Genomic DNA, 56,387 nt, shown 5'->3' with positions numbered 1-56,387 from the left:
ACGCCGAAGCGGCGGCCACCGCTCACCCAGTTGGCCGGTTCCTTCCCTCACAACCCTCCCGTACGGCTCAGACGGCACCGCCTCTTCCCGTACCGGTTCGGGTACCGCCGTCTCTCGGCGCACGGCTTCAGCGTCGGCGGTCGTCGTCCGCGGGGTCGGAGGTCTCCGGCAGGTCGTCGCGGTCGCCCTCCGCCTGGGAAGGGGTCGGGTAGGGGGTGTCGGGCGGCTCCGCGCCGCGCCGGGTGTCGTTGTCGTCCCGTTCGCCCTCGGCCTGGGACGGGGTGTGCTCTCTCATCGTGCTGCTCCTGCGACGTACGGACACGGGCGGGCTGGTCGCTCGTCCGGCAGGCCGAGTACCCCCGGACCGGGGAACACCACAGTCACCCTCCGGCCGTCCGCTACCCGCGCCCGCTCCCGTCGTCGCCGCCGTCGCCGTCCGGTGCCGGGGCCGTCGTGCGGGCGATCGCCGTGCGCAGGGCCTCGCGCAGGGCGGGCGGCGGCGCGGGGGCGTCGGGCCGGGCGCCCTCGACCACCCAGGCGGCGACCGTGCGGAGCTTGGTGTTGGACCGCTGCGAGGCCTCCCGGAGGATGTCCCAGGCCTGCCGCGGGGTGCAGGCGTGGGCGGCCATCAGGATGCCGCGCGCCTGGTCGATCACCGGACGGGAGGCGATCGCCTGGCGCAGCTGGGCCACCTCCTGCTGCAACTGCCCCAGCCGTTCCGCCCGTTCCACGGCCACCGCCGAGGCCGCCCGGGTCGTCGGGACCGGAGGCCCGGGGACCACCGGGTTCAGCGGATCCGTGGTGTCCAGGCCGGCCAGCTCCAGGATGCGCTGCGGCTGTCCCGTCCAGCCGGTGGCCGTCACCGGGACCAGTCGGCCGCGACCGTACCCGTCGAGGACGTTCAGCAGTTCCAGCCCCGCGGTGTCCATGAAGGTCACCAGGGCCAGGTCCAGATCGACGCGGGTCGTCCCCTCGGGCAGTCCGGCCAGCGCCTTCGCCAGCGTCCGGGCGCAGCCGTGCACCAGCTCGCCGCGCGGGCGCAGCACCGCCCGGCCGTCCGGGAAGGTGCGGACGTCGAGGGTCAGGGCGCCGGCGAGTGTCGTCAGCCGTCGGGCGAGCGGTGGGAGAGGTGGTGGTGCCGCTGAGGTCATGTTCCCGCCTTGTCCGTCCCCGACAGTCCGCGCGCGTCTCGTGACATCGCGTTCCCCGCCGCCGCCAGGACGCGGCCGCCCTGTCCCGTACGGCCCGTACGGTCGACCGGTGCCGCTGGGGCGGCCGACGCGGGGCGCGGGCCGGGCGCGGTCCGCGGTTTCCCGGCGCTGCCGAACTGCGCCTGCCCGCTCACCGGCGGTGTACACCTGGACGCCGGGCCACGGGGCGTACTGCGCCCCGCGTCCGTGAGCGACAGGGGACGGTGGGGACATGCCGAACCGGAGGGGTACCTTCGCCCGCGCGTCCGCTGTCACGAGCCGTCGCCGCCCGTGCCCGGCGCGCTGTCCTTCCCCTTCACCGCGCAGGCCCGTCCCGGACCCGGCACGCGGCCACGGCGGAGGGCGCGCGGCTCGGCCTGGACCGGCGGCCGCTGGAGTACCTGGCCCTGGCCGACCGCCGAGCTGACCACCGACAGCGTGGTCCACGGCGGCGGTTCGGGGGAGCTGCGGGTGTGGGCCGAGGACGGGCGCGTGCCGTGCGAGGTGCGGGACGGGGGCGCATGGACGATCCGCGGGCCGGGCGCAGACCGGCCGCCCGCGACCAGCGCGGCGGCCGCGGCCTGCTGATGGTGGACCCTGATCGCCGACCTGGTCCGCGTGCACACCGGCCCGTACGGCACCGCGGTCCGCGCCTGGCCGCCCCGTTGACCTCCGCCGGCCGGGACCGGCCAAGCCCCTGCCGGCCGGTCCGCCTGAGCCCCTGCCGGCCGGACCGGCGGGGATCTCAGCGCTCGGTCTTGTCGGGCGTGCGCCGTCGGGTCTTGTCGGGCGTGTGCGGTCCGGTCCTGTCGAGAGCGTGCCGTCCGGTGCCGTCGGGCCCGTGCCGCTCGGTCCGGTCGGGCCCCCGTCGTCCGGTCGCGTCCGGCGTGCGCCGTCCGCTCCTGTCGGACGTGTGCCGCCCATCCCGTCGGGCCTGCACCGCCCGGTCCCGTGAAGACCCGCCGCAGCGGCCCTAGTACGCCCCCAGCGGGTCCAGCACCAGGGGTTCGATGCGGCCCTCCAGCATCTCGCCGAGGCCCTGGACCGCGCACACGTCGGGGCGTTCGGCGATGTGCACGGGCATGCCCGTGGCCTTGCGGACCATCTGGTCCAGGCCCGGCAGCAGGGCGGAGCCGCCGACCATTGTGAGGCCGCGTTCGACGAGATCGGCGACCAGGTCGGGCGGGCACTCGCGCAGCACCTTGCCGATCCCGTCCAGCACCGCGGTCAGCGGCGTCTGGATGGCCTCCCGTACGGCGGCCGTGTCCACCCGGACCGACCGGGCCAGCCCGGTGGCCACGTCACGCCCGTGGATCTCGGTGGTCGCCGGGCCCTGCGGGGTGAGTCCGGTGCCGTGCAGGGCCAGTTGGAGGGGGCGTACGGACTGGCTCGGCAGCATCAACGCGTGCTCGTGGCGCAGGTACTGGACGATCGCGTTGTCGACCGCCTCGCCGCCCACCGGGACGCGTTCGGCGGTGACGATCGAGCCGAGAGAGAGCACGGCGACCTGGGTCGCGGCGGCCCCGCACACCATGATCATGGTGGCTTCGGCGCGCTCGACGGGCAGCCCGCAGCCGACGGCGGCGGCGATGAGCGTGTCCACCAGCTCCACCCGCCGGGCGCCCAGCCCGACCAGCGTCTCTATGGTGGCCCGCTGCGCCAGCGGGTCGGCGTCGTGCGGGGTGCAGGCCGCCGCCCGCAGCCGGGCCTTGCGGCGCAGCGAGCGCCGCATCCGGTCGCCGAGCAGATGCCGCAGCATGCGCTGCGCCATCTCGATGTCGATGACCGTGCCGCCGGAGACCGGGCGGACCACGCGGATGTAGTCGGGGGTGCGGCCGGTCATCCGCTCGGCGAACTCGCCGACGGCGATCAGCGCGCCGGTGCGGGTGTTCACGGCGGCGACCGAGGGCTGGTCGACGACCAGGCCCACGCCCTTGACGTACACCCGGGTGCGGGCCGCGCCCAGATCGACGGCGAAGTGACAGCGGCGCAACTGCTCCAGGCTGGCGGTCATGGCAGTTCCTCCCGAGAGCGCGGACCGAGACGGCCGCCGCTCGGCGGCCTCCTTGAAATCGTGCGGGGGCCGGGGAGCGGGCGCCCGTTCAAGAGGGCCGGGCGGGGGGCCGCGAGATGGGTGCATTGTGCGGTCATGGGCCTGGTAAGCGCCGGATAAGCGGCTATCGCACGCCTTGGGCCTGGCGGGAACACGCCACGGCAGGCATCCGCCACCTCTCGTCAACTCCCTTGCGGCACAAGTCTCCTGACACTCTTCGCAGCGCTCGACCCAGCACCCGACGGCACAGGCAGCACTCGACGAAGAGAGGCACGGATGAGCAGAGGACCAGGCGGACGGAGAGCGACCCTCCTCCTGTCGGCCGGGCTCGTGATCGCCCTGCTGCCGGCGGGGCAGGCAGCCGCCCGGCAGACCACCGGCGCCGCCCCCACGGCGAAGCCCCCCACGACCGCCCCCGCGACCACCTCCGCGGCCGCCCCCGCCGCCACCCCCCGCACCGTCACCCTCGTCACCGGCGACAAGGTCACCGTCACCGACCTCGCCGACGGGAAGAAGACCGTCACCGTCCAGCGCCCCGCCGGGGCCACCGGAGCCGTCCGCACCCAGGTGTCAGACGGCACGATCAGCGTCGTGCCGGACGAGGCGGTGCCGTATCTGCGGGCCGGCCGCCTGGACCGGCGGCTGTTCGACGTCAGCGCGCTGCTGCGCCAGGGCCTGGACGACTCGCGCACCGGCGAACTGCCGCTGATCGTCACCTACGGCAAGAGCGCCCGCGTCGCCACTCCGCCCGGAACCGAGCGCACCCGCGCTCTGGCCAGCGTGCACGGGGCCGCCGTGGCCGCGGCCAAGGGGCGGGTTTTCTGGCGGGACTTCACCCGGCGCGGCACGGCGCGGGGCCTCGCGGCGGACGGCGTCGACAAGGTGTGGCTGGACGCGCGCGTCACCGCCGACCTCGCCGAGTCCAACGCGCAGATCGGCACGGCGAAGGCGTGGCAGGCCGGGCTCACCGGCAGGGGCGTCACCGTCGCCGTCCTCGACACCGGCGTCGACGCGACCCACCCCGACCTGGCCGGGCGGATCAAGCAGTCCAAGAGCTTCATCGAGGGCGAGGAGGTCGCCGACCGCAACGGTCACGGCACCCACACCGCCTCCACCGTGGGCGGCAGCGGAGCCGCCTCCGACGGCGCGGAGAAGGGCGTCGCACCGGACGCCGACCTCGTCGTCGGCAAGGTGCTCGACGACCGGGGCACCGGCAGCGAGTCGCAGATCATCGCGGGCATGGAGTGGGCCGTGCGGGACGCGCACGCGCGGATCGTCTCCATGAGCCTCGGCTCCGACGAGCCCAGCGACGGCGCCGACCCGATGGCCCAGGCCGTCGACACCCTCTCGGCACAGACCGGCGCGCTGTTCGTGGTGGCCGCCGGCAACACCGGCGCGCCCTCCTCCATCGGCTCGCCGGGCGCCGCCGACGCCGCCCTGACCGTCGGCGCGGTGGACTCCGCCGACCAGGCCGCCTACTTCACCAGCGCCGGGCCCCGCTCGGGCGACCACGCCCTCAAGCCGGACCTCGCGGCCCCCGGCGTGGACATCCTCGCCGCCCGCTCCCAGCTCACCGAGGGCAGCGGCTACTACACCACGATGAGCGGCACCTCCATGGCGACGCCGCACGTCGCCGGGGCCGCCGCCCTGCTCGCCCAGGAGCACCCGGACTGGAGCGGCGCCCGGCTCAAGGACGCGCTGATGTCCACCTCCAGGCAACTCGACGCCTCCGCCTACACGTTGGGCGCGGGCCGGGTGAGTGTGCCGGACGCCGTGACCGCGACGGTCACTGCCACCGGCAGCGCCGACCTCGGCTTCCACGCCTGGCCGTACTCCTCGGACCGGCCGGTCACCCGTACCCTCACCTACACCAACACCTCCGACCAGAGGGTCGAGTTGGCCCTCGCCGTCCAGGGCGCCCCGGAGGGCGTGGCCACTCTCGCCGACACCGCGCTCACCGTCCCCGCGCACGGCACCGCCACCACCACGGTCACCGGCGACGCCGCCAAGGCCCCGGTGGGCGGGACCAGCGGGCAGATCGTGGCCTCGGTGGCCGGCACAACCGTCGCGCACACCGTCTTCGCCCTGGTCAAGGAGGAGGAGCGCTACACGCTCACCGTCCACGTCAAGGACCGCTCCGGGGCCGCGACCGCCGCCGACCTCGCGGTGCAGCGCCTCGCCGAGGGCGTCGACCCGGCTCCCGCGCACGTCGGCGACACCGGCACGCTCCAGCTCCGCCTGCCGCCGGGCACGTACAGCCTGACCTCCTTCCTCGACGTGCCCGGCAGCCATGGCCGCGACTCGCTCGGCCTCGGCTTCCTCGCCGCACCCGAGGTCACCCTCGACCGCGACCGCGAGGTCACCCTCGACGGGCGCGCGCTGCGCGAGATACGCGCCGACGTCGGCCGCCGCGCCGAGACCCGGCAACTGCTGATGGAGTACGACCGCAGCGGCGGCGGCTCCGACCTGTTCGGCGCGGTGCAGGTCCCGTTGACGTACGACAGCGTCTTCGCCGCGCCCACCGGACGTGTCGCACAGGGCGGCTTCGAGTACCGGACCGTGTGGCGGCTCGGCAAGCCGCTGCTGGACGTCAAGGGCGTCGGCGAGGCGGTGGTCCAGTCCGGCGGCACGCTCACCGACGGCCGCAGCAGGCTCCCGCTGGTGGACGTCGGCGACGGCGATCTCACCGGGAGGAACGTGCGCGGCAAGGCGGTTCTCGCCCGTCTCGCCGACGGCGCCGAACCGACCGCCCTCGCCCAGGCCGCGCAAGCGGCGGGCGTGAAGGCGCTGTTCGTCACCGACGACGCACCCGGCCGGCTCGGCGCCTGGTGGGGCGCCGACGACGGCAGCGACCGCCCCTTCCCGATCGCCTCGGTCAACGCCGCCGACGCCGCCCGGCTGCGCGCGTCAGGGCGCGTCGACATGACGGCCACCCGCAACACCCCGTACGTCTACGACCTGTCCGAGGGCCACGCCGGACAGATACCCGACCGCGACCTGACGTTCCGGCCCGGCGAGCGGCAACTCGCGCGGATCGGCGTCGGGTTCCACGCCGCGCAGCCCGCGTCCGGCGGCGAGTTCCGCTACTCGGTCACCGACGTGTTCCCCGTCGGCATCGGCTTCCAGGAGCGGATCGACTACCCGGCCCGGCGCACCGACTACGTCTCCACCGGTCCCGGCCAGCGCTGGCACGAGTCGGTGTCGGTCGGCGACGGCACCCTGGAGGAGCGCAGCGGCCTGGTCCGCTACACCGGCGGATCACACCCCACGCTGAACTGGTTCAAGCCGGTCTGGCACCCGTGGCTCGGCACCGGCCTCGGCTGGGGACAGCAACGGGCGGGCGGCGCGCTCCGGTTCAACGCGCCCGGCTGGGGCGACTCCGGAGACGACCACACCGGATTCGGCGACGTGTACAGCGCGGACAGCGGGATGTCCCAGACCACGGAGGTGTTCGTGGACGGCACGTCGGCCGACCGGAACCCCGATTCGACGGCGTACGTGTGGGACGCGCCCGCCGACGCGCACACCTACAAGCTGGTCACGGACACCGCGCTCGACGCCGCCCGCTGGCCGCTCGCCACCCGCGGGCACGCCGAGTGGACGTTCCGGTCGGCGGCCACCCCCGACGACCACTGGACCGCGCTGCCCCTGATCAACCTCGCCCTCGACCTCGACACCGACCTCACGGGCGCCGTCAGGGCCGCAAGCCGGGTGCCGGTGGGGCTGCGCGCCGCGTATGTGGCGGGCGCGCCGGGTGCCGGGACGATCCGGGACGGGCGCCTGGAGGTGTCGTACGACGCCGGCGCGACCTGGCAGACGGTGCGGCTCACCGGCGGGCACGCCGACTGGCGGGGCACGCTCACCGTGCCCCGCGGCGCCGCCTCCGTCTCGCTGCGGGCGAGCGCGCGCGACGACAAGGGCGGCTCGGTGCGGCAGGAGATCGTCGGGGCCGCGGGCGTGAGGTAGCCCGGGGAGCGGGAACACGCGGACGGCGCCGCCTCCCTGGGACGGGGAGACGGCGCCGCCGTGCGTGCGGGTGGACGTCAGACCAGCCAGCCGATGAAGTGGACGAGGCCGGCGAGGACGTCGGTGATGAGGTTCATGATCGTGCTTCTCCTTGCGGTGAACATGTGGGACACGCGCTCGACTACCGTCTGCAGCCGGTCTCCTGCGCACTGTGAGTATGTGTCGGCACCAACTGTTCAGGTGGTCGTATGAACGACGATCACCTGTTCCAGCGAACACCTGCTCCCCTGTTCGATCACCGTGAGGCAGGCCCGGTCCGCTCACCCCTGCGGCAGCGCCCGCTTCATGATCTTCCCCATGTCGTTCCGGGGCAGCGCGTCGAGGAACCGGACGACGCGGGGGCGCTTGTGCGGGGCCAGCCGCCGGGCCACATGATCGGCCAACTCCCGCTCCCCGGGCGGCGACTGCGGGTCTCCCGGGACGATCCAGGCGACGATCCGCTCCCCGAGGTCGGCGTCCGGCTCCCCGGTGACGGCCGCCTCCCGCACCCCCGGATGTTCGAGCAGCGCGTTCTCGATCTCGCCGGCGCCGATCTTGTAACCGCCGCTCTTGATGAGATCGGTGGCCTTGCGGCCGACGATGCGCACATAGCCGTCGGCCTCGCGCACCGCCATGTCCCCGGTGCGGAAGAAGCCGTCGGCGGTGAAGGCGGCGGCCGTCGCGTCGGGACGGTTGAGGTACTCGGTGAACAGGTTCGGGCCGCGTACCTGGATCTCGCCGACCGCCTCCCCGTCCCACGCCGTGATCGGCGTGCCGTCCTCCTCCACCAGCCGCAGCTCCACGCCCGGCAGCGGCACCCCGACCGTCCCCGCCCGTGCCTCGCCGTCGGCGCGCACGCTGGTGTTCATGAGCGTCTCCGTCATGCCGTACCGCTCGATCACGCGGCGGCCCGTGGCGGCCGTGATCCGCTCGTGGTCGTGCACGGGCAGCGCCGCCGAGCCGGAGACCAGCAGCCGGGCCCCGGCCAGCGCCTTGGCCAGCTCCGGGTCGCCGGGCAGCGCCTCCGCGATCCGGTGGTACATGGTCGGCACGCCGAACAGCATCGTCGCGCCGCCGCTCAGTTCCGCCGTCACGCCCTCGGTGCTGAACCGGCCCAGATGCCGCACCGACCCGCCGCGCCGCAGCGGCCCGAGGACGCCCAGCACCAGCCCGTGCACGTGGAACAGCGGCAGCCCGTGCGTCAGCACGTCCTCGGCCGTCCACCGCCAGGCGTCGGCGAGCGCGTCCAGGGTGGTGGCCAGGGCGCGGCGCGGCAGGACGGCGCCCTTGGGCGGGCCGGTGGTGCCGGAGGTGTAGACGATCAGGGCCGGGTCGCCGTCCTCGGCGTCGGCGTCGGGCACCTCCTCGCGCGCCTCGACGTCCACGTCGATCCGCGTCAAGCCCGCCAGCGCCGCCGGCAGTTCGTCTCCGGGCGCGGCCAGCACCAGGGAGGGCGCGCTGTCGCCGAGGATGTGCGCCAGCTCCTTCTCCCCGGACTTGGGGTTGAGCGGCACGGCGGCGGCCCCGGCCAGCAGCACGCCCACCACCGAGACCGCCGTCTCCAGCTCCGGCGTCGCCCACACGGCGACCCGGCCTTCCCCGCGCACCCGCGCGCCCACGGCCCCGGCCGCCCCGGCGAGCTGGGCGTACGTCAACGAGCGGGGGCCGAAACGCAGCGCGGGGCGCTCGTCCGGTGCGTCCGTGAGGGCCGGAAAGAGGGAGGACACGCGGCGGCTCCTTGTGGCTCGGGGGGTTCCGGGACGACACCCCCGTTCCTACCCCACGAGCGGCGCCCGGCGCCGCCGCCGGGTGCGTCGCGCCGGTCACTTTCGCGTACGGCCGGTGACCTTCGCGTGCGGTCGGCCACTTCGGCGTGCGGCCGGTGACCTTCGCGTGCGGTCGGCCACTTCGGCGTGCGGCCGGTGACCTTCGCGTGCGGCCGGTCGTGGGGCGGCGCCTTCCCCGCCCGCTACGCGTCCGCCGTCCGCGTCCGCTGGAGCAGCCCCCAGGTGAACTCCGCGACGACCTCGTGCCGTACGCCCTCGGCGTCGGGGGCCGTGAAGGCCAGCCCCCAGCGGGTGGGCGCGGTGCCCTCCAGGGGGCGGGCCGGGGCGAAGGCGCGGGCCGCCTCGTCCACCGTGCAGGACCAGGGGGCCAGGTCGTCCAGGGTGCGCAGGGCGGGCGGTTCGGCGCCCGGGGCGCGGACCAGCCACTCGTTCCAGACCTGGCCGTTCGGCCCGACCAGCACCTCGAAGCGCAGCTCCGGCCAGAGCGGCAGGGGCCACTGCCGGGCCTCGCAGTCCAGGTCGCCGATGCGGCGCGCAGCGGTCGACTCGGGCGGCCCGAGGACCGAGCGGTAGCGGGAGGCGGCCGAGCGCGACCCGGGGGAGCGGACCATCGCCTGCCAGCGCTTGTTGGCCTCCCGCATGTCCGTGAGCGAGACGCCCAGTTCCCGGCGGGCGTCCGCCACCAGCTCCGGATTGTGGTCGGCCATCCGGCGCAGCAGCACCAGCTGGAGGTCGAGCGGGGTGAACGGGGTGAACGACGCGGGCATGAGCCCATCGTCCCGCACCCGCGTGACCCGTACGACCCATTGCCGCCCGCCCCGCCCGTGACTAGCCTGTGTTCGTCATGCCGATCGCCTGTTGAAATCTCGAACACAGGCCTGGAACAGCGGAGGGGGGCCGGTCGTGGGACGCCTCGTACCCGCCGTGACCCGGGCTCTCGACATACTGGAGCTCTTCCTCGACGGGGACGGCACGATGTCCGCCCCCGACATCGTGCGCCGGCTGCAACTGCCGCGCACCACGGTGCACGAGCTGGTCACCACGCTCGCCGCCCGCAAGTACATCGTCCAGGTGACCGGCCAGCCCGGACGCTACCGGCTCGGTGTCCGCCCCTACCAGCTCGGCAGCCGCTACGCCGAACACCTCGACCTCGCCGCCGAGGGCCAGCAGGTCGCCCGCACCGTCGCCGAGACCTGCGACGAGACCGTGCACGTGGCGATCCTGGAGGACACCGACGTCATCTACATCGCCAAGGTGGACTCCACCCACGCGGTGCGCATGGTCTCCGCGGCCGGCCGCCGGCTGCCCGCGCACTGCACCTCCGTGGGCAAGATGCTGCTGGCCTCCCTGCCCGAGCGGGAACTCGCCGCGCGCATCCCGGACGACGCCGAACTGCCCGCGATGACCCCCGACAGCATCACCGATCCCGTCGCCCTGCGCGCCGCGCTCGCCGGGATCCGGCAGCGCGGCCTGGCCGTGGAGAACCGCGAGTCCAACCCGGACGTGAGCTGCGTGGCCGCCCCGGTGCGCGACCGCACCGGACAGGTGGTCGCCGCCCTGTCCATCTCCGTGCCCATGGTCCGCTGGAGCGAGGAGCGCCGCGCCGAGCTGGAGCAGCTCGCCGTCAAGGGCGCCGCCGACCTGTCCGAACGCCTCGGCCACCGGAGTGCCGTATGACACCGCGGACACCCGCGCCCGAGTACGAGGTCGCGCTGGACGCCCGCGCCGAGCTGGGCGAGGGTCCCACCTGGGACCCGGCGGCCGGCCGGCTGATCTGGCTCGACATCCTCGCGTGCCGGGTGCACACCTACGACCCGGTCACCGGCCGCCGCACGGTGCGCACCACCGAACAGCACGTGGGCGCGGCCAAACCGCGCGTGGGCGGGGGACTGGCACTGAACCTGCGTGACGGCGTCGGCCTGCTCGACCCCGACGGAGCCTTCCGCTGGCTGCACCGCGAGCCGGTGCCCGGCCGCCGGGGCAACGACGCCGCCGTGGCCCCCGACGGCTCCCTGTGGGCCGGGACCATGCGCTACGACGAGGCCGAGGGCGGCGGCACGCTCTCCCGCCTCACCGGCGACGGCTCGGTGGAGACGGTGCTGTCCGACGTGACGGTGAGCAACGGCACGGGCTGGAGCCCGGACGGCCGCCTCATGTACTACGTCGACACCCCGACCCGCCGTATCGACGTCTTCGAGCACGACGGCGGACGGGTCGCGAACCGGCGGCAGTTGGCGCTGGTGGAGGAGGGCGCCGGGTTCCCGGACGGTCTCACCGTGGACGCCGAGGGCTGCGTCTGGGTCGCCCTGTGGGACGGCGGGGCGGTCCGCCGCTACACCCCGACGGGCGAGCTGGACCGGATCGTCCGGCTCCCCGTCCCGCGCCCCACCGCCTGCGCCTTCGGCGGCCCCGCCCTCACCGACCTCTACATCACCACGGCCCGCGTCGGCCTGACCGCCCCGCACCCGCTGGCCGGTGCGCTGCTGGTCGTCCCGGACGCGGGCAAGGGCCTGCCGCAGCCGCCGTTCGCGGGCTGAGGCGACCGACGGGGCGGGGCGGGGCGCGCCGGGCACGGCCACCGCGCCCCGCCCGGCCCGCGGCCCGCTCACCTCCCCGTCCGGTCCAGCTCCTCAAGGATCTTGCGCTCGGCCGCCGTCAGCGGGGGTCCGGACAGCGGGGGCAGCAGGGGGCCGTAGGCCACGTCCAGGAGGGTGGCCGGGCGGAAGAGGCGCTCGGGGCCGGTGAGCAGGCTGGTCACGTCCCACAGGACCGCCGCCGCGCGGTAGGAGCCGGTGGCGGCCCGGGTCAGCCGGCGGACATAGGCGGTGACCAGCCGGTCCGCCGCGCTCGGCCGCGCCCCGCGCGAATCCGGGTACCAGACGTCCTGCCCGACGGCCGCCGCCCACGCCGCGTCCACCGACCGGGCGGCCCCGCGCTGCACCCGCCGCGCGAGCCCCGGCGCGTCCACCCCGGCGCGCCCCGCCTCCTCGCCCAGCAGCCGTGCGCCCAGCGCCGCCACCGACATGCCCTGCCCGTAGGCCGGGTTGAAGGTGGCCACCGCGTCGCCGAGCGCGACGAAGCCCTCCGGCCAGCGCTCGGCCTTCTCCAGATGGCGCCGCACATTGCTGGTGCTGCGGCTGATGTGCACCTCGGTGAGGGGCTCGGCGCCGGAGACGAGCCGGCCGACGACCGGGTCCGGCAGAGCGAGCGCGTAGGCGAGGAAGCCGTCCGGGTCGGCCGGGGGCTCGCCGCCCCGGGTGCCGGCCAGGCTCACCATCCACCGGTCGCCCTCGATGGGCATCACCATCCCGCTGCGGCCGGGCGCGGACGCGTACGGGTCGGCCTGTACGACGGTGAGCGGGAACTGCTCGGCACCGGCCGGGGCGCGGTAGACGCGGGTGGCGTTCACCAGCCCCGAGTCGACGGTCCTCGTCCGTATCCCGGTGATCCCCAGCTCCGCCAGCCACACGTCGATCCGCGACCCGCGCCCGCTCGCGTCGACCACGAGGGCGGCGGCCAGCTCCGTCTCCGTGCCGTCCGGCTCCGCCACCCGCACCCCCCGCACCCGGTCCGCGTCGCCCACCAGCCCCACGGCCCGCGCCTTGCGGATCCGCACGCCGGTGTGCGCGACGACGGCCTCCCGCACCGTCCAGTCCAGCAGCGCGCGGGTGCAGCTGAGCATGCTCGGGCCGTCGTGGCGCCAGCGGCGGAACCAGCCCTCGGGCGACAGGTTCAGCATGCCCGAGCCGAGGGGTATCTCCCGCGCCCCGGCCGCCAGCAGCCGCCCGCGCAGACCCGCGCCCGGCAGCATCTCCTGCATGGCGGCCAGCCCGCCGGCCATCAGCAGATGCGCGTGCCGGCCCTGCGGCAGGCCCTTGCGGTGCTCGGGGCCGTCGGGCAGGTCGTCGCGGTCGAGCACGACCACCTCGTCCACGGCGGGCGACAGCGCCGCGGCGGCCAGCAGACCGGCCAGACCGGCGCCGACGACGACGGCCCGTCGGGCGCCGTCGGCCCGGGGCGCGCCGTCGCCGGGGGAGACGGCACGGGTGCGGGTGGCTCTAGCGGACATGGAACTCCTCGAAGTCGGCCATGGTCTCAACCATGGGAGGTCCGCACGGACTTGTCGGGCACGGCGGCGTCGGCGGGCGACCGGGCCAGCGCCTGCGCCAGCTCCACCAGGCCGCAGGTGCCGGACACCTCCGTGGCGTGCAGACGGTAGCCGCTCGCCACCCGCGGGGGTTCCTCGCGGGCGGCGGCCCGGCGCGCGGCGTCGGCGAGCATCGCCGCCTCCGCCGCGATCCGCGCCTCGTGCGCGCCGCGGCCCGCGTCCAGGGCGGCGGCCAGGGCCTGTTGGCGCACCCGGTCGTCGAAGTAGGGGGCGAGACCGAGCAGCGCGTCGTGGATGGACACCTCGCGCCAGTGCAGCCGCGCCCGCGGCAACTGCCACCAGGTGCTGGGGGGTTTGGGCGCGGTGGACACGAACCGCACCCGCGACCACAGCGGTCCGAGCCGGCGGTAGTCGCGCAGGCTGTTCAGCTGCACGACGACCGCCGGCAGCAGCCTCGGCAGCACGAAGCCCGCCGAGCACAGCAGGGCGCCCAGCGAGGCCAGCGGCGGGGCGACCTGCGTCGACAGCGCGTCCAGATCGTGGCCCGTCCAACGCGCCGCCACGGCCGTGTACTTGGTGAGCTGGAAGCCGAACACGTCCAGCAGCGACCCGGCCAGGATGAGCCGCAGCCCGGCCCGCAGCAGCCCTGTGACCTCCTGGCTCCACTTCACGCACAGCGTGCACATCGTCACGGTGGCCGCGCTGTGCCCGAGCAGGTAGAGCAGGATCATCTCGCGCAGGTACGGCGTGTTGGCGTAGTACGTGTCGAGGTCGGTCAGCCGCTCGGTGCGGGCGTCACCGAGCGCGAACAGCACGACGATCGCGGCGATCAGCGGCACATACGCGGCGATGCTGCGCAGCACCATCCGCCGCACCCGCTCGCGGGGGCCGCCGCGCCAGTGGATCAGCAGGATCAGCAGCGAGCAGCTGTACGCGCAGAGCATGCCGTACGTCAGCGGGGCGCCGAAGTTGGGAATGCCGGTGAGCCGGTTGACGGCGGACAGGGTCAGCGGCGCCGAGCAGACGAACACCAGCGAGCCGAGGAAGATCGCCACGCAGGTGGAGACGGTCAGCGGGTCGCGTACGGCGGTGCGCGGGCGGCGCAGCAGCACGACGGCCGACAGCCCGAACAGCCCGGCCGCCAGATAGACGACGAGACTCACCGCCGCCACCCCCGCCCGGCCCCGGCGCGCACCCCGCGGACCGGCACCGCCCTCACCGGGCCCCCGTCGGCGTCGTCCCGCCCCGGACCTCGACGGCCGTGACCTCGACGGCCGCCATCCCGGCCGCCGTGACCTCACCGGCCGCGACCTCGGGTGTCGGGATCTCGCCCGCCGTGAGCCCGGCGGGCGCGACCTCGGGTGTCGGGACCTGGGCCGCCGGGACCTCGGCGGCGGCCGCCGTCCCGGCCGCCGGGACCTCGCCCACCGCGACCTCGGGCGTCAGGACGACCTGAGCCCCCGGGATCTCGCCCACCGGTGCGCGGCCCACCGCGACCCCGCCCGCCGCCGCGTCACCCGCCGGAACCTCGTCAGCCGGCACCCCACCCGTCAGGATCTCGCCCGTCGGGATCGCACCCGCCGCCGTACCGCCCCGGCGGGCGGCCCCCGGGGCCGTCCCCAGGGCGTCGGCGACGCGTACCAGCACCGCGGCTCCCGGGACCGGCACCGTCAGCCGGCCGCCGGGGGCCTCGGGCAGAGCGAGGCCGTCCGGGACCCGGAGGGGCGGCCGGCCGTCCGCCGCCGCCTCGGCGACCGCCGCCCGGATCACCGCCGCCCACGCGGCGGCCTCCGCGTGCTCCTTGTCGCCGTCGGCGTCCAGCGCGGCGGTGTGCACGCGTTCGTACAGGGCGTGGTCGAAGGCCGCGTCGAGATAGCCGAGGGCGTTGTGGATGCTGGTCTGCCGCCACATCAGCCGGGTGGTGGGGGAGGCCCAGCGCGGGCGGGGCAGCCGCAGCGCGTGGCGGGTGAGGACGCCGTCCAGCTCCCGCTCCAGCGGCTCCAGCCGGGCGTACGCGCGCCGGGAGCGCCGCCACTGGGTCAGCCGGGGCCCGGCCAGCGGGACCAGGATGCCCACCGAGGTCAGCAGGGCGCCGAGCCCGGCCGCGGCCGGCGAGACCGTCGTGCCGAGCCCCGACCAGTCCCGGCCGCACCAGCGGGCCACGACGGCGACCAGCTTGATCACGCTGTACCCGGCGTTGCACAGCGACCCGGTCCCCAGCAGCACCAGCCCGGCCCGCAGCCGTCCGGACACCTCGCGGGCCCAGCACAGCGAGGAGACCGTGGTGACGGTCACGGCGGTGAGGTGCCCGAGCAGGTACAGCACGATCATCTCGGCGATGAACGGCGTCGTCGCGTAATAGGTGTCCAGATCCGTGCGCCGTTCCACCGGCGCGCTGCCCAGCGCGAACATGACCGCGATCCCCACGAGCACCACCGCGTACGCCACCACCCAGCGGCGCACCACCCGGCGCACCCGCGGCCCGCCGCGCCAGTGCACGATGAGCACCTGGGAGGCCGCGCTGTAGGCGGTGATCGACGCGTAGGTCAGCGGCGCGGCGAGGTTCGGCACACCGCTGAGCCGGTTGACCGCGCCGACCGTGGGTGCGGCCCCCAGCAGGAAACACACGCCGGCCAGGCCCAGCACCGCGCAGATCGCCCGCAGATAGGGGTCGTGCCGGTGGCGTATCAGGTCCGGTGTCTTCACCGCCAGGCCCAGCCACAGCGCGCCGCAGCTGACGTAGTTGATCAGGCCGGTCATCTTCTCCGTGTCCCGCGGTAGTTGAGCGCCGCTCCGATGCGTCCGGCCACGCCCTCGTCGGCGGCGGGAGCGGCGGCGGGCGGGGCGTCCGCCGGCGCCTCCTCCAGCCAGGTGCGCAGCCGGCCGCCCATGAGCATGCCGAACCGGTCGGCCTCCTGCTCGTCGGCCAGGCTGAAATCGGTGCGGGCGGCGACGGGGCGGGGCGCGCCGCCGGGCACGGCGGCGCCGGCCGGGCCGGCGTCCTCGTCGCGCCGGTTCATGTGCCACACCTCGTGGCAGAAGATGACGATCTGGTGCCAGACGGCGGCCCGTTGGTCCACGACGACCACGTCCTGCGTCTCCGCCTCCAGCCACAGCCCGCTGGCGGTGTGCGGCGGGAACATCTCGCGGCGCACCACGACCCGCCGCCCGCGCCAGGCGCTGACGGCGTCGACCAGCGCGGCGAACAGCGCCTCGGGGTCCGCGGGGACCGGCACCCGGATGGTGTCGATGAGAGCGTCGGCGAGCCGCCGCATCTCCCGTTTCCTACGCACCCGCACCCCTTCCGGCCGCCCGTGCCACGGCGGACCGTTCGAGCCTACGCGGCTCCGCGTGTCCGCGTCAGGCGATAACGCGACCGTTCGTTCAACGCCCAACGAAACGGCCGGAGACCGCCGCCGCCCCGGGCGCAACGCCGCCGGAACGCCCCTCGGCGGCCCCTCCCGGAGTCCCGGAGTCCCGGAGTCCCGGGCGGGGCCGCGCTCTCAGCGGCCGGGCGAGTGCACCGCCGCCACCGGCACCCCGCCGGCCGTGCTGCCCAGCAGCGTCAGCTCCACCCGGCCCGGCCCCGCATCCGTCGTTCCGTCCGACAGGACCGCCAGGGCCAGGGTGTTGGCGCCCCGGGTGCGCAGGATGCCGTTCGGCAGCACGAAGGTGTGCTGCGGACCCACGTCGTTGACGTACTGGCCGAGATTCCAGCCGTTGAGGAAGATCTGCGCGCGGTAGGCCCGGCGCGGATCGTCCTGGAGCGTCAGCCCGACCGAGGCGTCCACGCCCGTCGGCACGGTCAGCCGGAACGTCGTCCGGTACCAGGTCACGCCCTGCCGCCGTCCGGAGCGCGGGAAGGCGACGGGCTCCCAGTCCCCGTCCGCGAAGCCGGGCAGATGCCAGCCGGACCGTTCGCCGTACAGCCCGCCGTTGTTCAGCGGCCCGCGCACCGGATCGGGCGCGGCCTCGCCCTGGATGCGCCACACCGTCTTCGGCGCGGCCCCGGCGAAGGAGACCGCCGTCAGACCGCGGGCCGCCTTGTGGGTGTCCCGTGACGCGCCGTCCTGGTCGTGCGCCATCCGCCGCACGAGCACGGACAGCACGTGCCGCCCGTCCCCGCGCGGCCGCCCGGGCACCTCGAAGACGGCCGTGTCCGTCCAGGTGCCCTTGCGGATCGTGGCGTTGTCCGGGACCGGCATCCGGTGCGTGCCCAGCGGCTCGCCGTCCAGCCAGGCCATCAGCAGGCCCAGGGTGCCGGTGCTGTAGGAGAGCTTCACCGACTCCAGACCGGCCGCGTCCGCGAGCGTCCCGCGGTACCAGACGTCGCCGTAGTGGAAGCCGTAGTCGTCCGCGAAGAGCACCGGCTGCCCGGCGGGCACGGGGGTGGTGCTGTGCGAGGTCCTCTTGTCGGCGACCCGCCACGCCGAGTCGTCGAAGCCGGGGGCCGACTCCGGGTTCTCCGTCCGGGCCCGCCAGCCGCCGAGCGCCGGCAGCCTGAGCTTCGGCACGCCGGGCAGCCGGGCGGCGGCGCGCAGACTGTCCGCGCCGGTCGCGACGGTCTCCACCGCGCGGCCGTTCCACGTCACGGCGTCGGCGCCGCGCGGCCCCCACACCTCGAGACCGGCCGGCGCCGCCGTGTCCCCGGTCAGGTGCACGGTGGAGCCGCGCAGCGCGGCGGTGCGCAGCAGCCCCGGCCCGTACACCAGCACGGAGCCCGACGGGGTGTCGTACGGCCACAGCCTGAGCGAGGCCGCGTCGTCGGCGAACAGCACCAGCAGCGGCCGGTCGTTCCCGTCGCCCTCGACCCGCGCGCCGGCCAGCCCGCCCGCGCCGAGCGGCGCGGTCAGCCGCAGCAGCCCGTCGGCCCACACGTCCGCCGCCTGCTGGCTCAGCCGGGTGACCAACGGCTCCTCGGGGCACTCCAGGACCACGCGCGCCATGTCGCCGCGCCGCCCGCAGAACACCACGATGTCCTGCCGGCCCGCCGACATGAACAGCATCGGCTGCGCGGTCGCCGACCGCAGCCGCCGCGCCCCGAGCCGCAGCCCGGTGACCAGCAGCCGCGCGTCCCGCCCCGGCACGTCCACGGGCAGGCCGTCCCCGCCGGAGACCCGCAGGGTGCTGGAGACCTTCTCGGCGCCGTCGTTGCGCAGGACGTAGACGTGGGCGCCGGTGTCCGGATTGCGCAGGTGGTACGTGGTCAGCCCGGGCGCGCGCACGTCCGCCGCACGGTCCAGCTTGGCGAAGTCCGGGATGGTGCGCAGCATGTGGCCCGTCTGGTGCATCGGGGCGAGCTTCGCGGTGAGCTGCCGGCCCTCGGCGATGGCCGCCCCGTAGTCGTACGACGTGTAGACGACCGGCGCGGGCAGCCAGCCCCAGGAGGTGCCGCCGAAGGTCATGTAGACGTTGTGCGCGGTGATCCCGTTGGCGAGGTTGGTCAGGTGGAAGCGCCGCTCGTAGGCGGCGTCGCGGGTGCGGCGCGCCTCGGCGTACCCCTTGCCCTGGAAGAACGCCCCGCCCCACGGGTCGAACCAGCCGCCCCCGAACTCGGGGATGAACCCGGGCGTACGGGGGCTCGCGCTGGCCCCGCCGGTCTTGCCGCCGCTGCCGAAGGAGCCCCAGTCCGGCGGGGTCTGGGACGGCGAGGGGTAGCCGTCGAAGCCGTACAGCCAGCCGCCCTGCTCGCCGCCGGTGTCGAAACTGCCGGGCGTCCAGTGGCCGTTGCGGCCCTTGTCGTTGTGGAAGAGGGGGACGTCGATGCCGTCGGCGCGGACCTTCTCGTACAGGTGCGACATGTAGGCGCGGCCGGTGGGCTCGTCCACGTGCGCGTCGTACTCGTTCTCGATCTGGTACAGCAGCACGGTGCCGTCGCCGTGGGTGAGCAGATGCCGGGAGGCGATGGCGTTCACCTGGCCGAGCCACTCGTCCACGTGCTTCAGGTACGCCGGGTCGTCGGTCCGCGCGACGCCCTCGGCGGCGGTGAGCCAACCGGGGAAGCCGCCGCCGTCGACCTCGGCGTTGATGTAGGGGCCGGGGCGCAGGACGACGTAGAGCCCGGTCTCGGCGGCCGTGCGCAGGAACAGGTCCAGGTCGCGGACCCCGGTGAAGTCGTACCGCCCGGGCGCCGGCGAGTGGTAGTTCCAGGCCACGTAGACGCTGACGGCGTTGTAGCCGTGGGCGCGCATCTTCTGCAGGACGTCCCGCCACAGGGACGGGCTCGGCAGCCGGAACGGGTGCATCTCGCCCGACCACAGCACCAGGCGGCGGCCGTCGACCAGCAGCGAGTAGCGGTCGAAGGCGACGGTGTGCCGCCGGCCGTCGGGGCGGGGCGCGGGCGGCGGGGGACCGGTGGGCACCTCGCGCGCCGCGTACGCCGACGACGCCCCCGATCCCGCACTGCCGCCCAGTGCCAGTCCGAGCGCGGCGGTGCCCGCGAGGGCGCTGAATGAACGTCTGCTGAGCGCCAAAGCTTGTGCCTCCCGGGCGGATCTTACGGGGCGCGGGTCCCGCCATTCTCCATGGCACCGGGCGTCACAATGGCGGCATGAGGATCTCGGCACGGGCGGATTACGCGGTACGGGCGGTTCTGGAACTGGCCGTACGGCACCGCGAGGGCCCGCAGGCCCCGGTGAAGGCGGAGACGATCGCGGCCGAACAGGGCATCTCCCACAAGTTCCTGGAAGGGATCCTCGGCGACCTGCGCCGCGCGGGCGTGGTGACCAGCCGGCGCGGCGGGGGCGGCGGATACGCCCTGGCCCGGCCGGCGTCGGCGATCACGGTGGCGGACGTCATCCGCGCGGTGGACGGCCCGATCGTCTCGGTACGCGGCGAACGCCCCACGGGCCTGACGTACACGGGCTCGGCGGAACCCCTGCTCCCCCTCTGGATCGCCCTCCGGGCCAACGTCCGCCGCATCCTGGAGGGCGTGACGCTCGCGGACATCGCCGCGGGAGCGCTCCCGGAGGAGGTGCGCGCCCTGGCGGCGGAACCGGGGGCCTGGGAGAACCCCTGAGGGACGTGCCCGGGGGCCGGGAAGGGGTTGGCCGAGCTTGAACCGCGGGGGCTGTGGCGGCCCGGCGGTTCAGCCTGTCCGACCGTACGTCCCGCCCGCCGCCGGCCAGGCCGTCGGCTGCGGGGTGGCCGGTTCCGGCTGGGTGCGGCCCCGTACCTGGGCCGCTGTGAGGCCGCCTGCGGCCGGGACGCCGAGGCCGTAGGGGGAGGGGGTGGGCAGGGGTGCGCCCGGCGGGCCCGTCTGCGGGACCGGTCGCAGGGCCGGGGCGAGGACGGGGGTGGGCGCCGGTACCGGAGGTGGGGGCGGTACCGGCGCCGGCGGGTAGGGCTGTGCCGGTGGTGTCGCGGCGGCGGGCGCCGGGGCGTACGGCGTCGGCGCGGGCGCCACCGGGGCCGGCACCGGCACCGGCGCCATCGGTCCTGGTGCCACCGGCGTCGGCGCGGGGGCCACCGGCATCGGTCCCCGAGCCGGCGCCGGAGGCGTCCCCGTCGCAGGGGCGGCTGTTTCCGGTCCCGCCGGGTGCGCCAGCCGTACCCCCGCCCCGTTCGTCTGGCTCACCAGGCGGTCCACCGCCGCCGTGCCCGAGCTGTACGCGGTCGCTGCCGTCGGCGCCGGGGCCTCGCAGCCCGCCCCCGGTCCCGCGTCGTACAGCACCCCTTGCAGCGCGGGCACCAGCCGCCGTACGTCCACCTCCGGCCGTACCACGAGGCGCAGGAAGCGGCTGGAGGAGCCGATCTTGTTGCCGCACTCGCGGACCAGGATGCGGTGCTCGTTCAGCAGGCGGTCGCGGACCACCGTGCCCTCCGCGCCCACGGGGAGGCGGACGAAGAGGAAGTTGCCCTGGGACGGGTAGACCGTGAGGCCGGGCAGCGCGGCGAGGTGGGCGGCCATCGCCGTGCGGTCGCGGCGCACCAGTTCGATGCTCTGCCGGTACTCCGCGCCATGCTCCCGCAGCATGAACACCACGTGCTCGGCGAAGGAGTTGAGGTTCCACTTGGGCAGCATCGCGCGCACGCGGCCCGCCAGGGCGGGGTTGGCGACGAGGTAGCCGAAGCGGACGCCGTGCAGGCCGAAGTTCTTGCCGAGGCTGCGCAGGACGACCACGTTGGGCCGCAGCATCGCCTCCCGGACGACGCTGGGGTCGGCCTCGGCGTCGGCGAACTCCAGGAAGGACTCGTCCACCACGATCAGGTCCAGGTCGGCCATGGCGTCCAGGAACTCGACCACCTCCCGCTTGGGCAGGAAGCCGCCGTCGGGGTTGTTGGGGTTGCAGACCACCGCCGCCCTGGTGCCGCGACGGCGGATGAACTCGGCGTAGCGGGCGAGGTCGAGGGCGAAGCCGCCGGCCTCCTGGAGCGGGAACATGTCGACCCGTTTGCCGGTCTCCATGGGCTGGTCGGTCCAGCGGCCGAACGTGGGGACGGGCACGGCGAGGGACTCGCGGATGAGCAGGTGGTCGAGCCAGGTGATCAGTTCCGTGGAGCCGTTGCCCATCGCCACGCACTGCGGGGGCAGCTGGAGCAGGTCGCACAGTTCGCCGGTGACGGTGCCGGCGTCGCTCGGGTAGTACGTGATGATCTCGCGCAGCCCGGACGCCAGTTCGTCGAACATGGCGGGCGTGGGGAAGTACGGGTTGCACGGGACGCAGAAGTCCACCGGGCCGCTCGCGCCGTCGCCGCTCTCCCGCGTCAGCGCCGCCATCGACGGGCTGTGCGCCGCCGTGCCGCGGAAGAGCGAGGTGACGTCGCCGGCCAAGGGAACCTCCGTCTGTGGGTGGCCCGTGCGGGGGAGCACGGGCCGCCCACAGATACGGAGGGCGGGGCCGCGGTGTTCAACGGCTCCCGCGACCGGGCCCCTTCACGCGCCGAACGAGTGCACCGTCGTGGTCCGGTACGTCTGGCCGGGGCGCAGCACCGTGGACGGGAAGGCGGGGTGGTTCGGGGAGTCCGGGAAGTGCTGAGTCTCCAGGGCCAGTCCGTCGCCCTGCCGGTAGGTGCGCCCGGACGGGCCGACCAGTGTGCCGTCGAGGAAGTTGCCCGAGTAGAACTGCACGCCGGGCTGGTCGGTGGCGATCTTCAGGGTGCGCCCGGAGGACGGGTCGCGCAGGGTCGCCATGTGCACCGGGCGGGCGGTGACGCCCTTGTCGAGGACGAAGTTGTGGTCGAAGCCCTTGGCGGTGACGATCTGCGGGTGGGCCGCGCGGATGTCGCGGCCGATCGGCTTGGCGCGGGTGAAGTCGAAGGGGGTGCCCTTGACCGGCGCGAGTTCGCCGGTGGGGATCAGACCCTGGTCGGTGGGGGTGTACCGGTCGGCGGCGAGCCACAGTTCGTGGTCGAGGACGCTGCCGCTGCCCTCGCCCGCGAGGTTGAAGTAGGTGTGGTTGGTGAGGTTCACGACGGTGGGCCGGTCGGTGGTGGCGGTGTAGTCGATGCGCCAGTCGCCGTGCCGGGTGAGGGTGTACGTCACCTTGGTGCGCAGCGTGCCGGGGTAGCCCATCTCGCCGTCGACGCTGACGTAGTGCAGGTGGAGGCCGACGTCGGAGCCCGAGGTGAACGGCTCGACGTCCCACACCTTGGTGTTGAAGCCCTTCGCGCCGCCGTGCAGGCTGTTGACGCCGTCGTTGACGGAGAGCTGGTAGGTGCGGCCGTCCAGGGTGAAGCGGCCGTTCGCGATGCGGTTGCCGTAGCGGCCGATGGTGGCGCCGAAGAAGGTGGTGCCGGCGACGTAGGCGGCCAGGTTGTCGTAGCCGAGGGACACGTTGGCGTGGCGGCCGTGGCGGTCGGGGATCTCCAGCGACTGGACGATGCCGCCGTAGGAGAGGACCTTCAGGCGGGTGCCGCCGTTCTCCAGGCTCCAGCGGTGGACCTTGGTGCCGTCGGCGAGGGCGCCGAAGGGTTCCCTCACCGGTCCGCGGCCCGGTGAGGGGGCGGCGGCCTGTGCCGTCCCGCCGAGCGTGGTGGCGGCGATGCCCGCGGCCGCCGCGCCCGCGAGGACCGTGCGTCTGTTCAGTTCCATGTGCGGCTCCCTGAGAAGGAAGGGCCCCGCGCTCCGGCGGGGCCCGAGCTGACCTACGAACCGGACTTGCGCTTGTTCCACACGTCGAAGCCGACCGCCACCAGCAGGGCCAGGCCCTTGATGACCTGCTGCCAGTCGGTGCCGACGCTGAGGAGGTTCATGCCGTTGTTGAGCACGCCGAGGACGAGACCGCCGATGATCGCGCCGAGCACGGTGCCCACACCGCCGCTCATGGAGGCGCCGCCGATGAACGAGGAGGCGATCGCCTCCAGTTCGAAGTTGACACCGGCCTTCGGCGAGGCCGCGTTCAGCCGGGCGGCGACCACCAGGCCGGCCAGGGCGGCGAGGACGCCCATGTTCAGGAACACCTGGAAGGTGACCCGCTTGTCCTTCACACCCGACAGCTTCGCGGCCGGCAGGTTGCCGCCGATCGCGTAGATGTGCCGGCCGAAGACGGCGTTGCGCATGACGTAGCCGTAGCCGACCACCAGCGCGGCCAGGATGATCAGGATGATCGGCGCGCCCTTGTAGCTGGCCAGCAGCAGGGTCAGTACGAGGATCGCGGCGACCAGGGCGACCAGCTTCAGCGCGAACAGCCTCACCGGCACCACGTCGAGGGTGAACTCCCGCTGCCGGCGCCGGGCCCGCACCTCCTGCCACACCACGGCCGCGATCAGGACGAAGCCGAGGAGCAGCGTGAGGTTGTGGTAGTTGGTGTTCGGGCCGGCCTCGGGCAGGAAGCCGTTGCCCATCTTCTGCAGGCCGTCCGGGAACGGGCCGAGGGTCTGTCCCTTGAGCAGGATCTCCGTCAGGCCCCGGAACAGCAGCATCCCGGCGAGGGTGACGATGAAGGACGGTATCCCGAGATACGCGATCAGGAAGCCCTGCACGGACCCGGCCGCCGCGCCCACCAGCAGGCACAGCACCAGCGCGACGGGCCAGGGCAGCCCGTGCTGCACGGTGAGGACGGCCGCGAAGGCGCCGACGAACGCGGTGAGCGAGCCCACCGACAGGTCGATGTGGCCGGCGATGATCACCAGCATCATGCCGATCGCGAGGATCAGGATGTAGCTGTTCTGGAGGACCAGGTTGGACACGTTGCGCGGCAGCAGCAGGTCGCCGCCGGTCCAGATCTCGAAGAGGACGACGATCAGACCGAGCGCGATCAGCATGCCGTACTGGCGCATGTTGCGGCGCAGTCCGTCCAGCACCAGGCCCAGCAGGCCGTCGCCGCCCCCTCCGCTGCCGCCCGGCGGCGCGGGGGCCGGGGTCTTGGCGGTCACATCCGTGCTCATCGGGTTACCTCTTTGTCCTGGGTGTCCTTCGTCATCCGGCGCATCAGCTCCTCCTGCGTGGCCTCGGCCCGCGGCACCTCGCCGGTCAGCCGCCCGGCGGACATGGTGTAGATGCGGTCGCACATGCCGAGCAGCTCGGGCAGTTCGGAGGAGATGAAGACGACCGCCTTGCCCTGCGCGGCCAGTTGGTCGATGACCGTGTAGATCTCGTACTTGGCGCCCACGTCGATGCCCCGCGTGGGCTCGTCCAGGATCAGCACATCGGGACCCGCGAAGATCCACTTGCTGAGGACGACCTTCTGCTGGTTGCCGCCGGACAGCTTGCCCACCGGCTCGAACACCGTCGGCGCCTTGATGTTCATGGACCTGCGGAAGCCCTCGGAGACCTGCCGCTCCTCGTGCTCGTCCACCACGCCGCGCCGGGCGACCTTGCGCAGCGCGGTCAGCGTGATGTTCCGGTTGATGGTGTCGATGAGGTTGAGGCCGTAGTGCTTGCGGTCCTCAGTGACGTACGCGATGCCGTGCCCGACCGCCTCCGCGACGGTCCGGGTACGGATCTCGGTCCCGTCCTTGAGGACCGTGCCGGCCGCGTACCGGCCGTAGGAGCGGCCGAAGACGTTCATCGCGAGTTCGGTGCGGCCCGCGCCCATCAGGCCGGCGATGCCGACGATCTCCCCGCGCCGCACCTGGAGCGACACGCCGTCCACGACCTTGCGCTGCTGGTCGATGGGGTGGAACACGGTCCAGTCGCGGATCTCCAGCGCCGGGGCCGCGCCCTCCTCGGCCTGGTGCGGGGTGCGTTCGGGGAAGCGGTGGTCGAGGTCGCGGCCGACCATGCCCGCGATGATCCGCTCCTCGGTGGTCTCGGCGGCCTTCACATCGAGGGTCTCGATGGTGCGTCCGTCGCGCAGGATCGTCACCGAGTCGGCGACCTTGCGGATCTCGTTCAGCTTGTGCGAGATGATGATCGAGGTGATGCCCTGCTTCTTCAACTCCAGGATGAGGTCCAGGAGTTTGTCGCTGTCCTCGTCGTTCAGGGCCGCCGTCGGCTCGTCCAGGATGAGCAGCTTCACCGACTTCGACAGCGCCTTGGCGATCTCCACCAGCTGCTGCTTGCCGACGCCGATGTCCGCGACCCGGGTCTCCGGGTGCTCGTCCAGACCGACCCGGCGCAGCAGTTCGGCGGCGTGCTTGAGTGTGTCGTGCCAGTTGATGAGCCCGCGGGTGGCGTGCTCGTTGCCGAGGAAGATGTTCTCGGCGATGGACAGGAACGGCACCAGCGCCAGTTCCTGGTGGATGATGACGATGCCGTGCTGCTCGCTGGCCCGGATGTCCTTGAAGCGGCACGGCTCACCCTCGAAGAGGATCTCGCCGTCGTAACTGCCGTGCGGATGAACCCCGGAGAGCACCTTCATCAGGGTGGACTTGCCGGCGCCGTTCTCCCCGCAGACGGCGTGGACCTCGCCCTGACGGACACTCAGGTTGACGTCCGACAGTGCCTTGACACCGGGAAAGGTCTTGACGATCGAGCGCATTTCCAGGACGGGTCCCGCCATGGTCGTGCCTTCCAGTCGTGTGCGGTCGGTGGGAGGGGACTGCTACTTGAGCTGGGCGTCGGTGTAGTAGCCGCCCTTGACCAGGACCTCTTCGTAGTTCGACTTGTCGACGCTGACCGGCTGGAGCAGGTAGGCGGGCACGACCTTGGTGCCGTTGTCGTACGACTTGGTGTCGTTGACCTCGGGCTTCTTGCCCTTCAGCACGTCGTCGACCATGGTCGAGGCGACGTCCGCGAGCTTGCGCAGGTCCTTGTAGACGGTCTGCGTCTGCTGCCCGGCGATGATCGACTTCACCGAGGCCAGCTCCGCGTCCTGGCCGGTGATGACCGGCAGCGCCTTGCTGCCGGAGCCGTAACCGTCGGACTTGAGCGCGGACAGCACGCCGATGGAGATGCCGTCGTAGGGCGAGAGGACCGCGTCGACGCGCTGGTTCTTGTAGGAGGAGGTCAGGATGTCGTCCATGCGCTTCTGCGCGGTGGCGCCGTCCCAGCGCAGCGTGGTGACCTGGTTGAGCGCGGTCTGCCCGGAGCGCACGACCAGCTTCTTGCTGTCGATGTACGGCTTCAGCACGGTCATCGCGCCGTTGAAGAAGTACTTCGTGTTGTTGTCGTCGTTGGAGCCGGCGAACAGCTCGATGTTGAAGGGGCCCTTGCCGTCCTTCAGACCCAGGTGGTCCACGATGTAGCCGGCCTGGAGCTCGCCGACCTTCTCGTTGTCGAAGGAGGCGTAGTAGTCGACGTTCTTGGTGCCGAGGATCAGGCGGTCGTAGGAGATGACCGGGATGTTCGCGTCCGCGGCCTCCTGGAGCACGTTGTTCAGCGACTTGTTGTCGATGGCGGCGATGATCAGGCCCTTGACGCCCTGGGTGATCAGGTTCTCGATCTGGGAGACCTGGGTGTCCGGGTCGTCCTCGCCGTAGACGAGCTTGGTCTTGTAGCCCTTGGCCTCCAGGTCCTTGACGACGTTCTTGCCGTCGGAGATCCAGCGCTCGGAGGACTTGGTCGGCATCGCGATGCCGATCGTGCCGCCGCCCTTCGAGTCGCCCTTGTCCTCCTTGGAGCCGCCCTCACCGCTCTGCCCGCAGGCGGTGAGGGTCAGGGCGAGGGAGGCGGCGGTGGCCATCGCGGCGAGTGCGGCTCTGCGGTTGCGCATGGTGGTCATCCTTGGGGTGGTGGGTGCGGGTCGGTCCGGTGGTGACTGCGGGGTGGGTCCGGCGCCGGGGTTGCTGGACCGCGCGCTCGGGAGGTGCTGCTGCGGTGCTGCTGAGGTACGGCTCTGAGGGGGCCGCAGTGGCGGACCGAGAATGGTCGTGTGGGATTGTGCGCGCCTGTGTCGTCTTCTGTGAAGCGCAGTTTCCGGAACGTTATGCCGGTGTGTCGAAGCGGCGCAGCGCGCCCGGAAGCCGGGAGCCCAGGGGCGCCATGTCGCCGTCCACGCCGTGCCGTTGGAGCAGATCCAGGGCGAGCCGGCCGCGCCGCACCCGCTCCCGGGCCGTGGCGAGGGTCACCTCGCGCAGCTGGTGGCCGTACGGGTAGATCCCGGGTGCCTTGGAGAGCCCGAACTTCAGGTACAGCGGCGCCCCGCGCCGGATCAGCTCGGCCACCTCGTACATCCGCACATAGCCGCCCAGGTCGTCCGGGGCCTCGATGTACATGTCCATCGGCGCCGCCGACACCCGCCGTATCTCGGTGAGGTGATCGAGGGTCAGGTCGCTGGGCACGTTGAGGGAGTCCGCGCCCAGGTACTCGTAGACGGCGTAGGAAGCCGGGTTGACCGGGCCGATCAGCGCGGAGACCTTGAGCGTGGTGTCGGCCGGGAGGATGCCCGCCGTGCGCGCCCGGTGCAGCGTCCACAGCACGCCCTCGTCCGCGACGAGCAGGCACTTCACGCCCAACTCCGTCGCCCGTACGGCGTCCTCGACACAGCCGGCGACCGCGTCGTGGCCCCGGGCGCGCAGCCCCGCCCCGCGCGAGTCGGTGCGCACCGAGCCGCCGGTGTCCCAGGTGCCGCGCGGCCCGGTGAACAGGCACAGCTCGATGTCGCGTTCGCCGGCCGCCTCGACCATCTCGGTGATCTCGGAGTCGGTCAGCATCCACACCCCGCTGCCCTGGCTGATCCGGTGGATCGGCACATCGAGCCGCGAGGCCTCCTTCAGGATCACCGCCAGCGCCTCCGGCCCCTCGCACGAAGGGATCTCGGTGCGCCAGCGGCCCCCACCGGGGAAGGTGTGCGGCGAGGCGTCGGCGGGGTCGAGGGCGGGGGCCGCCAGGCCGAGCGCGGTGAGCGCCTGCTCACCGGGCCTGCGGGCTGCCGGGGCGGAAGCGTCGGTCACAAGCTGTCCTTCGGTCGACGAGCCGGAGGTGTTCGACATGTCGAACGTGGTTCGTGGCTCGGGGTGTGAAAAGGCTTGCCGGGGGGCGGAAGACCTGGGGGTACGCCGGTCACGGCGTCGTCGGGTCACGCCGTGACCGGCGTACGGACGAGGGGCGGGTGGGTCAGGGGCGGAGGAGGACCTTGCCGACCTTCGGGTCGCCGCCGCCGACCAGGTCGACGGCGTGCGCGAAGTCGGTGAGCGGGAGTTCGTGGGTGACCAGCGGCAGCGGGTCGAGCAGTCCGGCCGCGAACATCCGCACCGCGTGCGCCCACGCGGACGGCGGCGCGCCGAAGACGGTGTGCACCTCCAGTTGCCGTACCACCAGGTCGGTCGGGTCGAGGCCCGCCGCGCCGGCGGCCGGGAGCCCGGTCAGCACCAGCCGGCCGCCGCGCCGGCACAGCGCGGCCGCGGTGCGGGCCGAGTCGGCGGACCCGGCGGCCTCCACGACCACGTCGAAGCCGCCGGGCAGATTCTCGTCCTTGGTGCGGAAGGCGGTCGCGCCGAACCGGCGGGCGAGCGCCGCCCGGTCGTCGCGGGCGCCGACCACCAGCAGCTCGGCCGGGGAGACCGCCCTGAGGAACCGCACGGCGAGCATGCCGAGCGTCCCCGTGCCGACCACCGCGACCCGCTCGCCCGGCCGTGCGCCCGCCTTCAGCGCGGCGGCGGCCACACAGGCGGCCGGCTCCAGCAGCGCGGCCGCGGTGAGGTCGGCGGCGTCCGGCAGGACGTGCAGCAGCCGGGCCGGGAGGGTGAGGGTGGGGGCCATCGCGCCGGGCTGCGTGAAGCCGGTCTCCTCGTAGCCCGCGCCGCACAGAGTGGTCTCGCCCGCGTGGCAGTGGTCGCACACCTGGCAGTTGCGGAAGCCCTCGCCGACCACCTTGCGGCCCACCAGGTCGCCCCGCACCCCGGGGCCGACCGCCCGTACCGTGCCGGACCACTCGTGGCCCGGCGTGAGCGGGTAACGGACGTACCCCTCGGGCCTGTTGCCCTGGTACACCTCGCGGTCGCTGCCGCAGACGCCCACGGCGTGCACGGCGACCAGGGCCTCGCCCGGGCCGGGGTCGCGGGGGGTGTGCGGGGCGAGGCGGTGCGCGCCGGGCGCTTCCACGACGACCTGGACGGAGACGGGGCGCCCTCCGGCCGTGACGGTCGCGTCACGCCCTTCACCCGGGGCGGTCACGTCGCGCCCGTCGTCCCGGGAGGCCCCTTCGCGCCCGTCGCCCCGGGAGGTCACTTCGTGCCCTTCGGGCGGCGGGTCTCCCAGCCCTCGGCCCACAGGTCGAACCGGGCCTGCTGCTGCGGGAACTCGGCCGCCGCGTCCGTGTCCAGCTCCACGCCGAGCCCCGGCGCGTGGCTCAGGTGGAAGCAGCCGTCGGCCGGGTCGACCTGCGGCGCGCCCTTGACCACCTTCTTGATCTCCGCGTCCGCGAAGTCGTTGAAGTGCTCGAGGATCTTGAAGTTGGGCGTGCTGAAGCCGACTTGGAGGGAGGCGGCGGTCAGTACCGAACCGCCGACGTTGTGCGGGGCCACCAGCATGTAGTGCGTCTCGGCGGTGGCGGCGAGCTTCCGGGTCTCCCAGATGCCGCCGATGTGGCCGACGTCGGGCTGGATGATGTCGACGGCCTGGCTCTCGAACAGCTCACGGAACTCGATCCGGTCGTGGATGCGTTCGCCGGTGGCCACCGGGAGGTCCACCTTGGCGGCGACCTTCTCGAGCGCCTTCAGGTTCTCCGGCGGGCACGGCTCCTCCAGCCAGGCCGGCTGGAACGGGGCCATCTCCCTGGCCAGCCGGACGGCGGTGGCGGGGGAGAAGCGGCCGTGCATCTCCAGCATCAGCTCGGCGTCCGGGCCGATGGCGTCGCGCACCGCCTCGATCAGCGAGACGGCGTACAGGGTCTGCTCGTGGTCGAGTTCGAAGTGACCGGTGCCGAACGGGTCGATCTTCAGGGCCCGGTAGCCGCGCTCCATCACGCCCTGAGCCGCCTTGTGGTACGCCTCCGGGGTGCGCTCGGTGGTGTACCAGCCGTTCGCGTACGCCTTCACCTTGTCGGTGACCTTGCCGCCGAGCAGTTGCCAGACCGGGACGCCGAGCGCCTTGCCCTTGATGTCCCAGCAGGCCATCTCCACGACCGCGATGCCGGACATCACGATCTCGCCCGCGCGGCCGTAGTCGCCGTACTTCATCCGGCGGACCAGGTCCTCGGCGGCGAACGGGTCGGAGCCGAGGATGTGGTTGGTCTCGGCCTCCCGCAGATAGCCGATCAGCGCGTCGGTGTGGCCGAGCATCCGGGTCTCGCCGACGCCCGTGATCCCCTCGTCGGTGTGCACCTGGACGTAGGTCAGATTGCGCCACGGCGTCCCGACCACGTGTGTGCTGATTCCGGTGATGCGCACGGCAGTTGCCCTTCCAGCTGTTCGATATTTCGTCACACGTTCGAAATGCTGGCGTGACAGTAAGGACGGGGTCAGGGGGGTGTCAATGGGGGCGACAGATAACGGTTTCGGCAAACCTTTCGACAGCTCTTTCGATCCCCCACGGAACCTTCACAACGGCCCCTAGGAACGCGGGCGGTGCGGAATCTAGTCTTCCCGCGTCATGAACTACTGCCACCCGTGCCGACGGCACCTCAACGGCGCCCTCCTCTGCCCGGGATGCGGCACTCCGGCCGAAGCGCTGCCGGTGGTCTCGGCCGGGCACGGCCTGTCTGCTCACGATGCGGAGTGGGAGCCGGCCTCGGTGGACGGCGGCGACGAGGACAGCGCCCCCGCGCCGGGCCGGGCGGAACGCCGGCGGGCCCAGGGGCGCGGACGCGGTGCGCGGGGCCGCGGCACGGCGGAACCGGAACCCGCGGCGGCGGACCGGGACGCGCCGGACCCGGGATCCGGTGTGGGAGAACCGGAATCCCGCGCGGTGGCGAGCCGGCGTGACCGCAAGGCCGCGCACCATCGCCGGCGGCGCCGCCGGACGCTGCTGATCACCGCCGGGTTCGTCCTGGCGGCGGGCGGTCTGAGCCTGGCCGAACTGGGGGTGGACGCGCCGGGCCTGCCCGGCTTCGCCGATCCCGGCCCGGCGGCGGCCGGCGCGGACACGGCGGACGGCGGTGCGGCGGAGTCGGGTACGCCGTCGACGGCGCGCCCGCTGGACGACACCTCCGGCGGGGCCGCGAGCGCCCGCCCCGCCTCCGCCTCGTCGTCGGCCTCCGCGTCGCCGTCCGCCTCCGCGACCGGCGGGACCCCGACGCCGAGCGGGACGGGCACGCCGACGGGTTCGGAGTCGGCGTCGCCGGGCGGGGGCGGGGAGACGGGCACGGGTGGCGACGGGGGCTCGGGCCCGGCACCGGGTTCGGGAGGCGAGGCGTCCCCGACACCGCCGGCCCAGCAGCCGACGTCCCCCGCGACCTCGGCCCCGCCCCCGACGACCGCACCCCCGAAGCCAGCCCCGACCCACACCTGCGACCGCTTCCTGTGGTGGTGCACCTGACCGCCCCCTGAGGGGCGCGGGGAACGGCGCGCCCGGCTCCTCGCACGCGCCCGCACCACAAGGCGACGGGCACCCCGCCCATGCCCACCCGGCCCGGAGGCCGCCCGGCCCGGAGGCCGCCCCCGCCGGGAGGGCGACTTCAGCCCTAGCCCAGCATCCGCCGCAACAACCCCCGCAACGTCACCCGCTCCTCGTCCGTCAACCCCGCGAGCGGCTCGCGGGCGAACCGCAGCCCCTCCCGGAGTTCACGGGCGACCCGCCGCCCCTCCTCCGTGGCCGCCGCCAGCTTCACGCGCCGGTCGGCCGGGTCGGGGCGCCGTTCGACCAGCCCCCGCACCTCCAGCCGGTCCACGATGCCGGTCACGTTCGACGGCTCACACTTCAGCTTCAGCGCCAGCTTGCGCATCGGCAGCGGCTCCAGCGACAGCAGGCTCAGCAGTCGCGCCTGCGCACCGGTCAGCGCGTGCTCACCGGCCGCCTCCTCGTAGTCCTCGTAGAACCGGGCCACGACGTCACCGATCAGCTCGACGACCTCCATGGTCACGGGATCGGGGCGGCGGGCGTTCGGGGGAGTGGCCATGGCGTCCAGGGTACCCGTTTGCTTGACAGGATGAAATGTTCAGGAGCATGGTTGTTTCATATGCTGAACTAAAATCACGTTTCAGCGGTGGGTCCCCACCCCACCCGCACGACACGTCCCGCACCGACCTACGAGAGGCGCCCCCATGTCCGACACCCCCACCCTTCCCCGCGTCAGCCGTGAATGGCACCTGGTCAGCCGTCCGGTCGGGTGGCCGAAGCCCGAGGACTTCGCCCTCGTGGAGGTCGAGCTGCCGCAGCCGGGCGAGGGCCAGATCCTGGTCCGCAACGAATACCTCTCCGTCGACCCGTACATGCGCGGCAGGATGTCCGCGGCCAAGTCCTACGCCGCCCCCTACGAGCTGAACCAGCCCATGCAGGGCGGCGCCGTCGGCGAGGTCGTCGTCTCGAACGCCGAGAACATCGCCGTCGGCGACCACGTCCTGCACTACGGCGGCTGGCGCGAGTACGCCGCCGTGGACGCCGCGCAGGCCGTCAAGGTGGACCCTGAGGCCGCGCCCCTGTCGACGTACCTCGGGGTGCTCGGCATGACCGGCCTGACCGCGTACGCGGGCCTGCTGCGCACCGCCTCCTTCAAGGAGGGCGACATCGTCTTCGTGTCCGGCGCGGCCGGCGCGGTCGGCAGCCAGGTCGGACAGATCGCCAGGCTCAAGGGCGCCTCGCGCGTGATCGGCTCCGCCGGCTCCGACGAGAAGGTGAAGCTGCTGACGGACGAGTACGGCTTCGACGCGGCCTTCAACTACAAGAACGGCCCGGTTTCCGAACAGCTCCGCGCCGCCGCCCCCGACGGCATCGACGTCTACTTCGACAACGTCGGCGGCGACCACCTGGAGGCCGCGATCGGCTCCCTCAACCTGCACGGCCGGGTCGCGATCTGCGGCGCCATCTCCGTCTACAACAACACCGAGCCCGCGCCCGGCCCGAAGAACCTCGCCCGGCTGATCCAGACCCGCGGCCGGATCGAGGGCTTCCTCGTCGGCGACCACTACGACCTGCAGCCTCAGTTCGTGCGGGAGGTCGGCCCCTGGGTGCGCTCGGGCGAGCTGAAGTACCGCGAGACGGTCGTCGAGGGCGTCGAGAACACCCTGGAGGCCTTCCTCGGCGTCCTGCGCGGCGACAACACCGGGAAGATGATCGTCAAGCTCTGAGGGACCGGCCCGCGGAGGTCTCGCCGTGTGCCGGACGCACCTTCCCGCACATTCCGGCATGCGGTAACTTCATTCCGAAACCGTTGTGATCGTGGGCGCGAGTCACGGCGGCACGAGGAGGAACGCAACCGATGGCCATCCAGCAGTCCGACGTGAAGTACACCGCGGTCGCCACCGCCGAGGGCGGCCGCGACGGCCGCGTCGCCACCGACGACGGCAAGCTCGACGTCGTCGTCAACCCGCCCAAGGAGATGGGCGGCAGCGGCGCCGGCACCAACCCCGAGCAGCTGTTCGCCGCCGGGTACAGCGCCTGCTTCCAGGGCGCCCTCGGCGTCGTCGCCCGCCAGGAGGGCGCCGACGTCACCGGCTCGACCGTCACCGCGAAGGTCGGCATCGGCCAGAACGAGGACGGCTTCGGCATCATCGTCGAGATCTCGGCCGACATCCCGAACGTCGACGCCGCCACCGCCCGGAGCCTGGTCGAGAAGGCCCACCAGGTGTGCCCGTACTCGAAGGCCACCCGCGGCGACATCACCGTGACGCTGGCCTGAGCCGATCGTTTCCCGGACGGAGGCCGCATCCCTGGACGTGGGGTGCGGCCTCCGTCCTGCCCGGCCGCCCTCCCGAAGGCCCTCGCTACAGTGGCCCCATGCGTGATCTCGGGGTGGGGTTCGGATATCTGCTGAAGGGCCAGCGCTGGGTGGCCCGGCACGGACGGGCGTACGGCTTCGGTCTGCTGCCAGGGCTGATCACCCTCGTCCTGTACGCCGCCGCGCTCACCGCGCTCGCCCTGTGGGGCGAGGACGCCGTCGCCTGGGCCACGCCCTTCGCCGACGGCTGGCCGAGTCCCTGGCTCGGCCTCTTCCGCGGTTTCCTCACCGCCGTCCTGTTCGCCCTCGGCCTGCTGCTGGCCGTGGTCACCTTCACCGCGGTCACCCTGCTGATCGGCCAGCCCTTCTACGAGAGCCTCTCCGAACAGGTCGACCGGGACGTCTCCCCGGACGGCACCGCGCCCGAGTCCGGCCTGCCGCTCTGGCGCGAACTGTGGATCTCCGCCCGCGACAGCCTCCGCGTGGTCGTACGGGCAGCGCTGTGGGGCGTCCTGCTCTTCGCGCTGGGCTTCCTGCCGGTCGTCGGCCAGACCGTGATCCCGGTGATCGGCTTCTTCGTCACCGGCTTCTTCCTCACCGAGGAACTGGCCGCCGTCGCCCTCCAGCGCCGGGACGTCGACCTGCGCGCCCGCCTCGCCCTGCTGCGCTCCCGCAAGACCCTGGTCTGGGGCTTCGGCACCCCGCTGGGCCTGGCCTTCCTGGTCCCGTTCGTCGCCGTGTTCCTGATGCCGGGCGCGGTCGCCGGCGCCACCCTCCTCGCCCGCGACCTGCTCGCCGAGGAGACGGGCGGGCCGGACGCGGCGCAGCGCCCCCAGGACGCGGACGGCGACGACGCGGACAGCCCCGCCGGATTGTGAAGGGTTCGTACGAGATTGCGGCCGCACGGCTGATCCCCGGACACCGCGGCGTCCCGGCGATTACCGTCGGACCGGGGACGCGTCCTCCCGCGAACAGCCCCGGTCCGGGAACCTGACCCCCGGACCGGGGCTGTTCGCGGTGTGTGCGGGGGTCCCGGTCCACGTCAGGGCTCACGGGCGGCGCTTTCGGGCGGCCGGCTCGGAAACGGCCCGGTGCGGTGCCGGTGACGTCGCCGACGGACGCGACGAGCCGTGGCAGCGCCCCGGGCGACACAGGCCGCACACGTCACGACACCCCGATGCCGCGGCCGTCGGCCCGGAAGACGCCCCGGCCGACGGCCGGGAAGCCGAGAAGAGGAGAGGCCCATGGCGACGTTCGTGCTCGTGCCCGGCGGCTGGCACGGCTCCTGGGCGTTCGAGGCGGTGGTCCCGCTGCTGGAGCGCGCCGGCCACACCGTCCACGCCCTCACCCTGACCGGACTGCGGCCCGACGACGACCGGGCGACGGTCGCGGCCGCCAACCTGGACACCCACGCCGACGACGTGCTGGGCCTCCTCGACCGCGCCCGCCTCACCGACGTGACGCTGGTCGGCCACAGTTACGGCGGGATGGTGATCGCCGCGGCCGCCGACCGCGCCCGCGGCCGGGTCTCACGGCTGGTGCATCTCGACGCCTATGTGCCGCGCGACGGGGAGTCGTGCTGGTCCTCCACCACCGAGCCCTACCGGCAGGCGTTCGTCGACGGCGCCACGAGCACCGGGTACGCCGTGCTTCCGCCGGCCGGCGGAGACCCCCGCCGCCGGCCCCATCCTCTCGCCTCGCTCACGCAGGCGATCCGGCTCACCGGCGCCGCCGAGCAGGTGCCCCGCCGCGAGTTCGTCTACTGCTCCGGATGGGAGGACCGGACCCCCTTCACCGCACTCCGCACCCGCCTCGAGGCCGATCCGGGCTGGCACGTGCGCGAACTCCCCACCGGCCACAACGCGATGCGCGAGGCCCCGGACGCGGTCGCCGCGCTGCTGACGTGAACGCGGTGCCGTCGCCGCACCGGCGACCGCACCGCCGCGGCCGCCGCTACCGCACCGAGAACCCGTACACCGTCTCCGAGCGGTAGACCTCGCCCGGACGCAGCTCGGTGCTGGGGAAGTCCGGTCGGTTGGGGGAGTCCGGGAAGTGCTGGGTCTCCAGGGCGATTCCGGCGTTCGGGGCGAGCGGGGCCGTGAGGTGGTCGGCGGTGTAGAGCTGGATGCCCGGCTCGGTGGTGGCCACCGTCAGGACGCGGCCGGAGACCGGGTCGTGCAGTTCGGCGATCTCCTCGGCGGCGGCCGTCACGCCCTTGTCCAGGACGAAGTTGTGGTCGTAGCCGGCGCCCACCGTGCGCGAGCCGCGGAAGTCGAAGCGGGTGCCGGCGACCTCGGCCGGTTCGCCGGCCGGGATCAGGCGCTCGTCCACGGGCGTGTACCGGGCGGCGGCGAGCCGCAGTTCGTGACCGCCGGCCGGGCCGGAGTCCGCCCCGCCGAGGTTCCAGTACGCGTGGTTGGTCAGGTTGACCACCGTCGGCGCGTCCGTGACCGCCTCGTAGGAGATGCGCAGCGCGCCCGACGCGTCCAGCGTGTACGTCACCGAGACCTCCAGCCGCCCCGGGAAGCCCTCCTCGCCGTGCGGGGAGACGCGGGCCAGGCGCACCCCGTGCGCGGCCTCCGTCGCCTCCCACACCCGCTTGTCGAAGCCGCTCGCGCCGCCGTGCAGCGAGTTGGGCCCGTCGTTGGGCGCGAGCGCGTACGTCCGGCCGTCCAGCGGGAACCGGGCGCCGCCGATCCGGTTGGCGTACCGGCCGACCAGCGCGCCGAGGAACGGCTCCGGGTGGGTGACGTACCCCGCGAGGTCCGGGAAGCCCAGCACCACGTCCGCCGGACGCCCGTCCCGGTCCGGGACCTCCACCGACTGCACGATCCCGCCGTACGTCAGCACCCGTACCCGTACCCCGGCCCGCTCCAGCGTCCAGCGGTGCACCGGACTCCCGTCGGGAAGCCGGCCGAAGATGTCGCTCATGCTCATGCGCAGCACCCTAAGGTCACGGCGTTCTCGCCGTGACGGTGCGGTAGGCGATCTCCGCGAGCCGCGCCTGGCCGTTGCGGCTCGGGTGGAACCAGTCCCAGTGACTGAGCTGCTGGGAGCCGAAGCGGTAGTCGAAGACCGCGTCGTGGTCGAACCGGCAGCGGCGGTCCTTCGCACACACGTCCGCCAGCACCTTGTTGTACGCCACCACCCGCGCCTGCACCGTCTCGCGCCGCGCCGTCGCCGCCCCGTCCAGCGCGTCCGCGTCGCCCAGCATCGACGGGCAGATCCCCAGCTTCCAGATCTGCTTGCCCAGTGGATTGGTCCGCCCCTCCGACCACAGCCGCTTCAGGTTCGGCACGCTGGAGACGTACACCTGCGTCTTCGGCAGCGTCTGGCGCAGGGTGTTCATCGCGTCCTGGAACTGGGTGCGGAAGTCCGCCACCGACGTCATCTCGGCCGTCGAGGCCCGGCACGCGTCATTGGCGCCGGCCATCACCGCCACCAGCGCCGGCCGGTGCACCACCGCCTTGTCCATCTGCGCCTTCAGATCACGCATCCGGGCCCCGGTCACCGCGTGGTTCCAGCTGTGCTGAGAGGCGCCGGCCACCCCGAGCAGCCGCACGGCCAGGCTGTTGACCGCGGCGTCGCTGCCCGTCGCCCAGGACACCTCCGGACAGTCCGTCAGCACCGCGCACGCGTCGAACCCGCGCGTGATGGAGTCGCCCACCGCCGCGACCGAGTCCGGTGAGGTGTCCCACTGCGGCGTCGGCGACGCGGACGCCCGTGCCCCCGTGTCGCCCGAGGTGCCCCGACCGACGGTGTCGCAGCCCGCGGCGGCCAGCACGGCCGTCACCGCCACGACGGCGTGCGCGGCCCGCAGACGGTGGCTTCGCTTCCGCATCCCTGGTGTTCCCCTCGGTCGTCCTACGGTGCAGCCGGTCCCTCCATGAGAACGCGCGGGGGTTCCCCACCCCCTCCGATGTGACGGCGCACACCCGTACAAGCGTCCCCATGGGTGAATGACGGGGGTTTCCTGGCACCGGGACCGACGGTACGTCACACTCCTTGCCCCGTCGCACGGTAGCCTCGCCATCAACGTGGCCGTCGCGCCACTGCCGCCCGCCCGCCCCTGACCCGCTCTGCCCGGAGGTCCCGTGACGACACGTGGAGTTCTGTACGTGCACTCCGCGCCGCGCGCGCTGTGCCCGCACGTCGAGTGGGCCGTCGGCGGGGTGCTCGGCACGCGCGTCAGCCTTGACTGGATCCGGCAACCGGCCGCGCCCGGCACCTGGCGCTCGGAGTTCTCCTGGCAGGGCCAGGCCGGCGCCGCCTCCAAACTGGCCTCCGCGCTGCGCGGCTGGCACCTGCTGCGCTTCGAGGTCACCGCCGAGCCGTGCGCCACCGCCGAGGGCGAGCGCTACAGCTGCACCCCCGACCTCGGCATCTTCCACGCCGTCACCGGCATCCACGGCGACATCCTCATCCCCGAGGACCGCCTGCGCGCCGCCCTCACCCGCTCCCGGGCGGGCGAGACGGACCTGGAGGCGGAGATCGCCAAGCTCCTCGGCAAGCCCTGGGACGACGAGCTGGAACCCTTCCGCTACGCGGGCGAAGGCGCCCCGGTCCGCTGGCTCCACCAGGTGGTCTGAAGGTCCTCGTGCCCCGTCCGGGGCGCGGGGCCGTGCCCGTGTGCGGCTCCGCCGCGTGGGCGCGACCAGCCCCCGCCGGCCCGCACCCGGCCGACGACAAGCGAAGAACGGCGTCGGCCCGAACCCCACCAGGGGCCCGGGCCGACGCCGTTCAGTACCGGGAGTCAGATCGTACGGAACGCCAGTACGACGTTGTGCCCACCGAACCCGAACGAGTCGTTCAGCGCGGCGATCCGCCCCTCGGCGGGCAGCTGCCGGGCCTCCCCGCGGACCACGTCCGCGTTCGCCTCCGCCTCGGGGTCGAGGTTCTCGACGTTGATCGTCGGCGGCGCCACCCGGTTGTACAGCGCCAGCACCGTCGCCACCGACTCCACACCGCCCGCGCCGCCCAGCAGGTGACCGGTCATCGACTTGGTCGCGGAGACGGCCATGTGGTCCGCGTGGTCGCCGAAGACCTTCCGCAGCGCCTTCAGCTCGGCGATGTCGCCGGCCGGCGTCGAGGTGGCGTGCGCGTTGACGTGCACGATCTCGGCCGGGTCCAGGTCGGTGCGGTCCAGCAGGTTGTGCAGGGCGTGCGAGATGCCGCGGCCCTCGGGCTCGGGCTGCACGATGTCGTGGCTGTCGGCGGAGATGCCCTGGCCGACCGCCTCCGCGTAGACGCGGGCGTCGCGCGCGGCGGCGTGCTCGGCGGACTCCAGCACGAGGACGCCGGCGCCCTCGCCGAGGACGAAGCCGTCCCGGGCGGCGTCGTAGGGGCGCGAGGCGCCCTCGGGGTTCTCGTTGTTCTTGGACATCGCCATCATGTTGCCGAACGCGGCGATCGGCAGCGGGTGGATCGCCGCCTCCGTGCCGCCGGCGACGACCACGTCGGCGCGGCCGGTGCGGATCATCTCGATGGCGTAGCCGATGGCCTCGGCGCCCGACGCGCAGGCGGAGACCGGGGTGTGCACGCCGGCCCGGGCGTTCACGAGGAGGCCCACGTTGGCCGAGGGGCCGTTCGGCATCAGCATGGGCACGGTGTGCGGGGAGACGCGGCGTACGCCCTTCTCCTTCAGCACGTCGTACTGGTCGAGGAGCGTGGTCACGCCGCCGATGCCGGAGGCGATGACCGCGCCGAGCCGGTCGGGGTCGACGGAGCCGTCCTCGCCGGCCTTGCCGGTGAAGCCGGCGTCCCGCCACGCCTCCTGGGCGGCGACCAGCGCGAACTGCGCCGAGCGGTCCAGCCGGCGGGCCTGGGGCCGGGGGATGGTCTCGGTCGGCTCCACCGCGGCCGGGGCCGCGATGCGGACGGCCTGCTCGGCCGCCCACTCCTGGGTCAGCGGCTTGACGCCGGACCTGCCGGCGACCAGACCCTCCCAGGTGGAGGCTGCGTCGCCACCCAGCGGTGTGGTTGCGCCGATACCGGTGACGACCACGGTGCGATTGGTCGAGCTCACGGGAATTCTTTCTCCAACGGATGCGAGGATTCAAACGGCGCCACCGCCGGGTGGCGGGGCAGTCAGCCCGAGGCGGTGATCGGTGGATCAGCCCTGGTGCTTGAGGATGTAGTCGGTCGCGTCGCCGACCGTCTTGAGGTTCTTGACGTCCTCGTCGGGGATCTTCACGTCGAAGCGCTCCTCGGCGGCGACGACGACCTCGACCATGGACAGCGAGTCGACGTCCAGGTCATCGGTGAAGGACTTGTCCAGCTGGACGTCCTCGACGGGGATCCCGGCGATCTCGTTCACGATCTCGGCGAGACCGGCGACGATCTCTTCCTGAGTGGCGGCCATGTCGGCGCTCCTTCGTAGATGTTCCAGAGGGTGTGGCAGTGCTGCCCGCACCGGACGCATGATCCGGCACGGAGTGCCTAGGGGAGGGTAACGACCGTCGCGGCGTAGACGAGACCCGCCCCGAAGCCGATGACGAGGGCGGTGTCGCCGCTCTTCGCCTCGCCGGTCGCCAGGAGCCGCTCCATCGCGAGCGGGATCGAGGCGGCCGAGGTGTTGCCGGTGGTGCGGATGTCGCGGGCGACCGTGACGTGCTCCGGCAGTTTCAGCGTCTTCACCATCGAGTCGATGATCCGCACGTTGGCCTGGTGCGGGATGAAGACGTCCAGGTCGTCCGGGGTGATCCCGGCCGCGTCCAGCGCCTGCTGGGCGACCTTCGCCATCTCGAACACGGCCCAGCGGAACACCGCCTGGCCCTCCTGCGTGATCGCAGGGAACTTGATGTTGCCCTCGCTGTCGACGGGCAGCCCGGACGGGTCACCGCTCCGGTAGCGGTCCCAGGAGACGGTCTGCTTGATCGTCTGCGCCTTGTCGCCCTCCGAGCCCCACACGGTCGGGCCGATCGCCGGCTCCGTGGAGGGGCCGACGACGACCGCGCCGGCGCCGTCGCCGAACAGGAAGGCGGTCGCCCGGTCCTCCAGGTCGGTGAGGTCGCTCAGCCGTTCCACGCCGATGACCAGGACGTACTCCGCGGAACCCTCGATCACCATGCCCTTGGCCAGGGTCAGGCCGTAGCCGAAGCCGGCGCAGCCGGCCGAGATGTCGAAGGCGGCGGCCTTGTCGGTGCCGAGCCGGTCGGCGATCTCGGTGGCGATGGCCGGGGTCTGGCTGAAGTGCGAGACGGTCGACACGACCACCGCGCCGATCTGCGCGGCCTCGATCCCGGCGTCCGCGATGGCCTTGCCGGACGCCTCGACGGACATGGCCGCGACGGTCTCCTCCGGCGACGCCCAGTGCCGGGTCTCGATGCCGGAGCGCGAACGGATCCACTCGTCGGACGAGTCGATCTTCTCGAGGATCACCTCGTTGGGCACCACCCGCGTGGGCCGGTAGCCGCCGACCCCGAGGATGCGGGCGTACGGGGCGCCCTTGCTGGGCTTGATCTTCGCCATGTTGGGTCGGCTCCTTAGGGCGTCAGGCGTTCGCGTGCTCGGCGACGAGGTCGCGGGCCGCGCCGAGGTCGTCGGGGGTCTTCAGCGCCAGCGTCCGCACGCCGGGCAGGGCCCGCTTGGCCAGGCCGGTGAGCGTGCCGCCGGGGCAGACCTCGATCAGGGCGGTGACGCCGAGTTCCTTGAACGTCTCCATGCACAGGTCCCAGCGGACCGGGTTGGCGACCTGGCCGACCAGCCGCTCGACGACCTCGGCGCCGCTGGTGACGGTCCGGCCGTCCTTGTTGGAGACGTAGGCGACCTTCGGATCGGCCGGCGAGAGCGCCTTGGCGGCCTCGGCCAGCTTCTCGACGGCGGGTGCCATGTGGTGGGTGTGGAAGGCGCCGGCCACCTTCAGCGGCACCACCTTGCGCACGCCCTCGGGCTTGTCCTCGGCGAGCGCCGACAGCTGCTCCATGGTGCCGGCGGCCACGATCTGGCCCGCGCCGTTGACGTTGGCCGGGGTCAGCCCCAGCTTCTCCAGGTGCGCCACGGAGACCTCCGGGTCGCCGCCGAGCAGCGCCGACATGCCCGTCTCGGTGACGGCGGCCGCCTCGGCCATCGCCAGGCCGCGCCTGCGGACCAGGGTGAGTGCGGCGGTGTCGTTCAGCACGCCCGCGAAGGCCGCGGCGGTGATCTCGCCGACGCTGTGGCCCGCGACGGCGTCGGGCGCGATGTCACCGAGTGCCGCGGCCGACAGGATCCCGGCGGCCACCAGCAGCGGCTGGGCCACCGCGGTGTCACGGATCGCGTCCGCGTCGGCCTGCGTCCCGTAGTGGACGAGGTCGAGTCCGATGGCGTCCGACCAGGCGGCCACACGGTCGGCGGCCCCGGGCAGTTCGAGCCAGGGGGTCAGGAAGCCGGGCGTCTGGGCGCCCTGGCCGGGAGCGACGAGTACGAGCACTCTCACACTCTCTCTTGGGGACGGCCACGGCCGCCCGTGAGGACAGGGACGAAGAACACGGAGGGGTTTTGTGGACCCCCGACAAAACGTCAGGCCTGGGGATCTCCATCGGCAAGCCGCCCCAGGATCAGGGCGATCCTCAGCGTGAACGCGGATCGTACATCGGAGGGCGACCATCCGGTGACGTCAGTCACACGTCGGAGCCGGTAGCGCACGGTGTTCGGGTGAACGAAGAGCATGCGGGCCGCCCCTTCCAGGCTGCTCGCCTGCTCCAGATAGACACTCAGCGTCTCCAGGAGCGCGGACCCGGCCTCCTCCAGCGGTCTGTAGATCTCCTCTACCAACTGCTCGCGGGCGCCCGGATCGCCCGCGATGGCGCGCTCCGGCAGCAGATCGTCCGCCAGCACCGGGCGCGGGGCGTCCTGCCAGGCGGAGCACGCCTTCAGACCGGCCGCGGCGGCCTGCGCGGACCGGGTCGCGGCGAGCAGGTCCGGCACGATCGGCCCGGCCACCACCGGCCCCGCCGCGTACGGCCCGATCAGCGACTTCGCCACCGCGAGCGGATTGTCGTTGCCGCCGGCGATCACCACGAGGCGGTTGCCCAGCACCCCGGTGAGCACCTGGAGCTTGGCGTGCCGGGCGGCCCGCCGGATGGCCTCCACGGTCAGTTCCGAGTCCCCGTCGGGCGCGGTCCCGAGCACCACGCAGACGTGCTCGGGAGAGTTCCACCCGAGCGCGGCGGCCCGTGACACGGCGCCCTCGTCCGCCTCGCCCGACAGGACGGCGTTGACGACCAGCGACTCCAGCCGGGCGTCCCAGGCACCGCGTGCCTCGGCGGCCTGGGCGTAGACCTGGGCGGTGGCGAAGGCGATCTCCCGCGCGTACACGAGCAGCGCCTCGCGCAGCACGGACTCGTCGCCGGGGGCCGCCACCTCGTCGATGGCGGACTCCATGACCTCGATGGTGGTGCGCACCATCTCCACGGTCTGGCGCAGGGTGATCGCCCGGGTCAGCTCGCGCGGTGCGGTGCCGAACACGTCGGTGGAGATGGCCTGGGGCGCGTCCGGGCGGCGGAACCACTCGGTGAAGGCCGCGATGCCGGCCTGGGCGACCAGCCCGATCCAGGAACGGTTCTCCGGGGGCATGGCCCGGTACCACGGCAGCGTCTCGTCCATCCGCGCGATGGCCTGCGCGGCCAGCGACCCGGAGGACTTCTCCAGCCGTCTCAGGGTCGCGGTGTGCGGATGGGCGGGGCGCGGTGCGGCTTCGGCGTCGCGGGATTCGGGTTCGGGCACGGGGACAAGACTGCCTTATCCGGACGCACGTACGTGCCGCCGGGTCCGGACCGAACGGTCCGCACCCCGCCGGCCTGCTCCCGGCCGGCCTCCCGGGGCCCCGGGGGCCGGGGCTACGGTGGTCCCGTGACCATGGACGTGCGGCGCGCGGCACAGCGCCACGAGGGCGGTGAGGAGGCGGCCGGGATCAGCACCCGGCACGCCTTCTCCTTCGGCCCGCACTACGACCCGGACAACCTCCGCTTCGGCACGCTGATCGCCTGCAACGAGGAGCGCCTGGCCCCCGGCGCCGGGTTCGCCGAGCATCCGCACAGCCACACCGAGATCGTCACCTGGGTCGTCGAGGGCGAGCTGACCCACCGCGACTCCACGGGCCACGAGAACGTGGTCCGGCCCGGCGACGTGCAGCACCTGAGCGCGGCGGCGGGCGTGCGCCACGTGGAGCGCAACGACGCCGACGTCCCGCTCGTCTTCGTCCAGATGTGGCTGACCCCGCTGGAGTCCGGCGGCGAGCCCCGCTACGCGGCGGTACGCGCCCTGCCCGACACGACCCCGTACACCGTGCCGGAGGCGGCCGCGACCCTCCACGTACGGCGCCCGGCGGCCGGGGAGCGCACGCCGCTGCCGTCCGCCGCGCACCTGTACGTCCATGTCGTACGCGGCGAAGTCCGCCTGTCCGGCGAGGAGTTGTCCCCGGGGGACGCGGCGCGGATCACCGGCGCCGGCCCCCTGGAGGCGGAGGCCGTGACGGACGCGGAGCTGCTGGTGTGGGAGCTGGACGCGGGATGAGCACGGCCGGCCCACGGGGGCCGGCTGGCCGTCGCGGCGGGAACGAACGGGGACGTGCGCGTCCGGGCGGGTGGACCCCGTCCGGCACGCGCGCGTCCGGGTGATGCCTACGGGCTGTCCGGCCCGAGGGCCGTCAGGTCGAAGGCGTCGGTGACGGCGCGGTATCCGTCGGCGGTCAGGTTGACGTGGTCGCCGGCGTCGAAGTCGCCCGGTGCCGGGTCGCCGGCGAGCTTGAGCGGCTGCGGTTCCTCGGTGCTCGCCGGGTCCATGGGGACCGCCACGGCCGCCTCGGCGTCCACGTAACCGACCGTGGGGGTGCTGAAGTCGATCTGGTCGGTGATCCACGTGTTGGCGGTGACGCGGTCGGTGTCCGCGTCGGCGGTGCACGCGGCGTAGCCCTGGCACGGGGTCAGGGTGGTGAGGACGACCTAACAGCAAGTTGTCGCCTACGACCGTCCTACGGCCGGATCGCAGGCCCAGGGCCGACCAGGGGGCCGACCCTCACGTGCGTCACCGGGCTCACCGAGGACGGTGGCCGGCGTCGGTGGCCGGGTACCCGAGAGGCCGCCTGGCGGGCTCGTGCCGTCCCGGGCGCCCATGCTTGCAGTCTGGCGGGGGCTGTGACGATGGGGATACCTGGGCTGATGCCGGGGCAGGGTTGAGCGAGACACACGTGTCGGGTGATCGGTCGGCACGCCCGCCGCCGTGGCTGGCTTTCTGTGGCTGAGGCCAGAACCTCATGGTCACGTGACCGTTGTGGGCTGTCAGACGGTGAAGAGCCGCAGCTTGACGCCGATGGAGTCGGCGAGGTGGTTGAGGTCCTAGGGATCGCTGGTGACCACCACTGGGGTTCGGGTGGTTGTAGGCGGCAAGCGAATCGTGACCGCTTTCCCGATCAAAATGGGGGGTGACGGCCTGTGATACGCGCTGACCACGCTCTGTCGGACAACCCCGTCGTACTGCGTGAACAGGTCAGAGTGAACCTCCGGAAAGCAGGCCTGTTGACGCTGTGCTACTCGTGCTTCGGGGGGGACCTGAGGCTCACGGTGAATGAGGTCGACTTCAGCATGGTCACCGGGGGTGGTGTGCAGATTCTCGACTTCGCCGTGGAGTTCTACACGGCTGGGCGGGCGATAGCTTCGGGGAAGAACGCGAAAATTGAATTCGCGGGGATGGCGGACGAGATCTACCTGGTCCTATCGGGTGCCGCAGTGACTGTGAGTTGCAGTTACGCGGACGGCGATGCGCAGATCCCGAAGGAAGAAGTGGTCGTTGTCAGTCGTGAGTTCCTGCGCGAAGTTCTTGCGGACTTGGAGAGCAGGTACCCGGACCTCAAGAAGAACGAAAACGTCAAGAAAATGCACTACTGGGCGTGAGGACACGATGCGGCCGGCCAGGCGCCGATCCCGTTGCCGAAGGTGAACGCCGGAAACGGGATCATGGCTGCCGTCACCGACCGGTGGAGGCGTCGCGGTGACGCGCCCCGGCCTGTCGCCGGTCAGGCGGTCCCGCGCAGTTCCGCCAGCACCCCGTCCGTGAAAGCCGGCCAGGCTTCGACGGCCCAGGGGCCGAAGGGGCGGTCGGTCAGGGCTGCGCAGGATGCGCCCGCGTCGGGGTCGGTCCACAGGAACGTGCCGGACTGGCCGAAGTGGCCGAAGGTGCGCGGGGAGGACGAAGCGCCCGTCCAGTGCGGGGACTTGCCGTCGCGGATCTCGAAGCCGAGGCCCCAGTCGTTGGGGTTCTGGTGGCCGTAGCCCGGCAGGACCCCCTTGGCGCCCGGGTACTGCACCGTCATCGCCTCGGCGACCGTGCGCACGTCCAGCAGCCGCGGCGCCTGGACTTCGGCGGCGAAGCGGAGCAGGTCGTCCACGGTGGAGACGCCGTCCTTGGCGGGGGAGCCGTCCAGCGTCGTCGCGGTCATGCCCAGCGGCTCCAGCACCGCCTGGCGCAGATACTCCGGGAACGGGATGTCCGTCGCCTTCGCCACATGGTCGCCGAGCTGTTCGAAACCGGCGTTGGAGTACAGCCGCCGCTCGCCGGGCGGGGCCGTCACCCGGTGCTCGTCGAAGGCCAGGCCCGAGGTGTGGGCGAGCAGATGGCGGACGGTCGCGCCGGGCGGACCGGCCGGCTCGTCCAGCTCGATCGCGCCCTCCTCGTACGCCACCAGCACCGCGTAGGCGGCCAGCGGCTTGGTGACCGAGGCCAGCGGGAAGCGGTGGCCGGTCGGGCCGTGGGTGCCGGCGACCGTGCCGTCGGCGCGCACCACGCCCGCCGCGGCGGTGGAAACCGGCCAGTTCTCGATCGACGCGAGGCTCTTCAACGACATGACGACGAGCCTAAGCGCTCACAGCCACAGTTCCAGCAAGGGGTCGGGCTTGGGCCGGAACCCCAGGGAGGCGTACAGCGGCGCGGCCTGGGCGGAGGTGGTGAGCTGCACCCGGTCGGCGCCCTGCTCGCGGAACCACTCCAGCAGACGGTCCATGCACGCGCGCGCGTACCCCCGGCGGCGGGCGCCGGGGTCGGTGGCGACGCTGAAGACGTAGCCGACCGTGCCGAGCGGGTTGCCGTCCCGGCCGATGCGGTACTCCAGGGTGCCCGCCACCAGCGCGGCCAGCGCACCCGGCTGCTCCGGGTGGTCCACGACGAACGCGGCGAAGCCGCCGTCCGGCTCGGCCAGCCGCGCCCGCAGCACGGGCAGCGAGTCGGCGTGCCAGTCGGTGGAGCGGTCCACCCCGGCCATCGAGTCGATCATCACCTGGCGCAGACGCAGCACTTCGGGGGCGTCGGCGGGCTCGGCACGGCGTACGGGATTCATGCCCCGCACGCTATCCAGCACGGCCCGGCCGCGTCCTGCCGTTTTCCCGGCGGACGTTCTCCGGCCCGCGCTCACCTGGAGCGCACCCCGCGCTTGCTTGGAGTGCACTCGAAGGTTCTAGCGTGGGGGCATGACGGTGACGCAGAACACGGCCGTGGCCATCGAGACCGTGGACGACTCCGCCCACCCCGACGCCTGCTCCGCCGACCCCCGGCGGCCCCCGCGCCCCGACGGGCAGGACCGCTACACGATCAGCGAGGTGGTCGCCTTCACCGGGCTGACGGCGCACACGCTGCGCTGGTACGAGCGGATCGGCCTGATGCCGCACGTGGACCGCTCGCACACCGGTCAGCGCCGCTACAGCAACCGCGACCTGGAGTGGCTCGACCTCGTCGGCAAGCTGCGGCTGACCGGCATGCCGGTGGCCGACATGGTGCGGTACGCGGAGCTGGTGCGCGGCGGCGAGGAGACCTACGGCGAGCGCTTCGAGCTGCTGGTGGCGACCCGCCGGGACGTCCTGGAGCGGATGGCCCAGCTCCAGGACACCCTCGCGGTGCTGGACTTCAAGATCGGCTTCTACGCGGACGCCGGGCGCCGCCCCGACGCGGAGCGGGACACGACGCGCTGACCGGTCACAGTTCGGCGAGCAGTTCGGCCTTCTTCACGGAGAACTCGTCGTCCGTCACCAGCCCCGCCCGGTGCAGTTCCCCGAGGTGCCGGATGCGCTCGGCGATGTCGGCCGGGTCGCGGCGGGCGGCGGCGACCGCGGCCACGGGGGCGGGCGCGGCGGCCCGTACCGCGGCCAGCACCGCGGCGGCGAACGGCAGCGACTCGTGGACCGGCCCGTAGCCGAGCCCGAACACCACCGCGGCGGGGTCCTGGTCCGGCGGCGCGGCGGCGCCCGACGCCGTACCGGCCTCCCGCGGCAGCAGCCGCAGATGCCCCTCGAAGACCTCCGGCGAGCGCCACTCCACGCCGCCGAGGTCGCCGACCGGGAAGCTCTGGTCGCCGGCCTTCCACTTCTCTGAGGAAGCGCCCGTCCACGACCAGCGGAACCGCACCGCCGTGCCGTCGAAGGACGCCTTGCCGTCGTAGGCCTTGAACCGGAGCGGCGGCTCGGGAGCGGCCACCAGATGGCGGTCGGCCGGGCCGGTCCCGGTGAGGCGGTCGCGCAGCTCGTCGGCGTAGTACTCGGCGAGGGTCGCCCGCTCGGCGGGCAGCACCAGCCGGTAGGGGTCGCTGCCCTCCTTCAGCTGCCCGTCGGCCGCCTCCATCAGCGGATCGGCGCCGGGGCGCGGCTCGGCGCGCAGGACCACGGTCCCGCGCCGGCCGGGAGTCAGCGTCACGCCGGCCAGCGCGGCCAGCGGAATCCGGCGCTCGCCGAGCGCCTGGAAGAGCTTCGGTGTCCGTATCCCCCGTTCGTATCGGATGAGCACGGAATCGGACTCGAACTCCCAGGCAGCATGAAATCCGGCCAGTACGTCACCCATGCGGCTCATCGTAGGCGGCACGGGCTTCTGCGTCCCTCCTCGCGCGGACCGCACTTCCTGCTGTCTCTACGCGCGTCCGGCCGTCGTCGTGCCTGGCAAACCCGCCCGGCATCCGTCGTCGTCATGGGCGCACCGCACCGAGTCGTACGCGCCGACGCCGATCTCGGCGAAGTTGGTGAGGCTGTCGGTGCCCGGGTCGAAGTAGCCGGCGTGACCCTTGGCGCCGTCGGCGGACAGCACCCGCGCCCCGAAGGCCCGGGAGACCGGGTCGGCGCCGTGGCCGAATCCGCCCAGCTCCAGATAGGGGACGTCGCGGATCCAGTCGGTGGCGTTGCGCATGGCCCACACCCGCGCGGAGGTGCCGAGCCGGGCGACGGTCTGCGCGTGCATGCCGGGGCTGGCCGCGACCGCGATGTCGGAGACCCGGCCGGGCAGCGAGCGCGCCGCGAGGCCGCACACCACCGAGCCGTAGCTGTGGCAGAACAGGGCGACGGGGGTGGCGCCGGGCAGGGCGCGCAGCAGCCCGTTCAGCCGTACGGCGCCGTCCTCGGCGCGCATCGCGGTGGCCGCGTCGACGCCGATGCCGCTGGGTGCGGTGTAGTCGGCCCAGGCGATGACGGCGGTGCGGGTGCCGGGGCTCGCGGTCCGCTCGGCGGTGTAGAGGGACTTCGCCATGCCGTACGCCGCCGTGTAGGGGCGGTAGGTCTTGCGGAAGGTGAACAGGTCGGTGTCGACGCCGGGGACGACGACGGAGATCCGCTTCGCCCGGGTCAGGTCGCCGAAGGCCTCGGCGACGCGGCCGGAGCCCTCGGGGTCGAAGGCGAGGATCTGGCGGTCCTTGCCCATGAGCGCGGCGAAGTGTTCCTCGCGCCGCCCGGCGTCCTGCTGGCCGGCGGGGGTGAGCCGGCTGTCGCGGGTGCGCTTCAGCTCGGCCGCGCGGGCCTGGCCGAGCGCGACGCGGTTGGCCTCGTAGCGCAGCGGGACGGGCGCGCCGTTCATGTTGCCGACGGCCAGCGGATAGCGGTGGGCGAGCAGGTCGCGGTCGTGCGCGCCGAGCGAGGCGAAGAAATGGGCGATCCGGCCGGGGGCCGCGTCGGGGTCGGGCAGCCGGTGGCCGTGCAGGCTGCCGTGCTGCCAGGCGGCCAGGGAGGCCTGGAGGGCGGTGGACCCGCGGTGGCCGCGCGAGGCGGTCCAGCCGGTGGTCGTCAGCATCACGAAGACGACGGCCAGCGCGAGCAGGGCGCGCCAGACGTTGAGCGGCGGGGAGGCGTCGAAGGAAGTCACTGGGAGGACACACTAGGAGAACGGGACGGTCTCGCGTTAACCGAGTGACACGGATCACGTTTCAAGTCGCGTGACCGGAATCTCAGTTCGCACCCCCGTTCAAGATCGCTTGCTCGTACGGCAGTTCGAGGCGTCGCTCAGGCGTCCGTGCCGGGACCCGTCCCCGGCTCCGGGTCCGCGTCCGTGCCCAGGTCCGCTCCGTCGTCCGTACGCCAGCTGCCGGCCAGGGCCGGGCCGATCTGGTCCAGATGGGCGGCGGTGAGCGTGCGTATCGCGGCCAGGCTGAAGTCCTCGCCGGTGCTCCACTGACGGCCCGTCACCCGCATCACGCCGCCGAAGACCGCCACCGCCAGGCGCGGGCGCGGATCGGCGTCCACGTCCAGGCCCTCGCGGGCGGCGAGCAGCCGGGCGATCTCCTCCTCCGTCTCCACCGAACGGCGCAGATACGCGGCCAGCAGCGCGGGGGTGGACTCGATCACCCAGAACATCCGCAGATACAGCTCGACGGGCACGACGCTCTCCACGGCGTCGTTGATCGTGTCCCAGCTGTCCAGCACCGCCCGGCGCAGCGCCTCCATCGGGGTCTCGCGGGACGGGCGGGCGGCGAGCGCCTGGACGAAGTGCGCCTCCACGGTGTCCTGCACCGCGAAGGCGGCCTCCTCCTTGCCTGGGAAGTAGCGGAAGAAGGTGCGCTGCGAGACGCCGACGGCCTCGGCGATGTCGTCGACCGTCGTCTGCTCGTAGCCCTTGGTGGTGAACAGTTCGAGCGCGGCCCGCAGCAGTGCGTCGCGGGTGCGCCGCTTCTTGCGCTCGCGCAGTCCCGGCCGCGGCGCCGGCTGTGGCACCGCCTCGGCGGTCCCCGCCGTCTCCATGTACTTCTCCGTGCTTCCCGCGGCCCTCGGGCCAACTGTTTCCCCAGTTCAGCCTATAGGAGGGTGACGTGTCAGTTACCGACTTGTGAATCGGTTTGTCACTTGTCAGTGGCTGACACTAGCCTCGCTGTATGACTAGTCAGACCACCATCGACGCAACGGGTCAGGGGGGCGGTGCGTCCGGGGACCCGTCGCACCCCGCGGCGGCCGGGGGCCTGCGCGGCCACCCCTGGTTCACCCTGATCACCGTCGCCGTAGGGGTCATGATGGTGGCCCTGGACGGCACCATCGTGGCCATCGCCAACCCGGCCATCGGCAAGGACCTCCACGCCAGCTGGGCGCAGCTCCAGTGGATCACCAACGCCTACTTCCTCGCCCTCGCCGTCTCGCTGATCACCGCGGGCAAGCTCGGCGACCGCTTCGGGCACCGGCAGACCTTCCTGATCGGTGTGACCGGCTTCGCCGCCGCCTCGGGCGCCATCGGCCTGTCGGACACCATCGGCATGGTCGTCACCTTCCGCGTCTTCCAGGGCCTGTTCGGCGCGCTGCTGATGCCGGCCGCGCTGGGTCTGCTGCGGGCCACCTTCCCGGCCGAGAAGCTGAACATGGCCATCGGCATCTGGGGCATGGTCATCGGCGCCTCCACCGCCGGCGGCCCGATCCTCGGCGGCGTCCTCGTCGAGCACGTCAACTGGCAGTCGGTGTTCTTCATCAACGTGCCGGTCGGCGCCCTCGCCCTGATCCTGGGCGTGGTGATGCTGCTCGACCACCGCGCCGAGAACGCCCCGCGCTCCTTCGACATCCCCGGCATCGGGCTGCTGTCCGGCGCGATGTTCTGCCTGGTGTGGGCGCTCATCAAGGCGCCGACCTGGGGCTGGGGCGACGGCAAGACCTGGGCCTTCCTCGGCGCCGCGGTCCTCGCCTTCGCGGTCTTCGCCTTCTGGGAGACGCGGGTCAAGGAGCCGCTGATCCCGCTCGGCCTGTTCCGCTCGGTCCCGCTGTCGGCGGGCGTGGTGCTGATGGTCCTGATGGCCATCGCGTTCATGGGCGGTCTGTTCTTCGTCACCTTCTACCTGCAGAACGTGCACGGCATGAGCCCGATCGACGCGGGTCTGCACCTGCTGCCGCTCACCGGCATGATGATCGTCGCCTCGCCGCTCGCGGGCGCGATGATCACCAAGGTGGGGCCGCGCATCCCGCTGGCCGGCGGCATGGTCGCGACCGCGGTCGCCATGTACGGCATGTCCACGCTCGACACGGGCACGGGCAGCGGCGTCATGTCGGTCTGGTTCGCGCTGCTCGGCCTCGGCCTCGCCCCGGTCATGGTCGGCGCCACCGAGGTCATCGTCGGCAACGCGCCGATGGAGCTGTCCGGCGTGGCCGGCGGTCTCCAGCAGGCCGCCATGCAGATCGGCGGCAGCCTCGGCACGGCCGTGCTGGGCGCCGTGATGGCCTCCAAGGTCGACAACGACCTGGCCGGCAACTGGAAGGACGCCGGACTGCCGCCGCTCACCGCGGCCCAGGCCGACCAGGCCTCCCAGGCGGTGCAGCAGGGCATCGCGCCGGTACCGAAGGGCGTGCCGGAGGCGGTCGCCGCGAAGATCGCCACCGTCGCCCACGACACGTTCATCTCCGGCATGAGCCTCGCCTCGCTCGTCGCCGCCGGCGTCGCGGCCGTGGCCGTCCTGGTCGCCCTGCTCACCAAGCGCGGGGTGAACGCGGAGGCCGGCGCGGGCGTGGGCCACATCTGACGGTCCCGCCACGGCGCGCGCCCGCTCCGTCCGCCCCACTCCGGTTCGCCCGTCAGAGTGATGCCGCCCGGGTCCGCCCGCCCCGGACCCGGGCCGCGGGTGACAGTGGGTCACGTCCTGCGCAGGGCAAGGAGGTGCTCCGCGGCGGCGCGCTGCTGGAGGGGGGCAGCGCGCCGGGCGGCGGAAAAGGGGATTGACCCACGGAGCCGGGGTACCCGCACCTCGAACCCCAAGAACGCCAACTCGACCCGGCGTTCGAGGAGTTGATGATGGCGGGCTTCGGACACGGAACGCGCGCACACCCCCGGTCACGTAGCCGGACGTGGTCACGGACCGGGCCGGACAGCGCGACGCTCGGAATCATCGGAACCATCTGCGCGATCGCCGGATTCTTCGTGCTGGGCATCGTCCTGGGCCCGGTGGCGGTCGTCTGCGGCTGGCTGGCGATGGGCCGCAGCTGGGCGGGGGCCGACCGCTCGGTGCCGGCTCTGGTCGCCCTCGTCCTGGGCGCCATCGACACGCTCCTGGCCGTCGTCGCACTGGCCGGAGCGGCGACCTGGGGCAACGGCATGCTGTGACCCGGGCGTCCGAAGAACGGGACCGGGCCCCCGCCTCTCCACGAGGCGGGGGCCCGATGCCGTGTCCGGGGGTCCCGGGCGGGGGCCGGGGTCCCGGGGCGGGCGCCCCGGGACCCGTGAGGGCTACGCGTCTCCGCCCGCCGGGCCGGGGTCGGCCGCCGACACGTCCAGCAGCCGGTAGCGGTCGATCGCCTGCTTGAGCACCGAGCGGTCCACCTTGCCCTCGCGCGCCAGCTCGGTCAGCACGCCCACCACGATCGACGGGGCGTCGATGTGGAAGAACCGCCGGGCCGCCCCGCGGGTGTCGGCGAAGCCGAAGCCGTCCGCGCCCAGCGACTGGTAGGCGCCCGGCACCCAGCGCGCGATCTGGTCCGGCACCGAGCGCATCCAGTCGGAGACGGCCACGAACGGCCCCTCGGCCCCGCTCAGCTTCCGCGTCACCCACGGCACCCGCTGCTCCTCCTCCGGGTGCAGCAGGTTGTGCTCCTCGCACGCCACGGCCTCGCGCCGCAGCTCGTTCCAGGACGTCGCCGACCACACGTCGGCCTTGACGTCCCAGTCCTCGGCGAGCAACCGCTGGGCCTGAAGGGCCCACGGCACCGCCACGCCCGACGCCATGATCTGCGCCGGGATCTGCCCCGCCGTGCCGGCGGAGATCCGGTGGAGACCCTTGAGGATGCCCTCGACGTCCACGTCCGCCGGCTCGGCCGGCTGCTGGATCGGCTCGTTGTAGACGGTGAGGTAGTAGAAGACGTCCTCGCCGTGCGGGTGCTGCTCGTCGGCGCCGTACATCCGGCGCAGGCCGTCCTGCACGATGTGCGCGATCTCGTAGCCGTACGCCGGGTCGTAGGCCACGCACCCCGGGTTGGTGGAGGCCAGCAGCTGCGAGTGGCCGTCGGCGTGCTGGAGCCCCTCACCGGTCAGGGTCGTACGGCCGGCGGTCGCGCCCAGGACGAAACCGCGCGCCAGCTGGTCGGCCATCTGCCAGAACTGGTCTCCGGTGCGCTGGAAGCCGAACATCGAGTAGAAGACGTACACCGGGATCAGCGGCTCGCCGTGGGTGGCGTAGGCCGAGCCCGCCGCGATCGCGGAGGCCGTGCAGCCCGCCTCCGAGATGCCGTCGTGCAGCATCTGCCCGGTCGGCGACTCCTTGTACGCCAGCAGCAGATCGCGGTCCACGGACTCGTACTGCTGACCGAGCGGGTTGTAGATCTTCGCACTCGGGAAGAACGAGTCCATGCCGAAGGTGCGGTACTCGTCCGGCGCGATCAGTACGAACCGCCGCCCCAGCTCCTTGTCCCGCATGAGGTCCTTCAGCAGCCGCACGAACGCCATGGTGGTGGCGATGGCCTGCTGGCCGGAGCCCTTCTTCACGGACGCGTACGCCTTGTCGTCCGGCAGCGCCAGCGGCTGGGCGCGCACGACGCGGGTCGGGACGTACCCGCCGAGCTGTTTGCGCATGTCGTGCATGTACTGGATCTCGTCGGTGTCGCGGCCCGGGTGGTAGTACGGCGGCGCGCCGGACTCCAGCTCCCGGTCGGAGATCGGCAGGTGCAGCCGGTCCCGGAAGCGCTTGAGGTCGTCGACCGTCAGCTTCTTCATCTGGTGCGTGGCGTTGCGGCCCTCGAAGTTGGGGCCCAGCGTCCAGCCCTTGATCGTCTTGGCCAGGATGACGGTGGGCTGGCCCTTGTGCTCCTTGGCCGCCTTGAACGCCGCGTAGATCTTGCGGTGGTCGTGACCGCCGCGGCCCAGGTGCAGGATCTGGTCGTCGGTCATGTGCTCGACCATGGCGCGCAGCCGCTGGTCGTCGCCGAAGAAGTGGTCGCGGATGTAGGCGCCCGACTCCGTGGCGTACGTCTGGAACTGGCCGTCCGGGGTCGTGTTCATCCTGTTGACGAGGATGCCGTCGCGGTCCTGCGCCAGCAGCGGGTCCCAGGAGCGGTCCCAGATCAGCTTGATCACGTTCCAGCCGGCGCCCCGGAAGACCGACTCCAGCTCCTGGATGATCTTGCCGTTGCCGCGCACCGGGCCGTCCAGGCGCTGGAGGTTGCAGTTGACCACGAAGGTCAGGTTGTCCAGGCCCTCGCGGGAGGCGATGGACAGCTGGCCAAGCGACTCCGGCTCGTCCATCTCTCCGTCGCCGAGGAAGGCCCACACGTGCGAGTCGGAGGTGTCGGCGATCCCGCGCGCCTGCATGTAGCGGTTCATCCGGGCCTGGTAGATCGCCCCGATCGGGCCGAGGCCCATGGAGACGGTGGGGAACTCCCAGAAGTCCGGCATGGAGCGCGGGTGCGGGTAGCTGGACAGGCCGTAGGGCGCTTTCGACTTCTCCTGGCGGAAGCCGTCCAGGTGCCGTTCGGTGAGCCGGTCCAGCAGGTACGCGCGCGCGTAGATGCCCGGCGAGGCGTGCCCCTGGAAGAAGACCTGGTCGCCGCCGCGGCCGTCGTCCTTGCCGCGGAAGAAGTGGTTGAAGCCGACGTCGTAGAGCGAGGCGGAGGAGGCGAAGGTGGCGATGTGGCCGCCGACGCCGATGCCGGGGCGCTGGGCGCGGGAGACCATCACCGCGGCGTTCCAGCGGGTGGCGTTGAGGATCTTGCGCTCGATCTCCTCGTTGCCCGGGAAGAACGGCTCGCTCTTGGTGGGGATGGTGTTGACGTAGTCCGTGGAGCGCATCTCCGGGACGGCCACGCGCTTCTCCCGGGCGCGCTCGATCAGCCGGAGCATGAGGTAGCGGGCCCGTTCCCGGCCGCGCTCGTCGACGGCGGCGTCGAGCGAGTCGAGCCACTCCTGGGTCTCCTCGGGATCGAAGTCAGGAACCTGACTCGGAAGGCCGCCAATGATGATCGGGTTTCGATCGGATCCGGAAGCCACGCTGTTCCTTAC

General features: G+C 73.1%; 47 protein-coding genes and 2 pseudogenes. 16 read left to right on the top strand and 33 right to left on the bottom strand.

Translation table 11 applies throughout. The features are described 5' to 3' along the window. Positions 1 to 127 precede the first annotated feature (127 nt). Entirely contained in the window at positions 128 to 295 is a 168-nt protein-coding gene (locus AB0N63_RS07140; RefSeq protein ID WP_365525260.1) for a hypothetical protein, read from the bottom strand. A gap of 103 nt (positions 296 to 398) precedes the next feature. Further along, positions 399 to 1,151, bottom strand: a complete 753-nt coding sequence (locus AB0N63_RS07135) for an ANTAR domain-containing protein (RefSeq protein ID WP_365525257.1) — start codon at positions 1,149 to 1,151, stop codon at positions 399 to 401. A 306-nt stretch (positions 1,152 to 1,457) separates the two neighbouring features. Here AB0N63_RS07135 and AB0N63_RS07130 point away from each other — a divergent pair. Continuing rightward, positions 1,458 to 1,859, top strand: a pseudogene (locus tag AB0N63_RS07130) (ATP-binding protein); the annotation flags it as partial. 304 nt (positions 1,860 to 2,163) lie between these two features. On the opposite strand, the gene AB0N63_RS07125 reads toward AB0N63_RS07130, so the two are convergent. Beyond that, entirely contained in the window at positions 2,164 to 3,204 is a 1,041-nt protein-coding gene (locus tag AB0N63_RS07125) for a rod shape-determining protein (RefSeq protein ID WP_365525255.1), read from the bottom strand. A 315-nt stretch (positions 3,205 to 3,519) separates the two neighbouring features. On the opposite strand from AB0N63_RS07125, the gene AB0N63_RS07120 reads away from it, so the two are divergent. Continuing rightward, positions 3,520 to 7,209, top strand: a complete 3,690-nt coding sequence (locus AB0N63_RS07120; protein ID WP_365525252.1) for a S8 family serine peptidase — start codon at positions 3,520 to 3,522, stop codon at positions 7,207 to 7,209. A gap of 320 nt (positions 7,210 to 7,529) precedes the next feature. Here the strand turns inward: AB0N63_RS07120 and AB0N63_RS07115 are convergent, their stop codons facing one another. Then, positions 7,530 to 8,975 carry an acyl-CoA synthetase gene (locus tag AB0N63_RS07115; protein ID WP_365525249.1) on the bottom strand — a complete coding sequence of 482 codons (1,446 nt, stop codon included), beginning with the start codon at positions 8,973 to 8,975 and terminating at the stop codon, positions 7,530 to 7,532. A gap of 242 nt (positions 8,976 to 9,217) precedes the next feature. After that, positions 9,218 to 9,802, bottom strand: coding sequence for a hypothetical protein (locus AB0N63_RS07110; protein ID WP_365525246.1), 585 nt, complete (start codon positions 9,800 to 9,802; stop codon positions 9,218 to 9,220). A gap of 136 nt (positions 9,803 to 9,938) precedes the next feature. Here AB0N63_RS07110 and AB0N63_RS07105 point away from each other — a divergent pair, with 136 nt between their 5' ends. Continuing rightward, positions 9,939 to 10,712 carry an IclR family transcriptional regulator gene (locus AB0N63_RS07105; protein WP_365525243.1) on the top strand — a complete coding sequence of 258 codons (774 nt, stop codon included), beginning with the start codon at positions 9,939 to 9,941 and terminating at the stop codon, positions 10,710 to 10,712. Further along, positions 10,709 to 11,572, top strand: coding sequence for an SMP-30/gluconolactonase/LRE family protein (locus AB0N63_RS07100; RefSeq protein ID WP_365525241.1), 864 nt, complete (start codon positions 10,709 to 10,711; stop codon positions 11,570 to 11,572). Before AB0N63_RS07105 ends, AB0N63_RS07100 begins: the two co-directional genes overlap by 4 nt. A 68-nt stretch (positions 11,573 to 11,640) precedes the next feature. On the opposite strand, the gene AB0N63_RS07095 is transcribed toward AB0N63_RS07100, so the two are convergent. From AB0N63_RS07095 to AB0N63_RS07075, 5 genes and pseudogenes are all read right to left on the bottom strand, one after another. After that, positions 11,641 to 13,104 (bottom strand): FAD-dependent monooxygenase, encoded by a 1,464-nt coding sequence (locus tag AB0N63_RS07095; RefSeq protein WP_365525238.1) that lies wholly within the window; start codon positions 13,102 to 13,104, stop codon positions 11,641 to 11,643. A 26-nt stretch (positions 13,105 to 13,130) separates the two neighbouring features. Further along, entirely contained in the window at positions 13,131 to 14,306 is a 1,176-nt protein-coding gene (locus AB0N63_RS07090) for an MAB_1171c family putative transporter (RefSeq protein ID WP_365525235.1), read from the bottom strand. 409 nt (positions 14,307 to 14,715) lie between these two features. After that, positions 14,716 to 15,903, bottom strand: a pseudogene (locus AB0N63_RS07085) (MAB_1171c family putative transporter); the annotation flags it as partial. Beyond that, positions 15,900 to 16,418 carry a toxin gene (locus tag AB0N63_RS07080; protein WP_365525670.1) on the bottom strand — a complete coding sequence of 173 codons (519 nt, stop codon included), beginning with the start codon at positions 16,416 to 16,418 and terminating at the stop codon, positions 15,900 to 15,902. The pseudogene AB0N63_RS07085 and the gene AB0N63_RS07080, both read right to left, overlap by 4 nt. 228 nt (positions 16,419 to 16,646) lie before the next feature. After that, positions 16,647 to 19,616 (bottom strand): beta-galactosidase, encoded by a 2,970-nt coding sequence (locus tag AB0N63_RS07075; protein WP_365525233.1) that lies wholly within the window; start codon positions 19,614 to 19,616, stop codon positions 16,647 to 16,649. Positions 19,617 to 19,693: 77 nt separating this feature from the next. On the opposite strand from AB0N63_RS07075, the gene AB0N63_RS07070 reads away from it, so the two are divergent. Beyond that, positions 19,694 to 20,161 (top strand): Rrf2 family transcriptional regulator, encoded by a 468-nt coding sequence (locus tag AB0N63_RS07070; RefSeq protein ID WP_365525231.1) that lies wholly within the window; start codon positions 19,694 to 19,696, stop codon positions 20,159 to 20,161. 69 nt (positions 20,162 to 20,230) lie between these two features. Here AB0N63_RS07070 and AB0N63_RS07065 read toward each other — a convergent pair whose 3' ends face one another. From AB0N63_RS07065 to AB0N63_RS07030, 8 genes are all read right to left on the bottom strand, one after another. Beyond that, positions 20,231 to 21,916 (bottom strand): aminotransferase class I/II-fold pyridoxal phosphate-dependent enzyme, encoded by a 1,686-nt coding sequence (locus AB0N63_RS07065; RefSeq protein WP_365525228.1) that lies wholly within the window; start codon positions 21,914 to 21,916, stop codon positions 20,231 to 20,233. Between the two features lie 102 nt (positions 21,917 to 22,018). Next, positions 22,019 to 23,176: an aldose epimerase family protein gene (locus AB0N63_RS07060; protein WP_365525224.1), complete on the bottom strand. Its 1,158-nt coding sequence runs from the start codon at positions 23,174 to 23,176 to the stop codon at positions 22,019 to 22,021. A gap of 53 nt (positions 23,177 to 23,229) precedes the next feature. Further along, positions 23,230 to 24,471: a multiple monosaccharide ABC transporter permease gene (gene mmsB, locus AB0N63_RS07055; protein WP_365525221.1), complete on the bottom strand. Its 1,242-nt coding sequence runs from the start codon at positions 24,469 to 24,471 to the stop codon at positions 23,230 to 23,232. Further along, the gene (gene mmsA, locus AB0N63_RS07050; RefSeq protein WP_365525219.1) at positions 24,468 to 26,027 is read right to left on the bottom strand and encodes a multiple monosaccharide ABC transporter ATP-binding protein; all 1,560 of its coding nucleotides are present in this window, start codon (positions 26,025 to 26,027) and stop codon (positions 24,468 to 24,470) included. Before mmsA ends, mmsB begins: the two co-directional genes overlap by 4 nt. 42 nt (positions 26,028 to 26,069) lie before the next feature. Further along, entirely contained in the window at positions 26,070 to 27,179 is a 1,110-nt protein-coding gene (gene chvE, locus AB0N63_RS07045; protein ID WP_365525216.1) for a multiple monosaccharide ABC transporter substrate-binding protein, read from the bottom strand. Between the two features lie 211 nt (positions 27,180 to 27,390). After that, positions 27,391 to 28,359 (bottom strand): hypothetical protein, encoded by a 969-nt coding sequence (locus AB0N63_RS07040; RefSeq protein WP_365525213.1) that lies wholly within the window; start codon positions 28,357 to 28,359, stop codon positions 27,391 to 27,393. Between the two features lie 163 nt (positions 28,360 to 28,522). Continuing rightward, positions 28,523 to 29,581, bottom strand: a complete 1,059-nt coding sequence (locus AB0N63_RS07035; protein WP_365525210.1) for an alcohol dehydrogenase catalytic domain-containing protein — start codon at positions 29,579 to 29,581, stop codon at positions 28,523 to 28,525. Positions 29,582 to 29,631: 50 nt separating this feature from the next. Next, positions 29,632 to 30,795: a mandelate racemase/muconate lactonizing enzyme family protein gene (locus AB0N63_RS07030; protein ID WP_365525208.1), complete on the bottom strand. Its 1,164-nt coding sequence runs from the start codon at positions 30,793 to 30,795 to the stop codon at positions 29,632 to 29,634. A 493-nt stretch (positions 30,796 to 31,288) separates the two neighbouring features. Here AB0N63_RS07030 and AB0N63_RS07025 point away from each other — a divergent pair, with 493 nt between their 5' ends. Beyond that, positions 31,289 to 31,882: a hypothetical protein gene (locus AB0N63_RS07025; protein ID WP_365525205.1), complete on the top strand. Its 594-nt coding sequence runs from the start codon at positions 31,289 to 31,291 to the stop codon at positions 31,880 to 31,882. Positions 31,883 to 32,027: 145 nt separating this feature from the next. On the opposite strand, the gene AB0N63_RS07020 is transcribed toward AB0N63_RS07025, so the two are convergent. Then, the gene (locus AB0N63_RS07020) at positions 32,028 to 32,462 is read right to left on the bottom strand and encodes a MarR family transcriptional regulator (RefSeq protein ID WP_365525202.1); all 435 of its coding nucleotides are present in this window, start codon (positions 32,460 to 32,462) and stop codon (positions 32,028 to 32,030) included. A 145-nt stretch (positions 32,463 to 32,607) separates the two neighbouring features. Here AB0N63_RS07020 and AB0N63_RS07015 point away from each other — a divergent pair, with 145 nt between their 5' ends. The 4 genes from AB0N63_RS07015 to AB0N63_RS07000 all read left to right on the top strand — a co-directional run bounded on the left by AB0N63_RS07015 (position 32,608) and on the right by AB0N63_RS07000 (position 36,127). Then, positions 32,608 to 33,630, top strand: coding sequence for an NADP-dependent oxidoreductase (locus tag AB0N63_RS07015; protein ID WP_365525200.1), 1,023 nt, complete (start codon positions 32,608 to 32,610; stop codon positions 33,628 to 33,630). A 131-nt stretch (positions 33,631 to 33,761) separates the two neighbouring features. Further along, the gene (locus AB0N63_RS07010; RefSeq protein ID WP_365525197.1) at positions 33,762 to 34,181 is read left to right on the top strand and encodes an organic hydroperoxide resistance protein; all 420 of its coding nucleotides are present in this window, start codon (positions 33,762 to 33,764) and stop codon (positions 34,179 to 34,181) included. 98 nt (positions 34,182 to 34,279) lie between these two features. Beyond that, complete coding sequence (locus AB0N63_RS07005) at positions 34,280 to 35,098, top strand: EI24 domain-containing protein (RefSeq protein ID WP_365525195.1); 819 nt, start codon at positions 34,280 to 34,282, stop codon at positions 35,096 to 35,098. A 366-nt stretch (positions 35,099 to 35,464) separates the two neighbouring features. Then, complete coding sequence (locus AB0N63_RS07000) at positions 35,465 to 36,127, top strand: alpha/beta fold hydrolase (protein ID WP_365525192.1); 663 nt, start codon at positions 35,465 to 35,467, stop codon at positions 36,125 to 36,127. A 46-nt stretch (positions 36,128 to 36,173) separates the two neighbouring features. Here AB0N63_RS07000 and AB0N63_RS06995 read toward each other — a convergent pair whose 3' ends face one another. Both AB0N63_RS06995 and AB0N63_RS06990 read right to left on the bottom strand, forming a co-directional pair. Then, positions 36,174 to 37,151 carry an aldose epimerase family protein gene (locus tag AB0N63_RS06995; protein WP_365525667.1) on the bottom strand — a complete coding sequence of 326 codons (978 nt, stop codon included), beginning with the start codon at positions 37,149 to 37,151 and terminating at the stop codon, positions 36,174 to 36,176. 22 nt (positions 37,152 to 37,173) lie between these two features. Continuing rightward, a complete protein-coding gene (locus AB0N63_RS06990) occupies positions 37,174 to 38,061 on the bottom strand; it encodes an SGNH/GDSL hydrolase family protein (protein WP_365525189.1) in 888 nt (295 codons plus the stop codon). A gap of 253 nt (positions 38,062 to 38,314) precedes the next feature. Between AB0N63_RS06990 and AB0N63_RS06985 the strand changes: the two genes are divergently transcribed. Further along, positions 38,315 to 38,809, top strand: coding sequence for a DUF3145 domain-containing protein (locus AB0N63_RS06985; RefSeq protein WP_365525186.1), 495 nt, complete (start codon positions 38,315 to 38,317; stop codon positions 38,807 to 38,809). Between the two features lie 164 nt (positions 38,810 to 38,973). Here the strand turns inward: AB0N63_RS06985 and AB0N63_RS06980 are convergent, their stop codons facing one another. The 5 genes from AB0N63_RS06980 to fasR all read right to left on the bottom strand — a co-directional run bounded on the left by AB0N63_RS06980 (position 38,974) and on the right by fasR (position 43,925). After that, positions 38,974 to 40,245: a beta-ketoacyl-[acyl-carrier-protein] synthase family protein gene (locus AB0N63_RS06980; RefSeq protein ID WP_365525183.1), complete on the bottom strand. Its 1,272-nt coding sequence runs from the start codon at positions 40,243 to 40,245 to the stop codon at positions 38,974 to 38,976. A gap of 87 nt (positions 40,246 to 40,332) precedes the next feature. Further along, the gene (locus AB0N63_RS06975; protein WP_003989952.1) at positions 40,333 to 40,581 is read right to left on the bottom strand and encodes an acyl carrier protein; all 249 of its coding nucleotides are present in this window, start codon (positions 40,579 to 40,581) and stop codon (positions 40,333 to 40,335) included. 77 nt (positions 40,582 to 40,658) lie between these two features. Continuing rightward, positions 40,659 to 41,690, bottom strand: a complete 1,032-nt coding sequence (locus AB0N63_RS06970) for a ketoacyl-ACP synthase III (protein ID WP_365525180.1) — start codon at positions 41,688 to 41,690, stop codon at positions 40,659 to 40,661. 22 nt (positions 41,691 to 41,712) lie between these two features. Next, entirely contained in the window at positions 41,713 to 42,630 is a 918-nt protein-coding gene (locus AB0N63_RS06965) for an ACP S-malonyltransferase (protein ID WP_365525177.1), read from the bottom strand. An 89-nt stretch (positions 42,631 to 42,719) separates the two neighbouring features. Then, positions 42,720 to 43,925 carry a fatty acid biosynthesis transcriptional regulator FasR gene (gene fasR / locus AB0N63_RS06960; protein WP_009188406.1) on the bottom strand — a complete coding sequence of 402 codons (1,206 nt, stop codon included), beginning with the start codon at positions 43,923 to 43,925 and terminating at the stop codon, positions 42,720 to 42,722. Positions 43,926 to 44,057: 132 nt separating this feature from the next. On the opposite strand from fasR, the gene AB0N63_RS06955 reads away from it, so the two are divergent. Next, positions 44,058 to 44,714, top strand: coding sequence for a pirin family protein (locus tag AB0N63_RS06955; protein ID WP_365525664.1), 657 nt, complete (start codon positions 44,058 to 44,060; stop codon positions 44,712 to 44,714). Between the two features lie 107 nt (positions 44,715 to 44,821). Here AB0N63_RS06955 and AB0N63_RS06950 read toward each other — a convergent pair whose 3' ends face one another. Beyond that, on the bottom strand, positions 44,822 to 45,013 hold the full coding sequence (locus tag AB0N63_RS06950; protein ID WP_365525174.1) for a hypothetical protein: 192 nt from the start codon (positions 45,011 to 45,013) through the stop codon (positions 44,822 to 44,824). Positions 45,014 to 45,631: 618 nt separating this feature from the next. Here AB0N63_RS06950 and AB0N63_RS06945 point away from each other — a divergent pair. After that, the gene (locus tag AB0N63_RS06945; RefSeq protein WP_365525171.1) at positions 45,632 to 46,090 is read left to right on the top strand and encodes a hypothetical protein; all 459 of its coding nucleotides are present in this window, start codon (positions 45,632 to 45,634) and stop codon (positions 46,088 to 46,090) included. Between the two features lie 122 nt (positions 46,091 to 46,212). On the opposite strand, the gene AB0N63_RS06940 is transcribed toward AB0N63_RS06945, so the two are convergent. Together AB0N63_RS06940 and AB0N63_RS06935 are read right to left on the bottom strand one after the other, a co-directional pair. Beyond that, positions 46,213 to 47,040, bottom strand: a complete 828-nt coding sequence (locus AB0N63_RS06940; protein WP_365525169.1) for a serine hydrolase domain-containing protein — start codon at positions 47,038 to 47,040, stop codon at positions 46,213 to 46,215. An 18-nt stretch (positions 47,041 to 47,058) separates the two neighbouring features. After that, complete coding sequence (locus tag AB0N63_RS06935; RefSeq protein ID WP_365525167.1) at positions 47,059 to 47,529, bottom strand: GNAT family N-acetyltransferase; 471 nt, start codon at positions 47,527 to 47,529, stop codon at positions 47,059 to 47,061. Between the two features lie 130 nt (positions 47,530 to 47,659). On the opposite strand from AB0N63_RS06935, the gene AB0N63_RS06930 reads away from it, so the two are divergent. After that, positions 47,660 to 48,157 (top strand): MerR family transcriptional regulator, encoded by a 498-nt coding sequence (locus tag AB0N63_RS06930; RefSeq protein ID WP_365525164.1) that lies wholly within the window; start codon positions 47,660 to 47,662, stop codon positions 48,155 to 48,157. A 4-nt stretch (positions 48,158 to 48,161) separates the two neighbouring features. Here the strand turns inward: AB0N63_RS06930 and AB0N63_RS06925 are convergent, their stop codons facing one another. The 3 genes from AB0N63_RS06925 to AB0N63_RS06915 all read right to left on the bottom strand — a co-directional run bounded on the left by AB0N63_RS06925 (position 48,162) and on the right by AB0N63_RS06915 (position 51,175). Then, positions 48,162 to 49,019, bottom strand: a complete 858-nt coding sequence (locus AB0N63_RS06925; RefSeq protein ID WP_365525161.1) for a DUF4429 domain-containing protein — start codon at positions 49,017 to 49,019, stop codon at positions 48,162 to 48,164. Between the two features lie 66 nt (positions 49,020 to 49,085). Beyond that, positions 49,086 to 50,303, bottom strand: a complete 1,218-nt coding sequence (locus tag AB0N63_RS06920; RefSeq protein ID WP_365525159.1) for an alpha/beta hydrolase — start codon at positions 50,301 to 50,303, stop codon at positions 49,086 to 49,088. A 137-nt stretch (positions 50,304 to 50,440) separates the two neighbouring features. Continuing rightward, on the bottom strand, positions 50,441 to 51,175 hold the full coding sequence (locus tag AB0N63_RS06915; RefSeq protein ID WP_365525156.1) for a TetR family transcriptional regulator: 735 nt from the start codon (positions 51,173 to 51,175) through the stop codon (positions 50,441 to 50,443). A 131-nt stretch (positions 51,176 to 51,306) separates the two neighbouring features. Between AB0N63_RS06915 and AB0N63_RS06910 the strand changes: the two genes are divergently transcribed. Both AB0N63_RS06910 and AB0N63_RS06905 read left to right on the top strand, forming a co-directional pair. Next, entirely contained in the window at positions 51,307 to 52,926 is a 1,620-nt protein-coding gene (locus AB0N63_RS06910) for an MFS transporter (protein WP_365525154.1), read from the top strand. A gap of 266 nt (positions 52,927 to 53,192) precedes the next feature. Beyond that, entirely contained in the window at positions 53,193 to 53,504 is a 312-nt protein-coding gene (locus AB0N63_RS06905; RefSeq protein WP_365525151.1) for a small hydrophobic protein, read from the top strand. Between the two features lie 123 nt (positions 53,505 to 53,627). On the opposite strand, the gene aceE is transcribed toward AB0N63_RS06905, so the two are convergent. Continuing rightward, positions 53,628 to 56,375 (bottom strand): pyruvate dehydrogenase (acetyl-transferring), homodimeric type, encoded by a 2,748-nt coding sequence (aceE, locus tag AB0N63_RS06900; RefSeq protein ID WP_365525149.1) that lies wholly within the window; start codon positions 56,373 to 56,375, stop codon positions 53,628 to 53,630. Positions 56,376 to 56,387 lie beyond the last annotated feature (12 nt).

It is taken from the genome of Streptomyces sp. NPDC093260 (assembly GCF_040683715.1).
Lineage (GTDB): Bacteria > Actinomycetota > Actinomycetes > Streptomycetales > Streptomycetaceae > Streptomyces > Streptomyces sennicomposti.
This window is presented reverse-complemented; position numbering and strand designations above follow the sequence as displayed.

Coding starts and splice junctions, on each gene's coding strand:
- AB0N63_RS07140 (WP_365525260.1), bottom strand. CDS start 295: ATGAGAGAGCACACCCCGTCCCAGGCCGAGGGCGAACGGGACGACAAC.
- AB0N63_RS06930 (WP_365525164.1), top strand. CDS start 47,660: ATGACGGTGACGCAGAACACGGCCGTGGCCATCGAGACCGTGGACGAC.
- AB0N63_RS07100 (WP_365525241.1), top strand. CDS start 10,709: ATGACACCGCGGACACCCGCGCCCGAGTACGAGGTCGCGCTGGACGCC.
- AB0N63_RS06975 (WP_003989952.1), bottom strand. CDS start 40,581: ATGGCCGCCACTCAGGAAGAGATCGTCGCCGGTCTCGCCGAGATCGTG.
- AB0N63_RS07010 (WP_365525197.1), top strand. CDS start 33,762: ATGGCCATCCAGCAGTCCGACGTGAAGTACACCGCGGTCGCCACCGCC.
- AB0N63_RS07060 (WP_365525224.1), bottom strand. CDS start 23,176: ATGGAACTGAACAGACGCACGGTCCTCGCGGGCGCGGCGGCCGCGGGC.
- AB0N63_RS07070 (WP_365525231.1), top strand. CDS start 19,694: ATGAGGATCTCGGCACGGGCGGATTACGCGGTACGGGCGGTTCTGGAA.
- AB0N63_RS07005 (WP_365525195.1), top strand. CDS start 34,280: ATGCGTGATCTCGGGGTGGGGTTCGGATATCTGCTGAAGGGCCAGCGC.
- AB0N63_RS07120 (WP_365525252.1), top strand. CDS start 3,520: ATGAGCAGAGGACCAGGCGGACGGAGAGCGACCCTCCTCCTGTCGGCC.
- AB0N63_RS07095 (WP_365525238.1), bottom strand. CDS start 13,104: ATGTCCGCTAGAGCCACCCGCACCCGTGCCGTCTCCCCCGGCGACGGC.
- AB0N63_RS07125 (WP_365525255.1), bottom strand. CDS start 3,204: ATGACCGCCAGCCTGGAGCAGTTGCGCCGCTGTCACTTCGCCGTCGAT.
- AB0N63_RS06940 (WP_365525169.1), bottom strand. CDS start 47,040: ATGTCGTTGAAGAGCCTCGCGTCGATCGAGAACTGGCCGGTTTCCACC.
- AB0N63_RS06935 (WP_365525167.1), bottom strand. CDS start 47,529: ATGAATCCCGTACGCCGTGCCGAGCCCGCCGACGCCCCCGAAGTGCTG.
- mmsA (WP_365525219.1), bottom strand. CDS start 26,027: ATGGCGGGACCCGTCCTGGAAATGCGCTCGATCGTCAAGACCTTTCCC.
- AB0N63_RS07015 (WP_365525200.1), top strand. CDS start 32,608: ATGTCCGACACCCCCACCCTTCCCCGCGTCAGCCGTGAATGGCACCTG.
- AB0N63_RS07080 (WP_365525670.1), bottom strand. CDS start 16,418: ATGCGGCGGCTCGCCGACGCTCTCATCGACACCATCCGGGTGCCGGTC.
- AB0N63_RS07020 (WP_365525202.1), bottom strand. CDS start 32,462: ATGGCCACTCCCCCGAACGCCCGCCGCCCCGATCCCGTGACCATGGAG.
- AB0N63_RS06970 (WP_365525180.1), bottom strand. CDS start 41,690: ATGGCGAAGATCAAGCCCAGCAAGGGCGCCCCGTACGCCCGCATCCTC.
- AB0N63_RS06995 (WP_365525667.1), bottom strand. CDS start 37,151: ATGAGCGACATCTTCGGCCGGCTTCCCGACGGGAGTCCGGTGCACCGC.
- AB0N63_RS06990 (WP_365525189.1), bottom strand. CDS start 38,061: ATGCGGAAGCGAAGCCACCGTCTGCGGGCCGCGCACGCCGTCGTGGCG.
- AB0N63_RS06915 (WP_365525156.1), bottom strand. CDS start 51,175: ATGGAGACGGCGGGGACCGCCGAGGCGGTGCCACAGCCGGCGCCGCGG.
- chvE (WP_365525216.1), bottom strand. CDS start 27,179: ATGCGCAACCGCAGAGCCGCACTCGCCGCGATGGCCACCGCCGCCTCC.
- mmsB (WP_365525221.1), bottom strand. CDS start 24,471: ATGAGCACGGATGTGACCGCCAAGACCCCGGCCCCCGCGCCGCCGGGC.
- AB0N63_RS06925 (WP_365525161.1), bottom strand. CDS start 49,019: ATGGGTGACGTACTGGCCGGATTTCATGCTGCCTGGGAGTTCGAGTCC.
- AB0N63_RS07000 (WP_365525192.1), top strand. CDS start 35,465: ATGGCGACGTTCGTGCTCGTGCCCGGCGGCTGGCACGGCTCCTGGGCG.
- AB0N63_RS07135 (WP_365525257.1), bottom strand. CDS start 1,151: ATGACCTCAGCGGCACCACCACCTCTCCCACCGCTCGCCCGACGGCTG.
- AB0N63_RS06905 (WP_365525151.1), top strand. CDS start 53,193: ATGATGGCGGGCTTCGGACACGGAACGCGCGCACACCCCCGGTCACGT.
- AB0N63_RS07110 (WP_365525246.1), bottom strand. CDS start 9,802: ATGCCCGCGTCGTTCACCCCGTTCACCCCGCTCGACCTCCAGCTGGTG.
- AB0N63_RS06910 (WP_365525154.1), top strand. CDS start 51,307: ATGACTAGTCAGACCACCATCGACGCAACGGGTCAGGGGGGCGGTGCG.
- AB0N63_RS06955 (WP_365525664.1), top strand. CDS start 44,058: ATGGACGTGCGGCGCGCGGCACAGCGCCACGAGGGCGGTGAGGAGGCG.